This is a genomic window from Verrucomicrobiota bacterium (assembly GCA_019247695.1).
Lineage (GTDB): Bacteria > Verrucomicrobiota > Verrucomicrobiia > Chthoniobacterales > JAFAMB01 > JAFBAP01.
In genome coordinates, this window is record JAFBAP010000036.1 from 1 (window position 1) to 57,671 (window position 57,671).

Here is a 57,671-nt window from a genome sequence, read left to right on the forward strand (position 1 = left end):
GTTAACGCGTCCCGCCGCGGGAGGCCTGCAGCCCGGCACCGAGCCGATCCGTCTCGACCGGGTGTTCCCGGTCCAGAAACACCTTTTGGATGCGATCGTCATAGGCCCATTGCCCATCACTGAAGCCCAGCCGCACTTTGTAATCGAAGATCCAGCGTTCCCGGCCAGGGTGAGGCGCAAAACGGATCAACAGCACCGCCTGAGCAAGGTCTTTCCGGGTGACCTTGCCCGGCGGCAACGCAAGCTTGAGATAATCCGACGGCCCCGGGTGCACGGTAAGCCTCGAACTGGCCACCAGACCCGCCGGCGGGCCAAGGGTGAGGCTTACCTCAGCCGCTACATCGGAGTTTTCGACGTCCCGGGGCGTAGTGAATTGGATCATTGCCTGAGTCAGGGTGGCGTTAGGGTCGAGATTCTGAGCCTGCGCGGTGTAACCGGCCGCCAGCAGGCATACCAATGCGATTAACGGTTTCATAGAGGTGCGTTTGAACGGGAATGTTACCCGGTCCAGACCGGACGCACGCGCGGTTAAAGGCGGTCGCATCCGGGAGCCGGTTTTACGGATCATATTTATGAGTTTTTCAGGTCGCGTTAAGTCCGCCGGCTCCACAACTCGGATTCGGCGCCGCTCGCGGAACACCCGGGACGATGCAGAATGCACGGCTTCAACCGCCGGCGCTCAGGCCGCGCAAAGGTCGGGACCTTATGCCGGAGCGCCGGCGCGTGGAGAAACGGTGACGACCAAAGTTAGATACGGTCAAAACACGCGCGGCCATGACTAACTTCTACCTGGCGACCGTACTATCGGTACCGGGATGGTGATGGAACAATCGGCGATGGCAGAATTACCTTTTTTCCGGCATCAGGAAGACACGCCGACAGAGGACCGCGGCCCGGGGAACGCTCAGCCTGATTAGCAGCCGACCGTTTTGCCGGGGGACCATCCTGCCGTATAGCCGCGCAATCTCGGGCTCGAGGTAGAAATGATTGTCGTATTGCGATACAAAATAAAGTATCCGGGCGGGTTTGGCAAGCGCAGATCCGTCGCTTGCACAATACAAAACTAACTATCGGACCGGCACCTTGCGGACGGCTGGAACACTCCTAACTTTCTACATGCACCGGCGCCTCAGACCGCGAACTTTTACCGCATCCACCAGAGCTTCGACCTGCGAATTTAAGTTGTCTCGTTCCGAACGCCAATAAGTCCATGAGCGATACCGCCAGTGATTTCTTGATCAAGCGGATTACCCAGTGGGGCATCCGCCGTATTTTCGGCTACCCCGGCGACGGCATCAACGGCATCGTCGGGGCCATTCAACGGGCCGGCGACGCCATTCACTACGTTCAGGTCAGGCACGAAGAGATGGCCGCCTTCATGGCCTGCGCTCACGCCAAGTTTACCGGTGAGGTTGGCGTCTGCCTGGCCACCTCGGGCCCGGGCGCCGTGCACCTGCTGAACGGGTTGTACGACGCCAAGCTTGACCACGCGCCGGTGGTCGCGATCGTGGGCCAGCAATCTCGCATGGCCCTGGGCGGCCATTACCAGCAGGAAGTCGACCTCATCTCCTTGTTCAAGGACGTGGCCCACGAATACGTTCACATGGCGTCTTCGCCGGTGCAGATACGCCAGCTGATCGACCGGGCCATCCGCATCGCCGCCGCTGAGCGGACCGTCACCTGCATCATCATTCCCACGGACGTGCAAGAAGCAGACGCGGTGCCCGAGCCGCCGCAGGTGCACGGCTCGGTTCACACCGGCGTGGGGTTCACGTCGCCGCGCATCGTGCCCAACGATTCGGAGCTGCGGCATGCGGCAGAGGTGCTCAACGCGGGCCAGCAGGTGGCCATGCTGGTCGGTGCGGGCGCGCTGCGCGCCACGGATGAGATCATCCAGGTCGCGGAATTGCTGGGCGCGGGCGTTTCCAAAGCCCTGCTGGGTCGCACGGCCATTCCCGATGCCTTGCCGTTCTGCTGCGGTGCCATCGGCCTGCTGGGCACCAAACCGAGCTGGGACATGATGCAGGACTGCGACACGCTGCTGATGGTCGGGTCGAGCTTCCCGTATTCGGAGTTTCTGCCCAAGCCGGGCCGCGCGCGCGGCGTGCAGATCGACATCGACGCGAAAATGCTCAGCCTGCGTTACCCGATGGAGGTCAACCTGGTGGGCGACAGCGCCGAGACGTTGCGGGCTTTAGTTCCCTTGCTGCAACGCAAAACGGACCGCAGCTGGCGCGAAAAGCTCGAAGAGGAGATCAAAGACTGGTGGAAGCTGATGGAGGCGCGGGCCATGCAGGGGGCAAATCCCATCAATCCGCAACGGGTTTTCTGGGAGTTATCGTCCCGGCTGCCGGACAATTGCATCCTCACGGCCGACTCCGGCTCGACGGCCAACTGGTTCGCTCGGGATTTGAAGTTCCGCCGGGGCATGATGGCCTCGCTCTCGGGCACGCTGGCCACCATGGGACCCGGGGTGCCGTATGCGATTGGGGCCAAATTCGCTTACCCGGAGCGGGTGGTGATTGCCTGCGTCGGGGATGGTGCGATGCTGATGAACGGGATCAACGAACTGGTCGACATCGCCGAGTACTGGCCGCAATGGAAGGATCCTCGCCTGATTGTGCTGGTACTGGCCAACCGGGATTTGAACCAGGTGACCTGGGAACAACGGGTAATGTCGGGCGATCCGAAGTTTAACGCCTCGCAGCAGGTTCCTGCCTTCCCGTTTGCAAAGTATGCCGAGGACATCGGTCTGATCGGTGTCAAGGTGGACAAACCCGACGACATCGGTCCGGCCTGGGACAAGGCCTTTGGGGCGTCGCGCCCGGTGGTGCTGGAGATGATCACGGACCCGGAGGTGCCGCCCTTGCCTCCGCACATCACGTTCAAGCAGGCCAAAAACTTCGCGATTTCCGTCCCGAAAGATTCCAATGCCGGGGACATCATCCGGGACACGGTCAAGGACGTGATGGCGGGCGTTCTGCCTCACAAGGAGTGAGGCGAAAGGAGTGAGGCGAGAAAAGGGTTTTGCGTTTCCCGGGGCCGGACGACGCGGCAAGCTTTTCGCGTCGCTCGCACCTCAAACGTAAAAACTTTGTATGAGCAAGGTGACCATTTCTGAAGTCACGCTGCGCTGGTTTGAGATCCCGACCGATCGGCCCGAGTCGGACGGGACGCTGGAGTGGACGCACACGGGGGTGGTTACGGTCCAGGTTAAGGCCGGGGAGACCACCGGCTTTGGCCTGACGTATGCCGGATTTTCCACGGCCCGGCTTATCCAGGAAAAGTTCGTCTCGCTTTTGCAGGGTCAGGACCCGATGGCCATCCCGGAATTGCACGCAAAACTCGGGCAATCAATCCGCAACATCGGGCGCGACGGCGTGGCCGCGACGGCCATTTCCGCTGTCGACCTGGCCCTTTGGGATCTGAAAGGAAAATTGCTGGGAATTTCACTCGCCGCTCTGCTGGGTGCCGCCCGTGATCAGGTGCCGATCTACGGCAGCGGCGGATTTACCTCCTATTCGACGGGGGAATTGCAGGAGCAACTCGGGGGTTGGGCGGCGGCCGGCATCCAATGGGTGAAGATGAAGGTTGGTCGCGAGCCGGATCGGGACCCGGAACGCGTCCGTGCCGCGCGGAGCGCGATCGGCGCCGGGACCGGCCTGTTCGTGGACGCCAATGGCGCCTACGACGTACGGCAGGCGGTGACGCTCGGGGAGAAATTCAATGACGACGCCAGGATAGTCTGGTTTGAGGAACCGGTCTCGTCGGACGACCTGGCCGGCATGCGGTTTGTGCGGGACCACCTTCCCGCCCCGGTTCAGGTCGCCGCCGGTGAGTACGGGTACGACCTGGATTATTTCCGTCGTTTTCTGGAGGTGGATGCCGTCGACGTGCTGCAGGCCGATATCACCCGCTGCGGGGGCGTGAGCGGATTTATGGCGATCGCGGGCCTGGCTGAAGCATTCCACAAACCGTTGTCGTCGCATTGTGCGCCCGCGTTGCACGTTGCGGTCGGTTGCGCCGCTCCGACGTTTCGCCACGTGGAGTATTTTCATGACCACGTCCGCATTGAACGGATGCTGTTCGCGAATGCGCCCGAACCCGTGGGCGGAAGTTTGGTGCCGGCCTGGGATGAGCCGGGCCTGGGCCTTCACCCGCAGTTGAAGGCGATTGAATTGCATGAAAAGAGTTTTTGAGCAACGGGCCCCCTTTCTGGAGCCGGACTGGCTGAACGGAGCGGCGCGTTGAGGTAAACGTGGTGGTTTTACATTTTGAAGGAGATAGATGGCAGGGACGCTTTCTCGACTTTTTCGTTCTACCCGCCGGGGGGCCGGGATCGCCGGAGCCGCCGGCCTTGCGAGAGCAACCAACTTGATCCCGCCGCTCCATGCGAGCGGTAAGAATGGCGTTTCGGGTACCTTCGAACGGACCGTTAAGAGCGCGTTGCGCGAGACAACCGCGGTCGACCGGCTTGTGCGTGAAGGGCGTTTCCAGCGAGCGTTATCGCTGGTTGCGGGGCTCTCCAGCATTCTGGCCGGGGTCGAGGTGGCTTGGGAACATTACAAAGGGAGTTACAGCCACCGTGTCATGTATACCCCCGTGCTGCTGAGCGGCGCGCTGGCGGGCGCGGGCGTGGCTACGGCGATCCGGCCGAGGGCTGCGAGGGCCGGCCTGCGAGCCGTGTCGCTGCTGACCATCATCGACGGCTTGATCGGGTTCGGTTTTCATATCCGCGGCGTGCAGCGCAAACCCGCCGGGTGGCGTTTACCGGTTACCAATATTATTATGGGCCCCCCGGTAACCGCGCCGCTGCTTTTCGCGGTCAGCGCTTACCTGGGTCTGATCGCGTCGTTCTTGCGCCCGGAGGAGTCGCCGGGTTCACCCCTGGCCGGGGTCAGGATTCCACCGTTGTCCCGTGCTTTCGGCGTCGTGCCTGAAGTACGCGCCGGCCGGTTCCAAAAGCATCTGGCTGTGGCGACCATCCTGAGCACCTTTTTCAGTGCGTTTGAAGCCCTTTACTCACACTACAAAAACCGGTTCCGGTACAAGGTCCAATGGACGCCGATCCTGCTTGCGCCCCTGTTGATGGGTTCTGCAGCCGCCGCCATCCCGTTCCGGTGGGCGGCGCGAACCGTGCTTCCATTCACCTCACTGCTGGCGATCCTGAACGGCACGATAGGATTTTTTTACCATCTCAAGGGCGTGGTTGAGCGGGCGGGCGGCGTAAAATTAAAACTCTATAATCTGATGTACGGACCACCGGTGTTTGCACCCCTGCTTTACTCAGCCTCCGGGTTCATCGGTTTACTGGCCAGCTTGATGCGGAGAGAACACGAGTGAAATACGGAGCAGATCCTACCACTGACCGGCTGCCGTTGGACGCCGAGACGCGCAAACCGTTGCAACCGCGAGTGCAACCGGGCTACTACCCGGACTACGACGTGATTTCCCAGCAGCGTTTCTGGGATGCGGCAACCCGGGAACTCGTTTTGAAGCGTTTGAATCCGGCGCCGCCGTTGCGGTTCTTCACCCCCGAGGAAGCGAAGTTGATGCAAGTGGTGTGCGATCACCTCCTGCCGCAGGACGATCGCGAACCGGGCCACCGCATCGAGATCGTGCCTAGCATCGACGAGCGCCTGTTCGCCAAGAAGGGGCCGGGTTACCGCTACGAAGACATGCCTCCCGATGACGAAGCGTACCGGTTGTTTTTGCAGGCGCTTGACTTAATGGCGCCGGCAAACTACGGCCGGCCCTTTTTAGAGCTTACCTGGCGGGAGCAGGAAGAGATTTTGCAGGCTCTCAACAAGAGCAGGCCGCCGGACGGTGCGGGTGAAATCTGGAAACGTTTGTCGCTGCCCAAAGTCTGGACGCTGCTGGTGGGCGATTGCATCACCGCTTACTACCAGCACCCCTGGAGCTGGAGTGAGATCGGTTTCGGCGGACCGGCCTACCCGCGGGCTTACATGCGGCTGGAGCGAGGCCAGCCTGAGCCTTGGGAGGTCGACGAGCAGCGCTACTCCTGGGAAGCGCCGCCGGACACCCTTTCCGACCTGGATGAGAGCAGTCACCATGACCATTACCCGCACCTGACGCATGGGGGGATTCACGATTGAGTAAACCATCAGGCAACCTGATCGGCTCCCCGCTGGGCGGGGCCTTTCAGCCTGCGGACCAGGGACGCCATCACCTCGGTCCAATGCAGAAGATCAGTCCCGCGATCCGGCGTTTCGCGCCCGGCGAGGAAGTCGATTACCTCATCGTCGGCGTCGGCTCGGCAGGGGGTGTGTTGCTGCAGCGGTTGGCCCGGGCCGGCTTCCGGGTCATCGGCCTGGAAGCCGGGCCATTCTGGGACACGGAAAAGGACTGGTACAGCGACGAAATTGGCGCGCAGAGGCTTTACTGGCAGGATTTGCGGATCACGGGCGGAACCGACCCGCTTGCCCTTGGGGCCAACAACAGCGGCAAAGGCGTCGGCGGCGGTTCGGTGCACTGGGCGGCCTTCACCCCGCGGCTGCACCCCTCTGATTTCCGGGTCCACAGCCTGGACGGGGTCGCGGTCGATTGGCCGATGCGCTATGAGGATCTGAAACCCTATTACGAACTGCTGGAACTGGAGATGCCGGTTTCCGGGCCGGCTTGGTTTCCCTGGGGCGACCCGCACGGTTACGCTTATGGACCGCACCCGCTGGGCGAAGTCGGCAACGTACTGGTGCGAGGTTGCACCAGGCTGGGCATCCGGGTGTGCGCCGGCGGGCCGGTGGCCATCAACGCCGGATCGCACGATGACCGGCCCCACTGCATTTACCGCGGGTTCTGCATCCAAGGGTGTAAGGTCGGCGCGAAAGCCAGCACCCTGATCACCCATGTTCCCGATGCATTGCGAAGTGGGGCCGAAATCCGCGACTACTCGATGGCCAGCCGGATTGCCCTCGGCCCGAACAACCGCGTCGACGGGGTCTTCTATTTTGACCGGGACGGCCGGGAGCAATTCCAAAAGGCCCGGGCCGTGATTGTGTGCGGCTACGCCATCGAGACACCGCGGCTGCTGCTGAATTCCGCCTGCCCCGAGTACCCGATGGGTTTGGCCAACTCGAGCGATACGGTCGGGCGTTACCTGATGGCCCAGGCCGGCAACGTCATCCTGGGGCGCTTCCCCGGCCTGGTACGGATGTACAAGGCGCCCCCCGCGCACGCGTTGACCGAAGAGTTTTATGAGACCGATCCCAAACGGGATTTTGCGCGGGGATTTGCGATCCAAACGGTGGGTCCCCTCCCGATCGCATTCGGCAAACAGATAATGGCCGCCATGGGGGCGTGGGGCTGGGGGTTGCGCCGCGTGATGATGGACTACAACCACTGGTGCGCACTGGCGCTGCTGGGCGAAATCCTGCCCTGGCACAGCAACCGCGTTACCCTGGCCAAGGAACGCGACCAGTTCGGTATCCCGGTCGCGTATGCGCACTTCAACCTCTATGACAACGACAAAAAGATGATCAAGTTCGGCCGGGAAAAGGTCATGGAAGTGATGAGCGCCGCCGGGGCCGAGCAGGTGGTGCAGGAGCAGCGTTACGCGCACCTGGTCGGGGCGGCGCGGATGGGGTCGGATCCGGCCACTTCGGTCGTCGACAAGTTCGGCCGGACTCACGACATCGCCAACTTATTCATCTGCGACGGGAGCGTCATGCCGACTCAGGGGTCAGCCAACCCGGGGCTGACGATTCAGGCGCTCGCCGCGCGGACCGCCGATTACCTGATCACCCAGGGCGAAAACGTTTTCCGGTCCGATCATCGGGACCTGACTGAACCGACGCCGCGGGTCGAACTCTCTCCACCGGGCACCTTTCGTAAAGGCATTCCGCGACCGGGGACGGGGTGGATCTTTCGACGCAGGGCGCTACAGGCCAAGGCGTAGCCGGTGGCGAATGAATCCCGCAGATCATCTACCGATTTCCTTCCCGCCCATTCACCGCCATGGCGTGATTGGTGACCGGCGCACGGGGGCGTTGGTGGCCGCGGACGGCACGATCAACTGGTTTTGCGTGCCGAACTTTGATGGTCCTCCGCTCTTCGGGATGGTGCTTGACCAGGAGGACGGCGGGTTTTGCCGATTCGGTCCGGCCAGGGCGGTCCTGGGCCGGCAGCGTTATCTGCCGGAAACCGCCGCCCTGGTGACGGCTTGGCGCGGGATCACGCGGGAAGACCGTACCCTGGAGTTGACGGACCTGATGGCTTGGCCGACGGGTGAGCGTCCCCACTCCGCACACGACCAGCGCGTCATCCTGCGACGGTTGCAGGCGCGGGAAGCGACGGCGGTACGTTTCGAAGTGCAACCGCGGTGGGAATTTCAGGGCCGGGCCCAAGACGTTCGGCTGGTTCCCGGGGGCGCCACGTTCAGCTTCCCCGCCGGCCAACTGGCCGTTTGGGCATCGTTTCCGATCCGGGTCGAAAGGGCTGCTGCGGTTGCCGACCTCGCCATGGGCACGGGCGATGAACTCTGGGCCGTGATCGGGTGGAATTCGCAGCCCGGCGACTGGTCGAAAGAGCGCGCCACGGAAGTGTTTGAAGCCGCGGTCCGCTACTGGCGTGACTGGAGCGCGGGCCTGAAGGTTGATGCGGCCGAGGCTCGTGCCGCCGCGCTACGCCGCTCGGCCATCACGGTCCACCTGCTCACCTGCGCGGAGCACGACTCGGCCGCAGCCGCCCTCACCACTTCCCTGCCCGAACGCATCGGCGGCGATCGCAATTACGACTACCGCTTTGCCTGGGTGCGCGATGCCTCCCTCTCCCTGGCCCTGCTGGCCCACCTGGGAAAAGTCGGCGAAGTGCAGTGTTACCTCGATTGGCTCTGTGATCTGGATTCGGGTACCGACGCGCCGTTGCAGGTTTGTTACCGGCTCGATGGGAACACCCGGCTCGTCGAACTGGAACTATCGGCCGTGCAAGGCTACGCGGACAGCCGGCCGGTGCGCTACGGCAATCGCGCCGTCAAGCAGCGCCAGCTTGGTTCGCTCGCCTTCTTTGCCGACTGCGCCAGCATCTACCTCGAGAATGACGGACCGTGGAAGGACAAACACTGGAAACTGCTGCGGCGCGCGGCCGACTACACCTGCACCCATTGGGATCTGCCCGAGAACGGCATTTGGGAACTTGGCGTGGAAGCCCACTACGTCGCAGGTAAGGTGATGAGCTGGGTGGTGCTCAAACGGGCCGAAGAAATCGCCCGGCGCACCGGTCGCGGCGAGCAGGGAGAACTGGCCCGCTGGCGTGCGGTTGCCGACACGATCCATGCCGAGGTTATGGACAAGGGGTGGAACGAAGACCGCAACTCCTTCGTCCAGCGTTATGGCTCCGACGCATTGGATGCGGCCGCGCTGCTCATTCCCCTGATGGAGTTTCTGCCGGCCGGCCATCCGCGCGTGACCGGCACCCTGGCAGCCATTGAACGGGAACTGGTCATCGACGGGTTGGTGTACCGCTTTGAGCCGAATGCGACGCTCGGCGGCGCCCAGTTGCCGGTAGGCAAGTTCGAGGGCGCCTTCCTGCCGGCGACGTTCTGGTTCGCCCACGCCTTGGCCAAAGCCGGCCGCGCAGACGAGGCGGAGGCGATCCTGATCCGGTGCGAAGCCATCGCGGGCGAGTTGGGTCTGTTTGCCGAAGCAGCTGACGCGCGCCGGCAGACGTTCCTGGGCAACACGCCGCTTTTATTCGCGCACGTCGAATACGTCCGCGCAGCCCGTGAGGTGGCCGAGGCCAAGGCGCGCGGCGGGATCAAAGATTCTGGCAAGGAGAAGACGCATGCACACTGACAAGACTCACAAGGCTCCAAGGGTAATTGTGGTCACGGGCGCGTCGGCCGGCCTGGGCCGCGCAATCGCGCAAGCCTTCGCCCGCAGCGAAGGCGCCCGGATCGGCCTGATCGCGCGTGGAAGAGACCGCCTGGAAGCTGCGAAACGCGACGTGGAAAAGCTGGGCGGCCGGGCACTGGTGCTGCCCGCAGATGTTGCCGATGCGGAGGCGATTGGAGCGGCGGCTGAGCAGGTGGAAGCCGAACTGGGCCCCATCGACGTGTGGGTCAATGATGCCATGACGGGCGTCTTTTCGCCGGTCAAAGAGATGACCGCCGCCGAGTTCAAACGCGTGACCGAGGTTACCTATCTCGGTTTCGTGAACGGCACGCTTGCCGCACTGAAACGGATGCTGCCGCGGGACCAGGGCTGCATCATTCAGGTCGGGAGCGCCCTGGCCTACCGCGGCATACCGTTGCAGGCAGCCTATTGCGCGAGCAAACATGCCATCCAGGGCTTCATGGATTCATTGCGCTGCGAATTGATCCACGACAAAAGCCGGGTCCGCGTCACGATGGTGCAAATGCCGGCGATGAACACCCCCCAGTTTGAGTGGGTCAAAAGCCGCCTGCCGAAGCGGGCCCAGCCGGTGCCGCCGATTTTCCAGCCCGAGGTGGCGGCCGAAGCGGTCGTGTACGCTTCGCACCATAACCGGCGAGAAATCTACGTCGGCATGCCGACGGTCAAGGCCATTATCGCCAACAAATTCTTTCCCGGCCTGCTGGACCATTACCTGGCCCGCACCGGCTACGAGGGCCAGCAAACCGATGAGCCGGAGGATCCGAACCGGCCGTACAACCTTTGCGAACCGGTACCCGGCGACTATGGCGCCCACGGGCGTTTTAGTGCACGGGCGCGCAATTTCAGCCCGCAACTCTGGACGGACCTCCACCGTGACGGGTTGGCGACGCTGGCGTTGATCGGGCTGGCGGCGTTAGGCGCGGCTGCGTTCATGAAGAAAAATGCCGATTAACCGATCAGCGCCAGCCATCGCCGCATGGATGGCTCATCCGCACCCGGGCACCTCGGGACCGAAGGAGGGCAAAGAGTATGCGACTTACGGATTTCAAAGTGCTGAGTTTCGACTGTTATGGCACCTTGATAGACTGGGAGACCGGAATCACCGAGGCGCTGCAGCCCCTTGTTGCCCGATCCGGACAGGCGTTGAGCCGCGATGAAGTGCTCGAGGCGTTTGCCCGTCACGAGGCCGCACAGCAGGCGGCGACGCCCGCCATGATCTATTCAAAGCTCCTGGGCGCGGTGCACTCTCGCCTTGCCCTTGACTGGGGCATAGAGCCAGACGCCGAAGAAAGCGAGGCGTTCGGACGCTCGGTTCCCCGTTGGCCCGAGTTCGCCGATTCGCCGGCCGCACTTCACTACCTGAAGCAACATTATAAGCTGGTCATCCTTTCCAACGTGGATCGTGAAAGCTTCATAGGCAGCAACGCGCGACTGCAGGTAGAGTTCGACTATGTCTTTACGGCTCAGGACATCGGCTCCTATAAGCCGGACCCGCACAATTTTGAATACCTGATCGAGAACCTTAGGCTTGCCGGGTACGAAAAGCACGAGATCCTGCACACCGCCGAGAGCCTCTTCCATGATCATCTCCCGGCGAACAAAGCAGGGCTTGCCTCCGCCTGGATTTATCGGCGCCACGCCCAGGCAGGCTTTGGCGCGACGCATCCACCGGAGAAAATTCCCAACTACGACTTCCGGTTTCAGAGCCTGGGAGAGATGGCCAAAGCGCACCGGGAAGCGCTGCGTTCGGGCCGTGAGCGGCCGGCGGGATGAACTAGTTTTTCGACCCGCGAGGACTGATGGACCGATCACTTCCCGGAAGCCGCCCCGGCGTAACGTTGCGAGCAAAACCGATTGGATCAGTTGTCAAAGGTGTCGGCATTAATTGGCCTGGAGGGGCGGCAGAACGCGTTGCCGGCGGGTTCTGCCGCCCCTTCAGCAAATCCAACCCGGCGGGGCGGGCGTTTGTCAGGATGGGCGTACGGCCGTGACGCCTTAGGAGGGCTCGATCGTGATTTGACGGTTACCCAGGGTAAAACCCTGGGCTAAGTTCCTTTGGCCCTTCAGGCCATCAACCCGTCTGCCGGCCCGGTAGGCCTAAGGCCGATTCACCCGGCTACGGAGCATCCTCCGGTGGCGACACCCCCCTCCAGCCGGCATTCTACCGGGATAACTATCTGAATGGAATTAACGGCAGCAACGTTGAAAAATGACCCACTCGTGGCGCCCGTACATGGCTCCGTCATCACTTACGGACAAGATCATATCAGTTTCGGTAACGGCATAGCGAAGACGACCATATCAATCGTCACCCTGGGATGCTGACTTTTGTATTGATCCCGATGACTCGCAAAAAACTCGACGCCATTACTTTTGCTGGAAAACTCATTGATCTGCCTCCAGCCGATTTCCGGGATGTGAATCCAATCACCTTGCCGTAAGTGTAAAGCGCGGCGGATATTTTTACCTATTCCGACGCCATAGTTGGGATCGAGCCGGTTGCCTTTGGGACCGTATCTGGAGGTGTGACCTTCCCATGGGTACTGTTCGAATACTTTGTAATTTTTACCGGAGGAAACAACTTTTACAGGTAATCCTTTTACTACTAAATCGGCGACAACGTCCGCCCTCAGCGTGCAGGCTAATGCAAAGCTAATAAAGAGTAGAATTAAAGGCGTCTTCATTGGTGAACGATGCTACATGCTACATAATATCCCGTGATGCCGCGCAATTCCAGCGTGGCGGCGCAGACTTTTGCCACCTATCACTTCGCCAAGCGCGGATCGAACTCGAACGGCTGCGGGTCGCCGATGGTTAATCGCCGGAAGTCCGGGTGCAACGGGTTAAAAAGGTGATCATTTTCCACCGGCACGACGGCGCTCGGTACCTCGAGCGTTACCGAGGTTTGCGCGGCAGCGAGTCAAATCTGACCGTGCCAGGGCGGCACCCGGCCTCAGCGGCTGTCGATAGCCCGTCCCCTATCCTTGCGAAACGTCTCGAGTTCCCCCATCAACCGCCGTACCATTCCGAGCCGCCCAGAGCATCCCGCGCAGGATCAAAGTTCGCATCGGCGTAACCCCAAATTCCGCCGCGACGTGACCGAGTGAGCAGTAGAACACCTTGCCCGCTCCGTAACGGCGCTTCCAGACGACGGGCATGACCGCCCCTTTTATCCAGGGACAATACTCACCCCCAAACGTCGTGGTCGCCAGCACCTCGTTGCTGGGGTCGACGTGCATGTAATACTGCTCGGAGTGGTAGTCGAAATCCTCGATCCCGCGCGTAATCGGGTCATCGTGGCGGATGATGTTCACCCTGTAATCGATGATGTTGCCCGGATGGGCCACCCATTGGCCCCCGACCACAAACTGGTAGGCAGGCTCGGTGCGGAAACTGTCGCCCATACCGCCATGAAAGCCGGCCAACCCGGTCCCACGCTCAATGGTGGCGATCAGGTTCTGGCAGGCGTCGCGCGCAATGGTTGACTGAGTGATCATCGGCACGATCAGGTCGAAGCGCCCCAGAGCGGACTCGCCAAAGGCGGCCGTTGAATCGGCCACCCGGACGTCGAACCCTTCTGTGGTGAGCAGACCTGCAACCACGTCAGCGCATTGCTTGGGCTCATGGCCCTCCCAACCGCCCCACACGATTAAAGCTTGTTTCAATTTGGGTCTCCTAAAAGCGAGATTGGATGCAAAGGTCGGGGCCGTCCCCCCGGGGATTCGATTTTGACCGGCTCACCCGTCGAGCCGCCCTTCACAAATGCTGGAATTAACGCCCGGATCAACCGATTGCAAATGAACTCTGCGGGACCGCACCGGCCCCAAACGCATCCGCCCTTTGGACGCCGTATCGCGGGGCCAGGCCGCAAAGCAAGCCCGGCGGCGCGCCGTCGATTCCGGCGCTTTTTACTTGCGCGGCCTAAACACGCACCGAAAATTGCTTCGAACAACGCAGGGACCCTATGTCCGCGACCTCACCCGACTTTCGTAGCCGCGATTTTCTGTTGGGCCACGCTCGGCAGATCATGTCTTTCTACCATCCCCGTGCAATCGACCCGCAAGGAGGCTTCTACCACTTCTTCAAAGATGACGGTACTATCTACGACGCGGTCACCCGGCACCTGGTAAGCAGCACGCGCTTCGTGTTCACGTATTGCGAAGCCTATCTGCATTTTCAGGAGCCGGAATACCGCGCCGGGGTGAAACACGGCATGGACTTCCTGCGAAACGTTCATCGAAATCCCGCCACCGGGGGTTATGCCTGGATACTGAAATTCCGTGATGGCATCGCCGAGGTTCAGGACGACACTAACCATTGTTACGGGCTCGCTTTTGTCCTGCTGGCCTACTCCTGCGCGCTTAAGGCAGGCTTCAGTGAAGCAAAAGACTATCTGAAAGAAACGTTCGACGTGATGGAGCGGCGCTTTTGGTCGGACGAGCACGGCCTCTATGCCGATGAGGCGACCGGCGATTGGCAGACCCTGTTCCCGTACCGGGGTCAGAATGCCAACATGCATAGCTGTGAGGCGTTGATCGCTGCATATGAAGCGACCGGCGAGGGCGAATACCTGCAACGCGCCGTCCTGATCGCGCGCAACATCACGGTACGTCAGGCCCGGCTCGCGGATGGACTCATCTGGGAACACTATCGTCCTGATTGGTCGGTCGATTGGGAGTACAATCGCGGTGACCGCACCAACATTTTCCGTCCCTGGGGTTTCCAGCCTGGACACCTGACCGAATGGGCGAAGCTGCTGACGATACTCGCGCGCTACCAGGATCAACTGGGAGGTGATACCAACTGGATGACGATTCGCGCTGCGGATCTGTTTTCGATCGCGCTGGCGAGAGCGTGGGATCATGACTTTGGCGGTATCTATTACGGTTTCGCCCCCGACGGCACCACCTACGATAGCGACAAGTATTTCTGGGTGCAGGCCGAGTCGCTGGCCGCCGCAGCGCTGCTCGCCGCGCACACCAAGGATGCATCTTACTGGGACTGGTACGAAAGGATCTGGGGATACAGCTGGCGCCATTTCGTGGATCACCGGTACGGCGCCTGGTACCGAATCCTCACCCGGGACAATCGTCAATACAGCAACGAGAAAAGCCCGGCCGGCAAGGTGGATTATCACACGATGGGCGCCTGCTACGAGGTACTGAAGGTTCTGTGACGACCAATAAACGGCGACGGGTACGCAAGGGTGGTGACCTGCCGCTCGCCCGGCGCTTTGTGCGTTGCGTTACCGGAAAAGCCGGCGAACCGAAAAAACGGTTATAGACTGTTATCTGATCGTAGAGTCCCATCTGTCCAGGGTACGCTTGATAGCGATGTGGAAAGCCGTCTTGTTTCTCTCGATTTGCGGTCTGGTATCGGCGTGTGCAGCGCCGGCGGTCGAGGCCCTGTTGGTTGTCACCCTTTCCACCCGAGCCGCCAGTCCGGTGGCGTCGAGCGAGGATCAGGTTTCGCCGCCTGATACGGCGTTAATCCCCTTGGGCAGAACGATGTTTCGACTGACCTCGCACTCGCAAGATCTGGAGGCCGGCCTGGACGGCGTCCGGGGCCAGCAAATCATCGTACGTTTCACGGCTGTGGTGTTGCCGCCCGGATTCTGCGCAGTCGCCAATTACGAGGCATTCGGCCTGGCCAAACCGGAACCGGGTCGCCCGTTCGGGGCGGGATCCACGCTTCAGGCGAATCCGGCGGGTTTTTCAGTTGAACCGGGTAAACAGGTGACGCGAATGATTTCAGCAGATACCGGGTCAGGCGCGGTTGTCTACAGGCTGGAGTTCAGCGTTTTGAAAGTGTTCGGCGCCAGGTCCGGGCCGGTCAAGCCCCGTCTCTTCGAGGGCTGGTAGCGGAAGGAGTTCGGAGTTTGGGGTTCGGAGTTCGGAGGCGTCGTAGAACCAGGTCCGATCTCCCCCGAGGGTCAGGCGTACCCGGCGGGAAGACGGAATCATCCGCAGAACACGCAGAAGAACACAGAAAAGAGAAAACATCCACAGATTACACAGATTGACACAGATTAAGGGGATCTGGCGACAACTCAAAGGTTGACACTCGCACCCGCTCCCCATGCTGCAGCTCCGAACTCCGAACCCCGAGCGCCGAACTCTTCCTCTCTCCGCTGCGGCCGCCGTGTGACCGTGTGACCGAACCCCGAACAAAAGTCCTCCCTTTCCGTCTCAAAAACGCTTATAAGGACCGCCGGAGCGCCGCGCTCCCGCAAGGAAAAATCCGGTCGCGCAAAGCATGGAACCCGACGAAGCTTTCTGTATCGAACTGGCCAGCCGTTTGGAGTCGCACCGAGCTGCCCTTGTTCGACAAATCCTGTCCGGCATCCGCGAAAGCCCGGAATTGGCGACGGCCCGGCGGCTGAGGACACCGCAACTGCGCGATCACCTTCCCGCTCTCCTGGACCGTTTGGCAACGTCTCTGAGGGGTGCGCCCCGGGTGAGGGCCCGGCTCCCGTCCGGCTCAGCGGCTGATGAGCACGGCCACGCCCGTTGGACGCAGGATTACCGCCTGCATGAACTGGTGCGCGAGCTGGGGGTTGTGGAATGCATCGTCCTGCGTGAGGGCCTGGACGTTTTGGTGGCTGAAGGTAAGGCGCCAAGTACCCGGGCGATCGTTGCGGCTCGCGAGGGGGTCCGGTGGTTTTTCGAAGATGCCGTGGCCGCCTCGGCGGAGCGCTTCGTTCAGGAAGCGAGCCATGCCAGGGATGAAGCGGAGCAGCGCCTGCACGAGTTGGACACCTCGCGCCTGACCATGCTGCGGACCGTGACGCATGAACTGCGCGGCATTTTGCAGACCCTGACCTTAGCCATTGAATCCGTGATTGGAGAAGGGAACGATTCCGACCGCGCACGCGTGCGAGAGGTTTGCCGCCGGAACCTGGCCGACATGGGAGCCCTTTTACAGGAACTGACGGACTACCAGGTTCTGCTCGCCGGCCAGGTGCGGCTGGAAATCGAGAGTTTTTCCGTAGCCGACTTTGCGGCCACGGTTGCCGATGCGTTCAGCCCGCTGGCCCGCGCGAGCGCTGTCGATTTCCAAGTGGACGCGGACGTTGGGCTGGAGACGGTAAGCTCCGACCCGCGCCGGTTGCGCCAGATCGTGGCTAACCTCATCGTCAACGCACTCAAGTACCGCCGGCCGAACGGCGCCAATGCGTGGGTCCGCGTTACCTTTGAATCGATCATCGAAAACCAATGGCGAATCGCGATCGATGACAACGGCGTCGGGATTGCGCCGGAGAACCTGGAACGCATCTTTGACGAGTTCCAGCAGGTCGCCGCATCCCGCGACGGCGCTTCGGGAATCGGCTTGGGTCTGACGATCACGCGGCATCTGGTCCAGCTCCTCGGGGGCGAAATCCGGGTCGCCTCAACGCTCGGCGAAGGCAGCCGGTTCGAGGTGATCCTGCCACGGCAGTTCCCGGACGCTCCACCCCACGAGTTGCCGCCCCCAGCGTAGCATCAGCCGCACTTGCCCGGCGCTCCCCTCGCAGCAGGTGCGGAGCAATTTTCCACGCGCAGGCAGGCCGTGCGCGGCACGAATTCCGCGCTCACCTGCGGCGGGACAAGTCAGCGCTCAGCCGCTTTGGATTCCATGTCTCCCCGATCGCGCTTTTGTTTCTCCGGCGGCGCATCATCCGTCAACATTTCGTTCAACTTGGCTTGCGCCGATTCAGGCAGAAACCGCCGGGCAAAGACCAATGCTTTGTTGGAGAGGCCCGGAACGATCACCCGGTCTCCGGACATCAACGCCTTGTAGGCCGTTTCCGCCACGTCTTGAGGCGCCATCAATTGGGCCTCTTGAAAGGCGCGGGTTCCCATCATGTCCGCCTTGGTAAAAAAATCGGTGTCGGTCGGCCCGGGGCAAAGCGCCGTCAACGTCACGCCGGTGTCTTTCAGTTCGGTGGCAAGCGATTCGCTGTAGGAAAGCACAAAGGCCTTTGTCGCAGCGTAGATGGCGTAACCAGGGCCGGGCTCAAAGCCGGCGACCGAAGCGGTGTTCAGAATGCGCCCGTGCCCCCGTTCCACCATCGGAGGCAAGAACATCTTTGTCAGCCGGAGAACCGCTTCCACGTTCAGCCGGACCATGGAAAGATCTTCTTCTAAAGGGATCTCCCAGGCTTTGCCCTTCTTGCCGTGCCCGGCGTTGTTGACCAGGATGTCGACGGCCCTATCCCCTACCCCCTGTCGAATCGCTGTTTCCGAATCAGCTTCCCGCAGGTCTGTCGCAATGACCCGAACGTCAACGTTATGCGAACCCCTCAGGTCCGACGCCACTGCCTGCAGTTCAGCTTCCACGGGCGCAACCAGCACCAAGGGGTGCCCGTGCCTGGCGAATTCTTTGGCCAAGTGCAGGCCGATTCCGCTGGAAGCTCCCGTAATCAGGGTGGTTTCTTTGCTCATGTTTGTTTCGTTTCCTTCAAAACCTGTAAGCCAGTAAGGCCAGTACCCGTGACAACGTGGTGTCGCCCTGACCTTTCATTATAATCGATCCTGCAGCCGGTCCCGGCTGCCTTCCCCGGCGTCTTGGCCGTCGGCGCTGAGAAGCGGGCGGCGGCAGGCGGCCCCGACGAAAACGTTTCCGGTGGCGCCGCTTCACCTGAAGACGGGCAAATGTTGCGGGCTTAACAAAATGCCGCATCTTGACAGCCGGATTACCTTGGACGTCATGGATCCCACCCCAGCATACCACGACGGGTCTTGGGCGCAAGTCATTGCCACGCAGGCAGTTGAGACGCCGCTGAAACCCGCGCTCATGGCCTGCCTGAGCGGTGGCGAATCGGCCCGCTGGACGCTGGCGGAATTGGCGGACCGGTTGCGCGGCTTGGCGGTGCCTTTTACCGAGCCGGCACTTTTGGGGTCCCTCCTGGAATTACAGGCCGAGCTGAATGCGGCGTCATGGGCGCCCTGGCGTTTGGTTGAGCGCGGCAAGGAGTGGATCCTGGTGCCGAAGGCGGAAATTTACGGGTTATTGCTGGGAATCCGGGCGGTGCCCGTCTCCCCGGACGCGCCGCCGTTGAGCGATGACGAAAAAGCGGTCCTTGTGGTCGTGCTGGGCTACCGCCGGCACGGGGGCGTCTCCAGAACGCGCGTCTCGGAAATCCTGCGCCTGGACCCGGCCGGAGCGCTGGAGCGCCTTAGCGCCGCAGGCCTGATCGGAACGGAGAAGTCGGGCGAACGCGTCCGCTGGGTGCCACGGGAGGAAACCTTGTTACGCCTGGGCTACCGGACATTCAGTGAGATTGCCGCGCTTCGTCCGCTCGAAGAATGGTTTGAGGCCCAGGAGAAAGCGTCGGCGATACCGGTTGATCCGGCGTTGGAACGGTCGGAACGGGCGCGCCGGCGCTGGTCAGCAAGGGAAGCGGAACGTCGGGCCAGCACTCCACGGCGTCAAAAGCCGTCCGGACCAAGGCAGGCGTAAGCGGCAGCGGACCGAAGCGACTCAGGCCTCCGGGCCAGGGAACCGGCTCTCTATTTTCAGCCAGACAAAGGGCGATGGCATCCATCAGCAGGACGTGCGCCCGCGGGCCAGCCATCACTCCCCCGCCCCGACCGGGAAACAGCCACGGCGAACTCGCCCATTGCGGAGGCCGCGGGACGGCGCGACGCGGGGTCTCACGAGCCAACCGATCGCGCCACGCCGCCCAGAGCCGCAGCGCGTCCGCAAACTCCGCCACGGTAACTTGTTCGTCCCAGAGGTATACGCCCTGCCCTTCCATGCGGAGGCATTCTCGGGGCCAAGTCCGTGGATTCGATTGCTTGGGAGCCGCACACAGGGCGGCCAGCAAGGCGAGGTTCCGCCGGTGCCGCAACGTCGGGATACGCAGGCGGCGTGTGGTTTCGCCCAATCCGCGGACGATCCTCGTCTTCAGCCAGGAGAGATCGATTCGGGTCACGGGATACCCTCGGGCCAGAAAGCTCAGGAAACGCTCGAGCCGTCGCGGGCGCGGTTGATTTTCCGTCCAGGTCGCGTGATGAAGCATGAGGAAAATGGTTCCTGGCGGGGTTTCCGCCGTCACGTCGGGCGCGAGGTACCGGAGGGCCTGTTTGGCCGCGGCGACGTACACGCGCCGGGTAACGGCTGCATAACCGTCCGGCAGGGACGCCTCGAATTCGTGTACGAGCGCCTCCAGGTGAGGCGCCAACCGGGAGCGGGCTGACGTTCCGGCTGGTTTATCGCTCGTCATCATTCCGGCGCGTGCCGTTCACCACGCCGGCCTTTCCGGGGCGGCGCCGGTGGATAACATCTGACGGCTGGGCGCTCGCCTTTGAGATAACCGGGCGGGTTGACAGCTGTCAACGGTCCGCGACGGGCCGGAGGGCTGAGGACGGCACGGGTTCGAGGCGGCTTGCATTGCATCGCAACGTACTGAATCTGGCGCGGGGGGTTCGGACCTGGGGCCGCGCCCTGTGTCGTTGACAGCTGTCAACCGCCGTCGTCGTGCCGCAGGTTCGAGGCGGGTATGAATCCGCCGGTCCGCTAACGTTTTGATTGCGCAGTTGCGACGAAAGCCGTTATAAACCCCAAAAATCGTGACTACACCCCTCAAAAAAGCGGCGCACCCCGGCTACATCGATGCCCTCATCAAAGCCGACGCGCGCACCTTAAGCACCCAACTGCAGGCCCTGCGCCAACGGTTTTTCGCGCCGGCCGCCGAAAAAGCCCTGAGACGGTTTACCAGCGGCGAAGCCGCGCGCCTGATCGGCGTCTCCGATTCCTACCTGCGCCAGATCTCGCTGGCCGGCGAGGGGCCGCAACCCGAGACCGGGGTGGGGGGACGCCGGCTCTACACGCTGGAGCAGATCAACCAGCTCAGAAAGCATCTGGCCGGCTTGAACCCCGGCGCCAAGGAGCGCGTCTACCTGCCGCATCGTACCGCAACCGAACATTTTCAGGTCATCGCGGTCACCAATTTCAAAGGCGGCTCCGGCAAGACCACGACCAGCGTGCACCTGGCTCAATACCTGGCCCTGCACGGGTATCGCGTTCTCGCCGTTGACCTCGACCCGCAAGCCAGCCTTTCGGCCCTCCTCGGTTTTCAGCCGGAATTTGATGTGCAAGCCAATGAAACCTTGTACGGGGCGATCCGGTACGACGATGAACGGCGTCCCCTGCGCGAGATCATTCGTCCGACCTACTTTCGCGGCCTTGACGTTATCCCGGCCAACCTGGAGCTGCATGAATTTGAGCATACGACCCCGAAGGCCCTCGCCGAAGGCGGGGTGGGAGAGTTCTTTTTCGCACGGGTCGGGACGGCTCTGGACACGGCTGAAGACGCGTATGACGTCGCGATCATCGATTGTCCGCCCCAGCTGGGGTTTCTCACGCTGGGAGCCTTGTGCGCCGCCACCTCGGTCCTGATCACCGTTCATCCCCAGATGCTGGACGTTGCCAGCATGAGCCAGTTCCTCCTCATGACCTCGGATTTGCTTACCGTGGTGGGAGAGGCCGGGGGTGATTTGAAGTTCGATTTTCTGCGTTACCTGGTAACTCGCTATGAACCGAATGATGGGCCGCAAACCCAGATTGTGGCGTTCCTGCGTTCGTTGTTCGGCGAACGGGTGTTGACCCCGATGATGCTGAAATCGACCGCCGTTTCCGACGCCGGCCTCACCAAGCAAACGCTCTACGAAGTCGGCCGCGAAAACTTTTCCCGGGGCACCTATGACCGGGCGCTTGAGGCTTTGGACGCCGTCAACGGAGAAATCGAAACCTTGATCAAGCAAGCCTGGGGCCGTTAAACGCAAGATGAATCGTAAAGAAACTCTCCGCGCCCTGCTTAACCCGCAGGCCGGGGCCCGTTCACCCGAACCTTCTCCGGCGGCGGCGGAAACACCGGACGCTTCCGGCGTCCCGGCGCAAGAAGCCGTGGAGCAGCCGCGACGGACCGGTTCCGGCGCTGTGCGGAGCATGGGGCTGACGCTCCAGAAGCTCTCTGCGGAAGCCGAGAACGCGCGGGCACTCCGGGCGCAACTGGCTCAGGGCGCAAGCGTGGTCGAACTCGATCCTGAGCTTATCGAACCTTCTTTCGTTTCAGACCGTTTCTCGCGGGACGAAGATGAACTCTTCATGGCTCTGGTCGAGAGCATCCGGACGCATGGGCAGCAAGTGCCGGTTCTGCTGCGTCCGTGCCCCGGCAAGCCCGGACGTTACCAGGTTGCTTACGGCCACCGGAGAATTCAGGCGGCGAGGCGTTTGGGACAAAAGGTTCGCGCGTTGATCCGCGAGCTGAGTGACGTTGAACTGGTTATCGCCCAGGGAAAGGAAAACAGCGAGCGCAAGGACCTCAGTTTCATCGAGCGCGCGGTTTTTGCGCGTCACCTGGAGGAGAGGGGGTTTGACCGGGCAACCATCATTGCAGCGCTGGCCGTGGATAAGGCGGAGGTCGCACGATTTTTGTCCGTTGCGCATTCGGTTCCGGCGGAACTGGTCCTTGCGATCGGACCGGCGCCCAAGGCGGGCCGGCCCCGCTGGCTGGCCCTTGCCCGTTTGCTCAGCGCCGCGCCGTCCAACGAGAAAATTGTTGACCAGTACCTGGATGACCCCGCGCTAAAGCAGATGGACACCGACGGCCGGTTTATGAAGTTGTTAACCCTGCTATCGTCGCGCAACCGCTTGGGACGCACGACTCCCTCCGTCTGGAGAGATTCAGCCGGACGTCCGATCGTAAGGGTCGAACCCGGAGCGCGGAAGACCACCCTTACGATCGACGAGAAGCTCGCACCGGCCTTCGGAGCTTTCATCACGTCAAAGCTGGACGATCTTTACCGGGCGTTTGGCGAACAACGTGGCTGCGGCGAGTCTGAGTAGCGAGCCATGGGCCCCGGTATGAGTTTGAAGCCGCGTCTGGTTTCACGCCGGTCCAACCGGTCCGAATCGCGGATCAGACCAAGCCGTTCGCGCTCGGCGGGAAAATCTTTTTGACCCGCGATCCGTCCAAAGAGATCCTGCCGCCGTAAGCAAGCCCGTCCCTGAGAAGGTTCAGCTATGAAGCAACAATGGTGGAAGGAAACCGTTGTCTATCAAATCTATCCCCGGAGCTTTCGCGATAGCAACGGCGACGGCGTCGGTGACCTGCGCGGAATCATTCAGAAGCTTGATTATTTAAAGGAACTGGGCGCCAACGTCATCTGGCTCTCACCGGTCTATAGATCACCAAACGATGACAACGGCTATGACATCAGCGATTACCAGGATATCATGCCCGAATTCGGCACCCTGGCCGACTGGGAGGAATTGCTGTCCGAAGCGCACCGGCGCGGCCTCAAGCTGCTGATGGACCTGGTAGTTAATCACACCTCCGACGAACATCCCTGGTTCATCGAGGCCCGCAAGTCCAGGGAAAACCCCTATCGCGATTACTACATCTGGCGGTCCGGCAAGAACGGCCGCGAGCCTAACAACTGGGAGTCTTTTTTTGGCGGATCGGCCTGGCAGTACGACGAGGCGACCGGCGAATTTTACCTGCACATCTTCTCCAGAAAGCAACCGGACCTCAACTGGGAGAACCCAAAGGTGCGTGAGGAGATCTACATGATGATGCACTGGTGGTTGAAGAAGGGCATCGACGGGTTCCGCATGGACGTCATCAACATGATTTCCAAAGTGCCGGGCCTGCCTGACGCGCCGGTCACGGCCGCCGGCCCGTACCAGTTCCCTGGCCAATACATTTGCAATGGCCCGCGGTTGCTGGAGTTCCTCCAGGAAATGAAGCGGAAGGTGCTCTCCAGGTACGACATTTTTACCGTCGGCGAAACGCCGCTGGCCACGACCGAGCACGCCGTTGACATCACGCACGAGGAGACCGGGCATCTTAACATGCTCTTCCAATTCGAGCACATGGATATTGACTCCGGACACGCCTCCGGCAAGTGGAACCTCAGGCGCTCGGACCTTCTGGATCTGAAACGGGTGATGAGCCGATGGCAAAAAGACCTGGAAGACAAGGGGTGGAACAGCCTCTACCTTTCGAATCATGATCAGCCGCGCGCCGTTTCGCGGTTCGGCGATGACGGCCGGTATCGGATAGAATCGGCCAAAATGCTTGCCACCTTCCTGCACCTGCTCCAAGGCACCCCTTACGTCTATCAAGGGGAGGAGATCGGGATGACCAACGTCCGCTTCGAGTCGATCACCGATTACCGGGACATAGAAACCCTCAACATGTACCGTTCGTTTGTGGAGGAAAAAGGGGCCGACCCGAAAACGGTCATGGCGATGATTCACGCCAAGAGCCGCGATAACGCCCGGACCCCCGTGCAATGGGATGGCAGCACCCACGCCGGCTTCACCACAGGGACGCCTTGGATCAAGGTGAATCCTAACTACACGTCGATCAACGTCGAGCAAGCCTTGGCCGATCCCAACTCGGTTTTTCGCTACTATCAAAACCTGATCCGGCTTCGCAGGGAGAACCCCGTGATCGTTTACGGGAAGTACCGCCTGATCCTTGACGCGCATGAAGAGGTTTACGCGTTCACCCGGACTTTGGGAGACAGTCGCCTGTTAGTACTTCTGAACTTCACCGGGGACAAACCCGTCTTCGCACTGCCCAGCCACGTTGCTTTTGCAGGCAAGGAAATCCTGATCAGCAACTATCCGGTTGACCCGGACGAGGATATCCGCCTGCTGACGCTGCGGCCGTTTGAAGCGCGCGTCTACCGGCTGCTCTGAGATAGCGGGCACAGCGGGAAGAGGAGAGAGTTCGGGGTTCGGCGTTCGGAGTTCGGAGACGTCGTAGAACCGGGTCCGATCTCCCCCCGCGGGTCAAGCTCACACTGCGGCAAGACCGAATCATCCGCAGAACACGCAGAGAACGCAGAAAAGAGGAAAGCATCAACAGATTACACAGATTGACACAGATTAAGAGGACCAGGCGGCACCTCCAAGGTTGACACTCGCACCCACCCCCCATGCTGCCGCGCCGAACGCCGAACGCCGAACCCCGAACGCTTTCCTCTTTCCGCCGTGGTCGCCGTGGCTCGCCGTGTTCGCCGTGTGAACTCTGTCGTGGTGCCCGCCAACCCGCTGTGCCCGCTTGATTCCCCGGATCAGGAATGGTTCTGGTAAGGGGTGAGCCATCCTGTACCCGTTGAGACCGAGCAAATGTCCGTCAAAAACCTGGCCGGAAAAGTCGCGATCGTTACCGGTGGAAGCCGAGGGATCGGCTGTGCCATCGCGAAAACGTTAGCGCACCGCGGCGCCGCGGTGATGATCGCGGCCAGGGACGCTGCCGCTCTGGATCGAGTTGCCGGGGAAATCCGGAAGGGTGGGGGATCGGCGGCCGCCTGCGCGCTGGATCTCCGGGAAGATCGGAGTGCGGAGAAACTGGTTGAAACAACCATTCACGCCTTCGGCGGGCTGGACATTCTCGTCAACAACGCCGGGGCAACGAGGCGCGCCGCGTTTCTGGAACTCACGGAGGCCGATTGGACCGATGGTTTCGCCCTCAAGTTCTTTGGCGCGGTTCGCCTGATTCGCCAAGCCTGGGCCCACTTGAAGCAGCGGTCCGGCTCCGTTGTTAACATTGCGGGGATTGGGGGGCGAACGCCCGGAGCAGCCTTCGCCGTGGGGGGGCCGGTGAATGCGGCGCTCCTCTCTTTAACCAAGGCGCTGTCCGACCTGGGTGTGGAGGACCAGGTTCAGGTCAATGCCATCAATCCGGGAGCAATCCGCACGGATCGCCTGAACGTTCGACTCCAGGCCATCGCTCGAGAACATCACCTCAGTATGGAAGATGCCGCCCGGAAGATGGTGAAGGACGCCGGGACGACGCGGCTCGGATGGCCGGAGGACGTCGCCAACCTTGTGGCGTTCCTGGTCAGTTCCGAAGGCCGTTTTGTGCATGGCGCCTTGATCGACATCGACGGCGGGGAAACCAAGACCCTGTAGATTGCCGGTCCTTGCCCCCCGATTCATGCTCGGCCTACTGCGTAGTCGGGCCAGGCCGGCGCGGTGGACGCAGCTCGCTCGATTGACACCTCGGGGGACAACCGGTATCCTCCCGTGATCCACCCAACGGCTCCGCCGCCCGTTGCGTCGGGCCGCTCCGGTGGAACCTCAACCCCCGGAGGAGCCGTAATGATTCCCAGCCAAGAAGCGCTACGTAAGCTATCCGACGATGCGGCCGCCCACGTCCTGAGTCTGGAGGGAACGCAGTCGGGCACGCGCACAGGCTGGTTGATGATCACCACGATTTTCATCGAAGCCTGGGATCTGTACTCGATCTCCTTCCTGCTGATCTTCATCAAGAATGAGTTCAAGCCCGACGCCGCGTTGCTCGGTCTGGCCTCGGCTTCGGTGCAACTTGGCGCGCTGATCGGCACGCTCATCGGCGGCTGGGCGGCCGACCGGCTGGGGCGGCGCAAGGTATTCCTGACCACCATGGCATCGTTCGTCGTGCTGGCGCTCATGCAGGCATTCGCCACGGACATGTGGCAATTGGTAATAATCCGCTTCCTGCTCGGCATTCCGCTGGGGAGCGACATCGCCACCGGCTACACCTACATCATGGAGTCGATGCCCAAGGGCAAGCGGGAGGTCATGGGCAATCGCTGGCAGGGTATGTTCGGCCTCGGGGAGGTTGCCTGCATCATCGTCGTCACGATCATGTACCTGAGCGGCATGGACCATGGCCTGTTGTGGCGGATCGGTCTTGCGCTGGGCGCGGTTCCCGCGTTGATCCTGCTGCTCCTGCGGCTCGACATCCCGGACACGGCCCTTTCACTGGTTCAAGCGGGCAGGTTCAGGCAGGCCAAGAAAGTCGCTGAGCAGATGTTCAACGATCCGCTCGACATGCTGCCCAACGAGGACTACCACATCCAGCGGCCACGCACTCGCGACTTCCTGGCCGACATCTGGAAGGATCCGATCCGGCGGCGAGCCAGCACCTACGCCTGGATCTCCAACGCAATGCAGGGAATCGAGTTCTCCGCGTTCGGGTTCTATCTTCCGGTTATCCTGCTGCTCAGCGGCGTTTCCGGCATCGCCGGCACCAACTTCTTCACCGCCGCGATCTACATCATCGCCACCATCAGCGGATTCATCGGCCCGGCCATCACCCCCAAACTGGGCCACCGCGGGATCTCTCAATGGGGTTTTGGCGGAACCTGTCTCTCGCTGCTTGCAGCGGCGCTGTTCCTGCACTTGGACTGGAAGCTGCTGGTTCCGGTGGCCGCAGCTTCCCTGATGTGGTTTCACTACTGGTCCGCTTCGAACGGGATGACTATCTGTTCGATGGTCGCACCTTCCCGGTATAAGGCGACCGCTTCCGGGTTCGGCTACGTGTTCGTGAAGCTGCCAAACTTCCTGACGATCTTTCTCTTCCCGGTTGCCTTTGAGCACCTGGGTATTCCCCTGGCCACCGCGCTGGTGTCGCTCTCCTCCTTCACCGGTTTCGTGGCGGCGCGGTTCATTTTGCCCGAGGTCTACGGGTATATCGAGCAGGAGAAGGAGCAAGTCGCTTCTGCGGCATAACGGGCTACCTGACCGGCCAAGCAACTTGGCAACGCCTCGTTTTTACAACGGTGCGAGCCCCTCAACGGGTCTTATCGGCGAAAAGGCCGTCGTCCCCATCCCGGATGCCGTGACCGTCGCTCGAAGGATTGCCGAGATCGTCTGTAGGGACCAGTTGCTGGGTAAACGCGGTGAAATAAGCGGCCCACTGCGGTTCATCAAAATCCACCAGCACGGCGCCGTCCTGCCAGACGTCGTTGTGATCGTTATGGTCATCGCGGCCGTTGTTGAGGAAGGCGTCCGAGGTCGACCCCTGGTTCATGTGGACGTCATGAACGCCCAAGCCGTCGACGTACTTGCGACCGAAAATGTACACATCCGCGTGCCCGCTTTGTGCTTTCTGCAAGAGGCGTTTCAACGTGGCGACCGGCTCCGGCGATTCGCTGCCGTCCATGACACCGCTGTTGCGCCATGGGCCGGTGGCGTTGAGAATGTCGGAGCGCAGAAAATCGAGGGCGGGCAGCACGGACGTGCCGGTCAGGTCGTTGAACCCGGCCGGGGCTTGCTTCAGCCCGGTGAGCGCAGGATGGCGGTAGTCAAAGGCAAGTTTATATTTCAGCAAATCATCGGCATCGTTGGTGCCCACGTTGATCGCCGTATCCCAGAGCTCGGTTCCGCCATCGGAGGGCACTGAGCAATGGGCATGGAGATGATACTGGATTTCGTGCTTTTTCCGGCTCGCTTTGAGAACGGGGACGGACGCCACCTTGCACTTGAGAAAACCATAGGTCAGAGCCATAGATGACTTTTCTGCGGTTTAGTTGAGTGGTAAAAACGTTGGCGCCACGATAGCAGGTAAATCGGCCGGAGCCTTGCTACTTTCGGGCCAGGCCTTGCGGCGTGGTCTGGACTCAGACATACGCCCGCTCAGTGTAGATCGGAGCGAACCTGGATAGGAGAATGACCCAAGGCGGTTGGAGCGGGCCACTCCACCTCACGGTTGAGGTCTTGCAAGCTACCCGCTCCTACCAGCGCCATGGCGAGACGCAACTCTTCAATCAGCAGCGATAGGCAGCGTGCCACGCCGTCCGCGCCGGCCACAGCCAGAGCGTACACGTAAGGTCGCCCGATCAGGACGGCGTTTGCACCGCGAGCCAAGCCTTTCAATACGTCGGTACCACGGCGGATGCCGCCGTCGGCGAAGACCGGAATGCGGCCGCCGACCTGTTCAACGATCTCGGGCAGCGCTTCGATCGTTGGAATGATCGTGTCGAGGTTACGGCCCCCATGATTCGAAACCATGATGCCGTCGACCCCGGTCTGAACCGCTAATTCCGCGTCGGCCGGATGCAGCACGCCTTTTAGCAAGAGCCTGCTTTTCACCACGGAACGCAACCATTCCACATCCCGCCACGTCACCGCGCTGTGCGGGCCGGGATCAGAGGCGTGCCGGAAACGCCTGGCGTGCGGGAGTTCCACGCCGGCCGGCACGCGGAATCCCGCCCGCAACTGGCGGGGCCGCAACCCGAGCACGGGTGTGTCGACGGTTACGCAGACCGCTTCGCAACCGGCCGCTTCGACCCGCGCGATCGAGTCACGCGTGAAACCTCGATCGCCTTGCACGTAGAGTTGAAACCAGCACCGGACGTTGGGAATGGCCGTGATCTCTTCGATCGGGACCGTCCCATTCGAGCTCAGGATAAAGGGTACACCATACCGGGCAGCCCCCCGGGCAGAGCCAAGTTCACCCTCCGGGTGCATGAGCTTTTGATAGGCCGCCGGAGCCAGCAGGAAAGGGACAGGGAGAGAGCGCCCGAAAAATTCCCCGCTTAAGTCCACCGGCACCACAGAACGGAGGACGCGCGGTCGCAAAAAGATTCTTTGATAGCTCTCCTCGTTGGCACGCAGGGAATGTTCGTCGCCGGCCCCACCCGCCACGTACTCGTAGACCGCGTGGGGCAGGCGCCGGCGGGCCTCAAGCTCGAATTCCTGCACCGCAAGGAACTGCGAGACATCGTTTCCTGGTTCGGGCATTGCCGTTTGCGCTGCCGGGTGATCGCGATGCGTCGTCACATTTCGCGCGCCCAATCGGGCCGTTGCCGGAGGTGGTACAACATCTCTCCAGCCTTCGGCACCAGCAAAATCCCTTCGTCTTCACGGTTCGCGAACGCCTGAGGATCGATGGTGGCCGGATCGCGATAACCAAGGTTGATTTCCGTGCAGATCTCTTCCGGAATACTCGTCGCAAGCGTCACCCGGATCCGGCAACGCTCAATGCCGTCCTCATAGGTGCCAATCCCCCGGACGTGCGTGGAATGGGCCAGGACGCCCCACGGGACATCTTTGTACCTGTCCCACTGCTTCAAAAAGTAATCCCGGCAATGGTAGCCGATCCTGCGAATGAGGGTGCCGTGGGTGAGCGAGATCTCGTGGATGTGAGGCGCGTAAATGATGAGTTCACCGCCGTCCGCCACCACCGGCTCAAGTTTATACATGCATTTGCCGCCGACCCAGAGTTCATCGTACATCGGCGGGGCGCACGAGAGCACCGTGTGGAACGGGCGCTCCTTGTAAGTGATGTGGAATTTGCGGGACAAGTCGCTGGCCTGCTCCCAGGCGCCTTCCGGCGAGCCCGCAAAAAGGCCAGCCATCTGCCCGTGATCCACCACCATGCAGAAACAGAGCTTGGGTATCGCCACCATCGAGCCCGCATGGTCAACCACTTTACGGACCGGGGTGTGTTTATTGCCGATGATCATCGGGTTGGTGACCACCGCCCCAAGCCAATGGAAGAAGTTGAGCACTTCGGGCCCGCTCACCCCCGGGAACAGGTATTTGTTGCCCCCGGAGAATCCCACGACCTCGTGCGGAAAAACCGGGCCGGCGATGATGATCTGATCGTAATCAAACAGGCGGCGATTGACGTTCACAGGCACGTCCATCGAAAAAAGTCCGTCGCTGAGCTTTTTGATCTCGCCTGCAGGAATGGTGCCGATGTGCTTCAAGGCTTCCGGATTGTCCCATTCATGGTTGAAAAGCCGTACGGCCCCGTATTTCGTACGGCGATCCTCGACGGAAATCTCCAGTCGGCGGCAAATCGCCTCCTCGCTCATCGGTTGGTGCGTGCCGAGCGCGACCATGACGTCGAGCGCCGCCGCCTCAGCACCGATCTGGTTGAAGATGCCTTTGAACAGCATCCCCAGCGGACAAGTCCGCGTCGCGTCCGGGACGATGAGGATCACTTTCTTCCCGCGATATTCCGAGCTTGGGCAGGCCTCGCTGATCACTTCGCGCACCTGCTCGTTGCTGAGGTAAGACCCTGGAGGGCTAAGCCGGGAGATGATGGGGGATGACATAAATTCCTTAACCTTTAATGGTGCACGTCGTTCGTTCGGCCCCTCCGCTCAACCCGGATGGATTCCGGGCGGAAACTTCCCGGCGGTGACCGGTGACCGGGTCCGATCGGTAACCTGCAGGTGAAGGCGGCGCGGCTCGATGACCTGAAGCGGCATCGGGAACAGCGAAACGATACGCCTGACTGCCGGGAAAGCAAGGTCTGACCACTTGACCGTGCCGCTGCCCGGTCTTATCAGATCAAAGGTACACCCCTGAGCTGGAGCGACGCCATGGATAAACCATTTCTCCCGGAGAATTTTCTGCTCTCAACGTCCACGAGCGAAAAGCTTTATTTCGAGATTGCTCAATCGCTTCCCATCTTCGATTACCATTGCCACATTCCTCCGGCCGACGTTGCCGGCAACCGGCGATTCGAGAACCTGACTCAGATCTGGCTCGTGGAGGGCCGTTACGGCGACCATTACAAATGGCGGGCCATGCGCGCCAACGGGGTACCCGAACGCTTCATCACCGGCGACGCGAGCGATTACGAAAAGTTTCTGGCTTTCGCCCGCACGGTTCCGTTTGCGGTCCGCAACCCGCTTTACCATTGGACCCACCTGGAGCTGCGGCGTTACTTCGGCATCACTGAACTTTTGAACGAAGCATCCGCTCCAAGAATCTGGGCGCAGGCCAACGAGCAACTCAAGGACCTGCCCATCCATCGGATCCTCGAAAAATTCCGGGTCTCAGTCATCTGCACGACGGATGACCCGATCGACGATCTCGCCGGCCATCAGGCGATTCGCGCCAGCGGCCTGCCGACCCGGGTTTACCCGGCGTTCCGCCCGGACAAGGCATTCGCAATCGAGCAGGGAGACGCTTTCCAGGCGTGGGTTGGACGCCTGGAAAAAGTGAGCGGTCACGCCGCCTCGGAACTGTCGGGCTTACTCGAGGCGCTGCGTGTCCGGCACGGCTTTTTTGGATCCCTCGGGGCGAAGTTGTCAGATCACGGCTTACCCTTCGTCTACTCGGAGCCATGCGATGAAGCTGAGGCGAGCGCAATCTACTCGCGGGCACGAGCGGGCACCGCACCCGGTGAGGCGGAGGCGATGAAGTTTCGCAGCTTCATGCTCCGCTTTTTTGCTGAATTGGATGCCGACGCGGGGTGGACCAAGCAGTTGCACCTTGGTGCGCTGCGTAATACCAATCGCCGGCGGTTAGCCGAGTTTGGTCCCGACACCGGGTACGATTCGATCGGCGACTGGCCGCAAGGCGAACCGCTGGCCCGGTACCTGGATCAGTTAGAAAGCGCCGGTAAACTGCCGAAAATGATCCTGTATAACCTCAATCCGGCGGACAACTACGTGCTCGCCACGATGGTCGGCAATTTTCAGGATGGCTCGATCCCGGGCAAGCTGCAGTTTGGGAGCGGTTGGTGGTTTCTGGACCAGAAGGAGGGGATGGAATGGCAAATGAATGCGCTCTCGAGCGTCGGCTTGCTCAGCCGGTTTGTCGGGATGTTAACCGATTCGCGAAGTTTCATGTCTTACCCTCGTCATGAGTACTTCCGGCGTCTGCTTTGTAATCTGATCGGGACGGACGTGGAGCGCGGAGAGATCCCGGATGACGAGGCCCTTCTCGCCGGCCTGATCCGCGGTATTTGCTTTGACAACGCCAAGGCGTACTTTGGACTCGAATGCGGCAAGGTGTGAGTGAGCGCAATTTGTATTTTTGACGATGGGTGTGAGTTAACCTATCCCGCACGGGCGGCCCGGAAGCCGTCTTCCGTCCCGAAGTGCCAAGGGAACTGATACCATTTCGATGACCATCGAGGTAAAATTTTGTCTTAGGCCCGACGGGCCGGGGGACGGTTTGATGGCCCGAAGGGCCAAAGGACTTAGCCCAGGGTTTACCCTGGGTAACCGTCAAATAACGATGAGCCCCCCTAAGGCGTCACGCCTTAGGAGGAATTGATCGGGGAGGGGTGCATTCCCCCCGGGGTTGCGTCCCCTCGGGACGCCTGAAGGCGGGCGCCGGGCCAGGCGGGCTTCAAAGATTGGGGAGCCGTTCGGGTTTTAGGCGCCGAGGGTCGCGCCGGGTTTGGCCGGCCGTTTGGGAGCCGGCACCCTCCGGGGCAGCGTTTCAGGCGTCCCGACGGGACGCGCTCCCTCTTAAATGCCCCGTTCAGGGACTGAAGTCCCTGGCTAAGATCAGCCGTCCCTTCGGGACGAAAGCGCCCCCCGTCCGCCGGCCCTTAACTAAATGGCAGTGGGGTAAACCCTGGGCTCAGTTCCTTTGGCCCTTCAGGCCGTAAGACGGTCTCCCGGCCCGTTGGGCCTAGACGGTTTATACGGTCTGATAGGTGTAACGCCGGCAGGGCGCCTGGGAAGGAGGACATAAATGTGCGTCCATGGCCGTCGAAATGGTATCAGATCGTCTGCGAAAGAAATCCGCCGTCCACCCGAAGGTCGATGCCGGTAACGAAGCCGCTGGCTCGTTCGCTGGCAAGGAAGACCGCGGCGCCAACGAGTTCGGAAGGGTTTCCGAAACGCGCCATCGGCGTGTGGCCCAGGATCACCTGGCCACGGGCGGTCGGTGTTCCATCCTCATTGAAGAGCAAGCGACGGTTTTGCTCTCCGGGGAAAAAGCCGGGCGTGATGGAATTGACGCGAACGTTTTCCGGAGCCCATTCTCGCGCCAGGAACAGCGTAAGGTTAAGCAACGCGGCTTTTGCGGCTGAATAGGCCACAACCCGCGAGAGGGGCAGGTGGGCCGACACGCTGGCGACGTTGATGATGCTGCCTTTGCGCTGCTTCTTCATCACGGGCCCGAACACCTGGCACGGGAGCAGCGCGCCGCCCACGAGGTTCATGTCGAAATTCTCACGCCAATCCGCGGGACTGATCTGCTCAAACGGGCGGTCCGGGGTCACGGTAACCCGGGGATCATTTCCGCCGGCGGCGTTGACAAGGATGGTCGGGACGCCCAGGCGGCTCGACACGGCCTCACACGCGCCTTGGAGCGAGGGCTGGTCGAGAGCGTCCGCCGCGAAAAATCCGGCGGTGCCCCCTTGTTTTTGGATTGAGTGAGCGCGCTCTTCGCCCCGTTGGGCGTTGCGGCCCAGGATGGCCACTTTGGCGCCTGCAGCAGCTAAACCTTCCGCCATGGCGCCACCAAGTACGCCGGTGGCGCCGATCACGGCCGCAACCTCTCCGGTCAGATCAAACAAGTTCACGATTGACAAGCTCTCCGAGCTTACTTAATGGTCAAGTGGTAAGGCCTATTTTCTCGAGCTCGGTCGGGCCGCAGTTTTCGGGGGTTGACTCCAGGCACCGCGAAACCGGCTCCGTTCCCCGATCTCCACCATTCTACCCAACCATTGTGAAAATCCAAAAGTACACGTTCGGCACGGGCGACCGGTTCGCGCATCAGGGCAAGGCTCAGCTTCAGGCGATTTTGAAGGCGCGTGCAGCCGGGATCGACGTTTACCCGGTTTGGAACAAATCCAATCGCGAGCATGTGATCATCAAGAGCAAGCCCGACGACGTTCGGGCGGAGGCCGACGCGGCGGTGGCCGCATTGGGTTGGAGTGGACCTTACTACGTTGATGCCGACCATATCGGTTTGAAAACAGTCGATCCATTCATTTCCGCCAGCAACTTTTTTACCCTCGACGTGGCCGATTTCACCGGCAAACCCGCTGACGCCGGTGCCATTGACGCTTTTGCGAAGGCGGTGGGCCGCTACGCCGGCTCGCTCTCGATTCCCGGCATTGACCGGCCCTTTGATCTGACGGAGGAAACCGTGAGAGGAGCCGCCGGCAAATTCCTGCTGGCGGTGCAGGAAGCAGGTCGCATTTACCGGCACATCGAAGGCAGGAAAGGGCGCGAGGACTTTGTTACGGAAGTCTCGGTCGACGAAACCGACACGCCGCAAAATCCCGTCGAATTGTTCCTGATCCTGGCCATGATCGCCGAGGAAGGGATTCCGGTTCAAACGATCGCCCCGAAGTTCACCGGGCGTTTCAACAAGGGGGTTGATTACGTCGGTGACCTCCGGCAATTCGAGAAAGAATTCGACGAGGACCTCAGCGTGATTGCCTTCGCCATCCGCGAATTCGGGCTTTCCGACACCCTCAAGCTCAGCGTTCATTCCGGCAGCGACAAATTTTCGATTTACCCCATCATCAACCGGCTGATCAAGAAGCACGACGCCGGTTTGCACGTTAAAACTGCGGGCACCACCTGGCTTGAGGAGGTGATCGGGCTGGCCGAGTCGGGCGGCGAGGGGTTAGAAATGGTTAAAGAGATTTACGCCCAGGCGCACGACCATTTTGCGGACCTGGCGGCACCGTACAGCACGGTAATCGACATCGATCCGGCCAGGCTGCCGAGCCCGAAGGCCGCTAACGGCTGGAGTTCAGCCCAATACGCCAACGCCCTCCGCCACGTGGAGTCACACCCCGAATACAATCCCCATTTCCGGCAACTTTTGCACGTCGGGTTCAAGGTCGCAGCCGGGATGGGCCAACGGTTCACCGGAGCGCTGGAGGCAAATGAGGGGATCGTTGCCCGGCACGTGACCGAAAATCTTCTTAACCGCCATTTGCTGCCGATTCTCGGATAAAACCGCTGCGGGATTAAAAACCGGTGTCTGAACGTAACGGCACGGCGGGAGGAATATGTCACAAGCTCTCAAGGTTAAACCCGGACGCCCGGCAACTACACGCGGCAGCTACCGGTGGGTGATTTGTGGACTGTTGTTCTTCGCCACCACCGTGAATTACATGGATCGGCAAATCCTATCCCTGCTCAAGCCGATCCTTGATAACCAACTCCACTGGAGCAACGAGCAGTTTGGCGCCGTAAACTCTGCGTTTCAGGGTGCCTACGCCGTAGGCGGACTGCTCTTCGGGTGGTTGGTGGACCGGCTCGGAACCAAGGTCGGCTACTCCCTTTCGATTGCGGGCTGGAGTCTCGCCGCCATGGGCCACGCGCTGGTGTCGAGCGTGACGGGATTCGGCATTGCACGGATGTGTTTGGGAATCAGTGAGGCGGGCAATTTCCCGTCGTCGATCAAGACGGTGGCACTCTGGTTCCCTAAAAAAGAAAGGACCTTCGCGACGAGCTTGTTCAACTCGGGCTCAAACGTCGGGCCGATCATCGCGCCGATCCTCATTCCCTGGATCGCGCTTACCTGGGGTTGGCACATGGCGTTCATCGTGGCTGGCCTGGCCGGGTTTCTCTGGCTCTGTTTCTGGATCCCGCTTTACGAAGAACCGGGACGGCAGAAGCGGCTGAGCGCGGAGGAACTGGCATACATTCAGAGCGACCACGATGAGTCGCACGCCGAGGGCATTGCGAAAATCCGTTGGCTGAGCCTGCTTAAATACCGGCAGGCCTGGTCCATCATCGTGGCAAGATTCCTGACCGATCCGGTCTGGTGGTTCTTTCTCATCTGGCTGCCCGACTATTTCAAGAAAACGCGTCAGCTCGACATCGCACACAGTTGGATTCACCTGGTGACGATCTACGCGATCATTACCGTTCTGAGCAACATAGGCGGGTGGCTGCCGGGCTATCTGATGCGGCGCGGCTGGAGCGTGACGCGGGCACGCAAGACCTCAATGTTTATTTTTGCGCTTTGCGTGGTGCCGATTCTGTTCGCCACCAGCGTCGGAAACTGGGCTGCCGTCTTCCTGATCGGGCTGGCGGGATCCGCCCACCAAGCGTGGTCGGCAAGCCTTTACTCGACGGCCTCGGACATGTTCCCGAAGCACGCCGTCGCCTCCCTGATCGGGCTGGGCAGCGCGGCCGGGTCTACCGCAGGAATGATCTTCCCCATCGTTACCGGCCTCCTGCTGGATAAGTTTACGGCCCAGGGAAACGTGACCGGAGGCTACACCATTCTATTTCTCATCTGCGCCTTTGCCTACCTGGTGGCCTTCGCCCTTAATCACCTGTGCGCACCGCGGTTTGAGGAATTGTCGGCTCCGGAGTTGGAAACGCGGTAAAGCAGCGTCCGCCGACTACGCCGGCCCAAAAAGCGTTCGCACCTTCTCTGCCACCGCTTCGCCCAGCTTGCGATGGGCCTGTTCGGTCAGGTGTATCCCGTCCATGCCGTCGGTGGTGATGACTTGTCCGGCATCAAACACCGGCAGGTTGGTTCCGGCTGCGGCGCGTTCCAGAGCCGCCCCGATCGCAAGGCTTTTTTGATGAGCACCGGCCCACTCTTCCGGGTTGTAAAAGGTTGTTCCGAGGGGTGGGGGAGCGATGGCCAGGACCTGGGGGGAGGGGTAAACGGTCCGTACGCCGCCCTCGCATTCCTTGACCAGTTGTGCCAGGCGCACCAGGGCCGACGCCACGCCGGACGGTTCACGCTGGAAACGTTTTTTAAGGTCGTTGGTTCCCAACATGATGATCACCAGGTCGAGCGGCAGATGGCTCGCGAGGACGGCCGGAAGAACCCTGGCGCCGCTCATGGTCGCGCCCCTCAGGGCGTTGGCCGGCAGATCGATGTCCGGGTCGTCCAGATCCGTGGTGCGCCCGCTCAAAGCTTCCTCGACGATTTCGAAGCGGTCGCCCAGCTTTGCCGAAAGCACCCCGGGCCAGCGCGTCGCTGCGTCATACCGGGTGGTCAGCTCCATGTCAGGGCGAGGGGTCCATCCCCACGAATTGGAATCGCCAAACACCAGAATCCGCCGTTTGTCCATCGTGCCAGATTCCTAAAGAGGAAATTGCATTGCAAGATTTACCGTCAACCCGGCGCGTCCTGCGGCCGTCCCTACCTTGTCCCTACCTTGGAGGGGGGGTTATTGAAGGGCTGAAGGTGCACCGGCCATAGGGGCCTTTCACGCCAAACCGCCGTTTGCGCCGAGGTTCTGACCTGAGATCCAGCCGGCGTCGTCGCCGGCCAGGAAACAAACCACTCGCGCGATGTCCTCAGGCTCTCCGATCCGGCCCAGGGCGGCGAGACTGGCCATGCGTTTGATGTCTTCCTCGCTCTTGCCCGTGGTGAACAGCTCCGTATTGACCGGGCCGGGCGAAACCACGTTCACCGTAATGCCGCGCACACCCACCTCCTTGGCAAAGACGCGGGTCAATTGCTCGACGGCGCCTTTCGTGGCCACATAGGCGCTGTAGGTAGGCAGCATCATTCGGGTGGTTGTGCTCGAAAAGTTGATGATACGGCCGCCATCGGCCAGGCGGGTGGCAGCTTCGCGCAAGGCGTAAAAGACTCCTCTGACGTTGATGCCGAGGAGGCGTTCGAATTCCTCATCGGTGATCTCGGCTAATCTCTTGTAAAGGATGACGCCGGCGTTATTAACCAGGATGTCGAGCCTGCCGAAGCGGTCGATCGCGGCGTCGAAAAGGCGTTTGACGTCGGCAGCTTTGCTGACGTCACCCTGCACGGCCAGTCCTTCGCTGCCGGAAGCGCGAACGGCGGCGACGACCTGCTCGGCGGCTGGGGCGTTACCTGCGTAGTTGACGACGACCTTGGCCCCGGCGTCAGCGAGTTGTTTGGCGATGGCGGCGCCGATGCCGCGGGAAGCACCGGTAACGAGAGCAACTTTGTTCTCCAGGGTTTTCACAGGGGCAGCTTCGCCCTGCCGCCTGCATCTCTTCAATGGGTCTTTTGGCGCCGTCTGAAGCATCGCGCGGAGAGGTCCGGTAACGGGGGTTCCGAATGGCTCATGGCCCGACGGGAACGTTCGGTCAGACCGCCTCAGCGATGGCTTTGCCTACCTCCTCCGTTGAGGCCTCGCCGCCGATGTCGCGGGTACGGGGACCCTGCTCGAGGACCTTTTCAATCGCACGAATCACCGCGGCCGCGGCGTCCGGTTCACCTAAGTGTTCCAGCATCATCGCTCCCGACCAGATCTGGCCGATCGGGTTGGCGATCTGCCGGCCCGCAATGTCAGGCGCTGAACCGTGTACCGGTTCGAACATCGAAGGATAATTGCGCTCCGGGTTCAGGTTGGCCGAGGGCGCGATCCCGATGGTCCCGGCGCACGCCGGACCGAGATCGGACAGGATGTCGCCAAACAGGTTGGACCCGACGACCACGTCGAACCAATCCGGGTGTTGGACGAAATGGGCGGCGAGAATGTCGATATGGTATTGGCTCGTCTTCACTTCCGGATAGCTGGCCGCGATCGCCCGGAAGCGTTCGTCCCAGAACGGCATGGTGATGGTGATGCCGTTGGATTTGGTAGCTGAAGTGACATGCCGGCGCGGCCGAGTCCGAGCGAGCCTGAAGGCGTACTGCAGGATGCGGTCCACACCTCGGCGGGTGAAGACCGATTCCTGCGAGACCACTTCAAAATCCGTTCCTTCGTAGAGGCGGCCGCCGATGGAGGAATACTCCCCCTCGTTGTTTTCACGCACGATGATGAAATCGATGTCGCCCTGCTTGCGGTCTCGCAACGGCGAACGGATGCCCGGCATCAAACGCACAGGTCGTACGTTGGCGTACTGTTCGAACCGGCGCCGGATCGGGATCAGCAATCCCCAAAGTGAGACGTGGTCCGGCACCCCGGGAAAACCGACCGCCCCTAAAAAGATTGCGTCAAGATGGCGGAGTTGCTCCAACCCGTCATCAGGCATCATCCTACCATTTTCCTGGTAATATTGGCAGCTCCAGGGAAAGAATTGCCAATCGAAGGTAAAGCCGCCCTTTTTGGCGGCGGCGTCTAACACATGGATGCCGGCCGGCACGACTTCCTGCCCAATGCCGTCACCGGGAATAGTGGCGATCCGGTAAGTTTTCATCGCTGAATAAGCATCACTATTTTTCGGCGTGCTCGCATCCCAAAGGTTCCTCGGGCGAGAAAAATTGTCCGGTCGAATCGTGCAAAACGGTGCGAACTGTTTCACGACGCCTTAACCGGAGCTACGACGCCATGGAACCTGACGAATCCCGCCTGTCCGCCCGGGAGCGGCTCGCCAAAGACGCCCAGAGAGAAGCGACCCTGCTCCGAAACATCCTGCACTTTTCGTTTTGGACGCTGGCCGCCCTCATCCCGACCACCGTCCTCCTGCTCGTGGACATGCCCCTGGTTGCGCGCATCATCATGGCCGCCCTTTGCATCGTGTGCTGGGCGTTCGCGCTGGGCGGCATGTTCCGGCTGACCGGCTTGCTGGACGCGGGAAGCCGTCCGGTTTCGCTTAACCCGTTCCATGCCGGAAAGCAGGGCACCAAGGACAACACGCGAACATAAAAACCGGGCGGCGCATTGGCGGCATTTTCTGCCGTGGCATTTCGCCGGTGATCGTTTAAAAAGGGACTCAACCAATGAGCACACGATTCAAGATCCCTGGACAAGAAGGGAAGGGCAAACGCCATGGCTAGCATCGTATGGTTTGAAATCCCGGCCGATGACGTCGAACGCGCCAAAGCCTTCTACGGCGCATTGTTCGGCTGGAAAATTGAGAAGCTTCCCGGCCAGATGGAGTACTGGCACATCGACACCGGCGGCAGCGAAGGCAGTCCCGACGGCGGCCTGATGAGGCGCCCGCACCCACAAATGATGGGCATCACGAATTACATCAGCGTCGAGTCGGTGGAGAAATCCGCAGCGAAGGTGGAGGAACTCGGGGGCAAAGTCTTCGTACCCAAGACGGCAGTGCCGCAGATGGGTTACTTTGTGATCTGCCAGGACCCGGAGCACAACACCTTCGCCCTCTGGGAACCGAGCGAGAACGCCCGATAAAAGGCATCCTTCGCGCACCCGTGAACCGGTGGTTTACGGTTCAGCCGCTGAGTTGGAGATCGACGCGTTCCCGGGATCAGGTTTACCTGCTGCAGGTTGTGACAACATTGATAGGTTTGCCGTCCAGGAAGGCGCGAACATTCTCCGCCGTCGTACGGTTGATTCGGTCCACCCCTTCAAAGCTGTTGAACCCGATGTGAGGTGTAAAAACGACGTTTGGTCTGGATATCAGCACCTTATTTCGCATCATCTGCTGAAGTTCCTGGATCCGGTTCGGGTGCTTAAGGCGGTGTTCCTCGGGTGAGAGTCCCGCGTGGAGTTCCTCGAGAATCAACTCGGTAACGTTCAGGTTCGGCGGGCGGTCTGTGGCGAGTTCACCTTCCAGAACGTCCAGACCCGCCCCGCCCACCTGACCGGCTTCAAGGGCGGCGATCAATGCCTCCGTGTCGATGAGACTTCCGCGTGCCGTATTGATGATCAGCACGCCCGGGATGCACCTCGACAACCTGTCCCGGTCGAGCAGGTGGAAGTTATCAGGTCGAAGCGGACAGTGAAGGGTGATGATGTGCGCCTGCGCGAGCAGATCCTCGAGCGTCGTGTATGCAAACCCGAGGAGGTCGGCCAGATGGGTATTCGGGACGGTGTCGCAGGCCAGCACCCGCATACCGAAGCCATTGGCTAACCGGATAACGTGCGAGCCGATCCGCCCGGTACCGATTACGCCGATCGTTTTGCCTTTCAGGTCAAAACCCCGAAGCGCCTCCGCCGACGAGCGGTTCTGCACCGCGAGGCTCGCGTCACGCAAGCGGCGGGATAAGGCGAGAATCAGCGCAAAAGTATGTTCCGCGACCGTATTTGCGCCGTAGGCAGGTACGTTTGCAACCGTTACGCCGCGTTGGCGGCACAATTCGACGTCGATGTGATCCCAGCCGGCCGAACGCGTGCATACGAGGCGCAGCAGCGGATGGCCGTCGAGAAACTCTGAATGCACCCGATCGTATATGAAAGGTGACAGAATTTCCGCCTCGGCCGACACCGCGGTCGTTGAGCTGACAAATTCGAGATCATGGTCACGCAACGCATCCTGAAAGAAGGTTTCATCGCCGCTGCCGGCACTCACAAAGGAAATTTTCATCACCGCGCCTTTGGCCTCAAACATGGGTGAAGATCCCGCGCGGCGCACGGCCAAAACGTTGCCGCCCTGAGCCATACTCACAGTGGGATCGCCGCGCCCGCCTGTGTTATAGGATAGGCCGACATGGGTGAATTCGGTCTGGTTGAGGACTTGGCGATCGTGACGCTGGTCGCCGGAGTGGCGGGATTTCTCTGCCAGCGAATCGGGCTGTCCAGCATCGTCGGGTTCCTGCTCGCCGGGTTAGTGGTCGGTCCGCACACACCACCTGTTGCGCTGATCTCTGATCAGGCTCGGATCGAGACCTTATCCCAGCTGGGTCTGGTTTTTCTGATGTTCTCGATCGGTCTCGAGTTGAGCCTCGGAAAATTGCGCAGGATGGGCCTGGGGCTGGTTCTCGCGGTGGCTCTCGGGGCGACGCTGGTTTTCAACGTGGTTCGCTTCGTCTGTCCCTTTATCGGGGTGGGCCCTGCGCAGGCGCTGTTCGTGGCGGGCATGCTGATGGCTTCCAGCTCTGCGATCATCGGTAAAATCCTGCCGGAAACCGGATTGATCCATCAACGGGCGGGTAATCTTGCGATGAGCATCACGGTTCTGGAGGACCTGGTGGCCGTAGTCATGCTGACCTTCATTTCCTCCATCGTCCAGATCCATCGCGGTCCGCAGGCGGATATCGGCCGGATCCTGGGGGTCCTGCTGGCTTTTGTTGCCGTGATCGTTGTGCTTGGATTACTGCTGCTTCCCCGGGTTCTCCGCCGCCTGGATCGAGCCGGAACCGATCTGCTGACCATTACCGTTGCAGGCCTGGTGCTTGGGATCGCGGTGATCGCGGTCAAGATCGGGTATTCGCTGGCCCTCGGCGCATTTCTGCTGGGCGCAATCATCGCCGAAACGCCGCAGCGCCCGGCCGTCGAGCGGGCGATGCAAGGGATGCGGGACGTTTTTATCGCCGTCTTTTTCGTCTCGATCGGGATGTTGCTGGACCCGGCGCTCCTGGTGAAGGATTGGGGCCTGATCTTGTCCTTGGGGCTGATGGCGATCGTGGTCCGCACGCTCGCAATCAGTGCGGCCCTGATGTTTACCGGAACCCCGGATTGGGATGCGATCCGGGCCGGTCTGATGGTGACGCCGATCGGTGAGTTCGCATTTATCATCGCGCAGGTGGGGGTCTCGGCGCGGTTGCTCTCGGCCGATTACTACCCCATCGCGGTCGGGATCGCATTGTTCACCGCCGTCGTTTCACCCATCTTGATCCAACGTTCCGCCCAAATCAGCAACGTCGTGGTCAATTGTGAGCCGAACTTTCTTCGGGAATTCCTGACGGTTTACCAGGAATTCCTGGCCTCGGCAGGTGAGCATCAGCACCGGAGCCGGGCGTTCGGGTTGGCGCGGCAAAAACTTCCCCCGCTCCTGGTCAGCGTTACCTTTGTGTCCGGCATTCTGGTGTTTGCACCGTTGCTCCTCCGCCAATGGGATGCGTCGTTTCCGGGCAACGCTGCCGCCTGGCGGGATCACCTGTTCTGGGCCCTGGTTGGCGTTGCCACGACCGGCCCGCTCCTTGGGGTTTGGCGGAGACTGGCCGAATTTCTCCTCGCGCTGACGGACCTGGTGTTTGCTGCTGAACACTGGACGCGGTCGCACTTCCTGGACGTTTGTCTGGAACTGCTGGGCGCGGTTTTAGTCTTTGCGTGGGTCTGGCTTCTCCGGCCGGCGGCCAAGGATACTGCGTACCTCTTCGGCGGGATCCTGGCAGCGGCCATTGTTTACATCGTCGTGTTCGGCAAACGGCTGATGACCGTGCATCATCAGATCGACTCGCAACTTGCCGAGGCTATTCTCTCAGCCGAGGAGCGGCGTCAGCAGAGTCACGAACATTGGCTGAAGGAGCACCAGGAATGGGAATTAACCCTCAGCGAAATCCGGGTACCGGATTCAGAGGCCTGGTTTGACAAGACGTTGGGAGACCTGGTCCTGCGCAGCCGATTCGGCTGCTCGGTAATCGGGGTTGAGAGACACGGTTACCCGGTGCCCGGGCCGGGTCCCGACACGGCCATCTTCCCGAATGACGTGCTTTTGGTGCTCGGAACCAAGGCACAGATCCAGCATGTGCGCGCATTCTTCGACAGCGGCCCGACCAATACCGAGAAATCCAACATCCTCGACGAGATTCGGCTTGAATCGGTCGAGGTTCTCGAGCAGAGCCGGCTCGCCGGAAACGCCTTGGCGGAACTCGAGATTCCACGGCACACCGGCGTGCAGATCGTGGGGGTATCCCGGGGAGAACACCGGATTCTTTTTCCCGGGCCTTTTCAGGTGCTACTACCCGGCGACTGGCTTCTGGTGGTAGGGACGAGAGACCAGATCCACCGGTTCCGTGAATGGATCAGAGGACCCGCGTCCGGCGCCGAAGGGCACGAATTAAAAGTCGGCGTCTGACGGCGGCAAGAGCCACCTGTGATGACGCGCTGCAGGTCCGGCGCTGTCGGTTCTGTCTTCTATCTCCATCCCAGAACGTTGAAAAAGAAGGCCAGCAGCCCCGCAAACAACGTGGCCCCCAGAAACAGGCAGACCGGCAAGGTCAACACCCAGGCCAGGACGATGTTGCGCAGCGTCTTCTTTTGCAGGCCGGAATGGTTTGCAGCCATCGTACCGGCGATGCCGGAGGACAACACGTGCGTGGTGCTGACCGGTAACCCCAGATGATCAGCCATCAAAATGGTCACGGCGGTGGTCAGCTCTGCCGAGGCGCCCTGGGCGTAGGCAAGGTGAGTCTTGCCGATCCTCTCTGCAACGGTCACCACGATCCGTTTCCAGCCGATCATCGTCCCCAGCCCGAGGGCTAGCGCCACCACGGCTTTGATGTAGACCGGGATGTATTCGACCGCCTTTTTCAACTCGGCTTGGAGGCCCTTGTAGTCAGGCCCGGCGATTCGCTTTTCTTTCTCCAGCTTCTTCAAACCTTCGTTGATGAGGTAGGCGCTGCGGCGTTGCTCCTGACGATCCGGCGCAGACACCTGTTCCACGGAGGATTTGCCGTCCAGTTTCGCCTTGAAATCCTGCATTTCAGCGACCAGCGCCGGGAAGACGTTTTCGTCAAACGTGCCCCGGGGTCCATCGTAGTGCGTTAAGGCCTGCCGGGCCTGATCCTGCGCGAGGGGCGGTTTGCCGTCCAGCTTGCCTTGCAGGGACTGGATGCCACGGTCCAGTTCGGCCGTGAGCGCCTTGATGTCATCGCTTTTCAGCGACGGGTTCAAGGCGAGCGCCGAGGGCAAGGCGACGATGAGCACCAGCATAAAAAGGCCCATCCCTTTTTGCCCGTCATTGGATCCGTGGGCAAAACTCACCCCCGTACAAGTCAGGATCAAGACCCCGCGCACCCACCACGGCGGCGAGCGCTGGGCGTCGGCCGGTTCGAAAATTTTCGGGCTCTTGACGAAGATGCGCAACCCGAACAGCAGGACGGCCGCCATGACGAAGCCCAGCACGGGAGAGAGCATTAACGACATAAAGACCTGCCGCACCTGTTCCCAAGGGACTCCCTGGCCCTGGCCCGGATGCTGCCAGATGTCCACGACGCTCACGCCCAGGATGGAGCCGATCAGCGAATGCGAACTCGAGCAGGGCAGGCCCATGTACCACGTACTGAAATTCCAGATGACGGCCGCAGAGAGCAGCGCAAAGAGCGCGGCTGCCCCGGTCCCTGAGGCGACGTTCAGCACCAAGCCCGTCGGAAGAAGCGCCACGATGCTGTAGGCAACCGCCCCGGTGGAAAGAAGTACCCCGAGGAAATTGCAAAACCCCGACCAGACAACCGCCGCGGTGGGCGGAAGACTATGCGTGTAGATCACCGTGGCCACGGCGTTGGCCGTGTCGTGAAAGCCGTTGATAAACTCAAAAAACAGCGCCAGCGCAACCGCGAGCACCGCGAAAATTATGATCCCGCCGTTCAGGTAATCGCCTGCGATATTCATGTCCTTGCCGAAAGAGACTTCGCGATTGCGTCGTCAGCAGCATCGTTACTTTTTCGTCACATACCGTTCCGCGCCCCGGTTACACGTCATGTACACCGTCCGGGGCAGGGCGATGCTCAATTGGCTTTGAGCGGGAACTTTGCCCTGTAGAATTACGGCCGATATGCCGCGAGTGTTCACGCACACCTTTTCAGTCCCCGAAGACGCCATTGATGAACTGGGGCACGTCAGCAACCTGAAATACCTCGCGTGGATGCAGGACATCGCCATTCGGCATTCGTCCGCCCAAGGCTGGCCCGTCGAACGTTACCTTGAGAAGGGCGCCGTTTGGGTGGTACGTTCTCATTTTATCACTTATCTGCGCCCTGCCTTTGCCGGCGAGACGATCACGTTGCAAACCTGGGTAGCGGAATTCAAGCAGCGAAGCTCATCACGCCGGTACCGGGTTCGGCGTGATCACGACGGTCGAGTATTGGTCGAGGCTGAAACCGTCTGGGTCTATGTGGAGCGCCAAAACGGCCGCCCGTGCAGGATCCCCGACGAGCTGCGTGCCGCCTTCGAGGCCGTCCCGACGGGATCTGACGCCTCACTGCGCAGTCCAGCCACCGTCGATGATAATGTCCGTCCCGGTTAGAAAGCCCGCTGCTTCGGAACACAGGTACAAGGCAAGCTGACCAACTTCCTCCACACGGCCCCAACGGCCGGCCGGGATTTTCGAGAGGAATTGCTGGTTGAGCTCCGCGTTCTGGATCAACGCAGCGTTTAACTCCGTGGCAAACGGGCCCGGGCTGATGCCGTTTACGGTGATGCCTTCCGAAGCGAGTTCCAGCGCCAGCGCACGCGTCAATCCGAGCAACGCAGTCTTGCTGGCGGAGTAGGCCGAGCGTCCCGGAAGTGAAACGTGGCTCATGGTCGACGTCAGATTGATGATTCGGCCGTAACCCCGGCCGATCATGTGGGGCACAAATGACCGGCACATGAGAAAAACGCTCGTAAGATTGGTGTCGACAACGCGACGCCACTCTTCGAGGGTGAACTCGACCAGGGACTTCCGGAGATTGATCCCAGCATTGTTGATCAGGATATCAACCCCTTTGAAAGTTCCTGTCACGTCGCGTTCAAGCCGGCGGACCTGTTCCTCGTCGGCGACATCCGCCTGGAAAACCTGTGCTTTGCCGCCTCCGCTCTCCACCACTTGTTTCACTCCATTCAACTGCTCAAGGTCTCGTGAGACCAGCGCAATGTTCGCACCCGCCGCACTCAGGGCCAAGGCGATGGCCTTGCCCAGGCCTTTACTGGCCCCGGTTACAACCGCTACTTTACCGTTCAAATCGTTTTCGTTCATTTCGGTTTCCGAAAGCTGCCGCCGGCAACCTGCCCTGAGTCCATCGTTGTAAAAGGGATCTTTTCAACCTTCTGCCCGCCGGTATATACAAACATGCGAAGATATGATTGTACACCTGCGCGGGCGGCGTAATGTCGCTGACCGCTTGTTCCCCCTGTAAATGGCTGCTTCAACCTCCCTGTCCCAAGCGCCGCCTCGAACCCAGGCGCGCCGGAAGGCCCGGCGCTCCCTGGCGATCCTGGCCATCTTTGTTCTGCTTGTGATTTTTTTGATGCTCAAGCCGCCGTTTGTCATCCGGCCCCTCCCCGGTCGCGCGGTGCCCGGAGCATCCGGGTCGCAACCCGCGCAGACTGCCGCGGCCAGGTTCGTCGACCCGATCTGGACGACCAAGGTGCTGCCGGCCATTCAGGAAAAGGCGCAGGACGTTGCCAAGGTCCTCCCGGAAATCCGAGCCGACCCCAATGGTGCCGGGCAGAAGTACGGGCGGCGCGAAGCCACCAACCCATACAACTACATGGTCAAAGGGACCGGCAACGTCGTCGAACTGCACACCGAGTCGCAGGCCGGTACCGCCATCGTCGAAGTTCCCGGGTTGGGGGAGAAGGTTGCATTGCAAATCGGCCCGGTGGTTCGTGGAACGGCCTTGCGCGACGCGACCGGGATCGTCTCCTTCAATCAATTTACCAATCAACTGGATTACGCCGACGTGGCCAAAGAGATGAATCATCGGGCACTCCAGACGGCCCTCGGCAACGTGGATCCTGCCTCGCTGGCCGGTAAAACGGTGACGTTTTTCGGCGCCTTCACTTTCGATTCCCATTCGAAGTCGCCGGTTCTGGTCACGCCGGTTAAGATTGATCTCCAGGCCGCTCACTGACGAACCATGCCGCCCACGGAAGCCGACCAGCCAAGCCCGTCCAATGGGCACAAAGTCATTCTGGCAGCAGAGAAGGTCACCAAGCGATTCCCTGGAACGGTCGCTCTGGACCAGGTCGACTTCAGCGTCTACGCCGGTGCGGTTAACGTCCTGATCGGCGAGAACGGGGCCGGCAAATCGACCCTGATGAAAATTCTGGCGGGCGTCGAGCGGCCCACAGCCGGGCGGCTGCTTCTCGATGGGGTCCCGGTGGAATTCCGGTCGACCCGCGAAGCCGCGCACGCGGGTATCGGCATCATTTTCCAGGAACTGAACCTCTACCCAAACCTCAACATCTCCGAAAACATCTTTGTCGCGCGCGAACTCACCCGCGGCGGGATCGTCCAGCATCGTGCCCAGGAGCAGATTACGCGCGAACTGCTGCAGCGCCTTGAACAGCCTTTGGAACCGACCATCCTGGTGAGGGATCTGCGCATGGGCCAGCAGCAAATCGTTGAGATCGCCAAAGCGCTGTCGCAAAACGTGCGCATCCTCATCATGGACGAGCCTACCTCGGCCCTGACGGCCGCCGAAACCGAGGCGCTCTTTCGGATCATCGCCGACCTTAAAGCGCACGGGGTGGCCATCATCTACATTTCTCACAAGCTGGAGGAACTGCTCACCATCGGCGATTACGTCACGGTGCTGCGCGACGGCAAACTCGCCGCCACGGCCCCGGCCCGCACGGTCAACGTTGCCTGGATCATCGAGAAGATGGTCGGCCGCAACGTGAATGCGCCACGGCACCGCACCCGGACGGCGACCGCGGACGACGAGCGGCCGGTGCTGGAAGTCAAGGATTTATGCCTGCCGCGCATTGGTGGCGGGTTCACCCTGGAAAACGTTTCGTTTAGCCTCCGGCGCGGCGAGATCCTGGCCCTCTTCGGCCTGATGGGTGCGGGCCGAACCGAACTGTTCGAGTGCCTGATGGGGCTGCACCCGGAAGCCGGCGGCGAAATCCGGCTTGGTGACCGCCGGCTTCGGCAGGAGACCATCCGGGAACGGATTGACCTTGGGCTGATGCTGGTGCCGGAGGATCGGCAGCGCCTGGGGCTGGTACAGAAACTGTCGGTTGCCCATAACATCACCATCGCCAGCCTCCGGCGGTTTGTGACCTCGTTCTGGCTTTCTGAACGGCGGGAACTGGAGGAAATCAAGGCCATGATGCGCACCCTCGCCATCAAGGCGCGCACCCCCCAGCACCCGATCACCTCGCTCAGCGGCGGCAATCAGCAAAAGGTCGTCGTAGCGAAGAGTTTGCTGACTCACCCGCAAGTCTTGCTCCTGGATGAACCGACCCGCGGCATCGACGTCGGCGCTAAAGCGGAAATCTTCGAGATCATGAACCGGTTGGCGGAACAAGGTTTCGCGGTGCTTTTCGTTTCTTCCGAGCTACCCGAAATGTTCACCGTCCCGGATCGCATCCTGGTTCTGTCCAAAGGGAAGATCACGGGTGAATTCGTTCACGATAAGGTAACCGAAGAGGCTCTGGTCCTCGCTGCCGGCGCACAGCAACAAACTGAGCACCCCATCCCCGCGCATCAACCGAAGTAAGCCGACAAGCCCCCCATGCACACGTCCGCCGCCGCTCCCGCACCTGCCGCTGCCCCTGCCAAGCCGTCCGGTCTATTCCTGGGCGTCCTGCTTTTCCAGTTAAGAGCCTTGATCGCCTTGTTTGTATTGATCGGGATTTTTTCGGTGCTCTCGCCTGCGTTTTTCACCCGGCAGAACCTGATCATCCTGGTCGGCCAGACGGCGATCAACGCGATCATGGCCGTGGGCATGACCTTCGTGATCCTGACCGGCGGCATTGACCTGTCGGTCGGTTCCACGGTGGGCTTGGCGGCCATGGCCTCGGGATTGCTGATCAACCGCGGCCTGCCGATTCCGCCGTTAGGGGTTGCCGTCTATTTCAACATTCCGGCGATCATTGCGCTTTGCCTCGCGCTGGGGTTGTTGGTCGGCGCCTTTAACGGCCTGCTCATCACCCGCTTCAACGTGGCGCCGTTCATCGCGACGCTCGGCACACTTTACGTCGCCCGAGGCACGGCGCAACTAAGCAACAACGGCGCGACCTTCCCCAACCTGATCGGCAACCCTGAACTCGGCAATACCGGCTTTCCCATCCTCGGCGCCGGTAGCGTCCTGGGCATCCCGATCGTTATCTGGATCATGGTTCTGTTCGCAGCCGTGGCCGGCTTCATAGCGGCTAAAACGCCGTTCGGCCGCCAGGTCTACGCCGTCGGCGGCAACGAACGGGCCGCGGAACTTTCGGGCATTTACGTGAACCGGATAAAAATGGCGGTTTATATGATCTGCGGCCTGTGCGCGGCGATGACCGGCCTGATCACGGCCTCGCAACTGGTCGCCGCACACCCGGCCGTGGGCGAAAGCTACGAACTGAATGCCATCGCTGCCGTCGTCCTTGGGGGCACCTCTCTGGCCGGGGGCCGCGGCACCATCTGGGGCACGATCGTGGGTGCTTTAGTCATCGGCGTGCTCACCAATGGCCTCGTCCTGCTGGGCGTCCAGGAATTCTGGAAAAAAGTGATTACCGGGCTGGTGATCATCCTCGCCGTAGTGCTCGATCAGCTCCAGGAACGGCTTCAGCAACGCCTCGCCCTGAAACGCGCGTAACCCCCCCAAATGACTCCTTCTCCTTTTCCTTTTCCCCACCTGCAACCTAACAACCACCCCCGGAATCAACCAACTATGCCCAAATCCACCCCCCTGAAACAGAAGTCCCTGGTCGTCACCTTCCTAACAACGCTCGCGCTCCTGTTCATGGCCGGAGCCATGATCCAATCAGCGCCGGCGCAGCAAAAGAAACTCGTTGCCATCATTGTTCCCTCGCCGGAAAACCCGTTCTTCAAAGCCTTGGCGGACGCCGCCGACGCAAAGGCCAAATCCCTCGGTTACGACACGCTCATCCTGGTCCATAACGACGACCCGGTAAAGCAGGACCAACTGTTTGACACGGCCATCGCGCGCAAAGCGGCCGCCATCATCCTGGACAATGCCGGGGCTGATGCGACCATTGCCGCGGTGACCAAAGCAAAAAACGCGGGTATCCCTTCGTTTCTGGTTGACCGGGAAATCAACGCGACGGGGGTTGCCGTCGCCCAGTTAGTGTCCAACAACTACCAGGGGGCAACCCTCGGCGGGGAAGAATTTGCCAAGCTCATGGGTGAAGACGGCGATTATGTCGAATTAATCGGGAAAGAGACGGATACCAACGCCGGTATCCGGTCCAAGGGATATAACGATACCCTGAGCCAGTATCCCAAGCTGAAGAAAGTCGCCGCGCAGAGCGCTAATTGGAACCAGGCAGAGGCTTTCCAGAAAACGCAGACGATCATTCAGCAGTACCCGAACATCAAAGGCCTCATTTCGGGCAATGACACGATGGCGCTCGGAGCCTATGCGGCCCTGAAAGCGGCCGGCAAAGGACAGGTTATCGTCGTCGGCTTTGACGGCAGCCCCGACGTCGCACAATCGATCAAGGCGCATGAAATCCGTGCGACGGTCCTTCAGCCCGTGGTTCGCCTTTCCGAGATGGCGGTCGAACAGGCCGACAACTATATCAAAACCGGAAAAGCGGACCAACCCGAGAAACAGACCATCGACTGCGTTCTCGTTAACGGCGATAACGTCAATAACTATTCGGCGTTCAGCTTGAAGGAATAGTCAGTCGGCAAGACGGATGTGCCGAAGCCGCTTGCGGGCGGCTTCGGCGTCATGACGAAGAGAGTGTTAGGTGCGTTTAAGCCTAACCAGCCGATCTTAGCCCCACAGGGGCGGCAGAAGGCGTTGCCGGCGGGTTCTGCCGCCCCTTCAGCAAATCCAACCCGGCGGGGCGGGCGTTCGTTAGGGAGGGCGTACCGGCGTGACGCCTTAGGAGGGCTCGATCGTGATTGTACGGTTACCCAGGGTAAACCCTGGGCTATGTTCTCCCGGCCCGTTGGGCCTAAGACCGATTCAACCCGTTACGGAGCATCCTCCGGCGCCGGCACCCCCTGAGCCGGCGTTCTACCGGGATAACTGTCTGAATGGTATAAATGGCCGTGGGGTGTAGGCGCGTTTAGACCCAACCTGCCGGAGGCCAAGGGGCGCAAAGTTGATTGCTGCAGCGTACTTCCAAAATACCTGTCAGTCGCTTTTTATCTGGTAGGCATTCCCTTGTTGCCACGCGTTGGCTCCAGGCAGGACCGCGTCGGCCACGATGTCTTCCCGAGTCTTCCGGCGCTGTTCGACGGAGTAACCGACTTCCTTCTCAACTTGTTTGACGAGGGGCTCCCTGGCCTGCCCATCCTGAACGAAGCCCATCATCAGCTGGGGCACTCCCAAGGGTAGGTCCGCATAACGGTCATACTGCCAGGTGTGCCACGTCTTGCCGTAGGTATTAACCAGCTTCTTCATAAGCTCACGTTCAACCGGCTCTGGAATGCCCGGGGCGGACAATTCACCCGATTTGACCTCGTACTGGTGACTATGCCAATAGCGCTTTTCTTCTTCGGGCAACGAGCCGAACAGCCGCGCGCTGATGATGTACTCGATCCCGATGAGGCGGGCGTCGGGCTGGTTGGAATCGTAAATGACGCATTGCAGGAACTCTTCGCTGCGGTGCGAACAGAAGTGATGGGCGATCACTTGCCGGCCCGGGTCACCGTTATAAAAGTGCAAGCCGCAGACGTAACCATCGATCTGGTCGACCGGGTGCTTGCCCTGCAGGAGGTGCGAGCCCATTCCCAGCACTTTGGTTTCGGCCGAGGGCGGCTCCTGTGGCGGCGGCGTTTGGCCAAACAGCCTGCGCAAGGGCAGCACGGAAACGCCGCCCAGAATCAAGGCCAGGCGCGAGATGACCTTCCGGCGCTGCATGCAGCCGCAAGCATGATTTGCATTTGCATTTGCAGAAGAGAATGGATCCGTCATGTCCCGTATTCGCACGTGCTGAGCCGCCAGGGCTAAAACCGTTCGGTCCCGGCCGTGTCCTCACCCGGCGGTGAATTCAATCGTTGCGCTGTCAAACCGCTTTTCAAACCCGAGCGTGATCCCTTCGCGCATCAACTCTGCACCCGTAAACGCCTGGCCATTTGCCGGCAGGCGGGAGGTAACGCCGGGTTTCAGGTTCACTTCCTTCACCACGTAGGAAAAATCCGGCTTGAGCCCGGTGACCCTGAAGGGTTTGCCGGCGCTCGCGACATCGTCTTCCAACTGCCAGGCAAACGCCACGGCTTTGGCCTTGTCCTGCGTAACGTAATCCAGGGACGCGCGGCTGCCTTCATACGGTGATTCCAGCCGGTAAAGATCCCCGAACTGCACGACGTCCCGCAGTTCGGATTTATACAAAGCCACCGCCTGCCGGGTGATAACCGACTCTTCTGCCGTGAGCGTCCCGGTATCCACGTCCATCCCGAGGCGGCCACTCATCGCCACATCGAAGGCAAACTTGAACGGCCGGCTGTTCATGCGCGTAACGTGGGCGCTGATCGCCGCGGCGGGATAAAAATGCGAGTACCCCCACTGTATCTTCACCCGACAGAGCGCATCGGTGTTGTCACTGGGCCAGAACTGCTGAAAGAATCTCAGCGACCCGTAATCGACCCGCCCACCACCCCCGGAGCAAGCCATCATGGTTACGCCCGGATGTTTCTCGACCACACGCCGCATGATTTGATAGAGGGCCCGCACGTACGCAATCCTAACATGCGATTGTTGGTAAGGCGGCAGGTAAGCCGATCCGGGATTGTCAATCGACCGGTTACAATCCCACTTCAGGTAGGAGATCCCCGGGGTGCTGAGCACGCCGTCGATCGCGTTGAACGCGTATTGCTGTACTTCAGGGCGCGTCAGGTCCAGCACCATTTGATTACGGAACAGGCTCGCAGGCCGGTGCGGCTGCGTGATCACCCATTCGGGATGCCGCGTGTAAAGCTGACTCGCCGGGTTGACCATCTCCGGCTCCATCCAGATCCCGAATTGCAGCCCTCGACTGAGCGCGCTTTGCACCAGAGGCCCTAACCCGCGCGGAAACCGGGCGGGGTTCGGCTGCCAGTCTCCAAGACCGGCCTTATCGTTAATCCGGGCGTATTTTCCGTTTCCGAACCATCCATCATCCAGCAGAAAGATTTCCATGCCGGCAGCTTTGGCGCCCTGAAAAAGCGATTCGATCCGTGTCTGGTCGAAGTTAAACTCGGTGGCCTCCCAATTGTTGAGCAACGTCAGTTGCGGTTTATTACCATCCCGCACACCGTGGAGACGAGCCCAGCGGTGAAAACGCCGGCTCGCTTCGCCTTTGCCTTGCGTGCTGAAGGTAAACAGAAATTTTGGCGTCTCGAAGATCTCGCCCGGCGTCAGGTGCCACTCGGAGGCGTACGAATTGATTCCCGACAGGATCCGAAGACGATTGGTGCGATCAACCTCGAACGTGTTGGCGAAACTGCCGGACCAGGCAAGCGTGCCGAGAAGGACCCGGCCCTCGGCTTCGGTGGCCCTGCGGCCCAGAGACAGGGCGAAGTCCGGCGCGGCCGACTGGCCGTTGCGTATGCCAAGCTTGGATTCCACGCTCTTGATGCCGGGCTGCAACCGGGCCTCGGTCAACTGCATTTCATCCTGATAGGCGGCAGGAAAAAAGGTCAGCCAGTAAGCGTCGGCGTGAAAGGTCAACCCTGCAGAGGCAAAATCGCGGAGGGTAACGGGCGCGTTCTCCTGGTGACGGATCTGCGTCCACTGTTCAAAGAGGTCCTCCCCCTGGTTGCTTCTGACGAAGACATTGACGTAGAAAGGATGGTGAACGTCTTTTAACTCGATTCTGGTTTCAGTGACGGCAGCGCCCACCTGCCTGATCGTGTGCCTGACGTAAATCAGGTCGCAAGCCGGATCCCCGTCGGCGTGCGTCGCGCGAACGGCCACCTTACCCGGTTCATCCTGGCCGGCGTACCAACTTGCATTGCCCGAAGCCGCGTTGGTCGGGTAGACGACGTCACCGGGGATGCTGCCTCCATCCTTCGGAGCGCTTGCCGCCGGGCCGAGATAAAGCAAGTTGAGATGCTTGTCTCCCGTGACCTGGAACACCAGCGTTGTCGAATCGGTTTGGATGGGGATCAGCAGTTGAGCAGGGGACGCGTTCATTCCGGAGGCGGCAAGCGTGAGCGCGCTCGCAGCGATCAAAAACCATGCAGGCCGGCGGGACTTCATCGCTCGTCTCCAACTTGTGTTTCGGGGGCGGATCAGCCTTCCGGCGGCAGATCCAGCAACGCTTTAACACCCGCCTCATGCGTCCGGTCCTGCGCTCGGGCCCAGGCGCGCAAGCGGGCCACCGCTGTCTGGATGCCCCGGTCGTGGTAGGCAAAAACCATCGGCGACGTCACAAGCGTCCGGTTCGGCAAAAACGTCCTCGGGATCGAACGGGGGTTGGTATTTCCCAAAATTCGAAGCCGGCTGATCACCGGGGCCGGTCTGTAGGGAAAGATGCTGTCCGGTTCCTCATACTCGAAAGAAGTAACAAAGTTCCCAGTGGTGAGGAGGGCGCCCGCCAAGGCCGCGCCTTCACCCGGGTGCCCTCCGGTGCCTAACGAAACCACAAAAACCGGCTCCGTGATTCGTGGTGCGGCGCCTCCGCCCGCTGATTCCAGGAATTCCAGTAATGGCGTCAGCTTCGTATCCCATGCGATCAGGCGATCACCCCGGTCCCGGCCGTAATGCCTCAACGAATATGCTGCCGCATTCATCACCAACCCTGCAGACGCCACCTCGTAGAGGGTTACGGCGGCGGGTTCCTGATGGTGCACCTGCGCCCATTCCTCGAAGACGTCATCCGGAGCGTAGCTTCTGATGAATAATTCAACAAAGAAAGGGTAATAGCTGTCCCTGAGTTTGATCGTGGTCAGGGTCACGCCCGAACCCAGGTCCTGCGTCCCGTGCTGCACGTATACCAGGTCAGTGGAGGTGTTCCCATCGAAGTGCGTCGCCCGAAGGGCCGGCTGCGAATGGAACAGGCTCCCCGCGCCCGGGTATACCACGTTATCGTTGTCGTTCGCGGGATCGTACGTCGCAGGGGCGGCGGATGCGGGCCCTACGTAGTACTGCGTCAGGTGATTGTTTGCGCCAGTGGAAAAGACCAGTGCGGTCGATCGGGTCTTCACCGGGATCAGCAGACCGGCAGAGACGATACCCAGCGACGAAAGAAGGGCCATGGACGCGGCGAATGGCAATAAAGAACGTGTTTTCATGGGCGGATCTCCGGCGAGGGGCGAGTGTTCAGCGGTACCGTTCATTCCGATTGATACCATAAACGATTGGGATCCGGCCGCTCACTTCCACGAGGGCATACCTGACAACGCCGATGTTGGGAAGGTGAAAATGGCCCCGTGATCGCCCGGATCCGCCCTGGCGGGGTCGCTGTCGGCATCCTGTTAGATCCTAACATAGCCCGGATCGCCCAGCCTGCCGCCGCCAGGATTCCCGGAGTAAAACCCGCGATTTTCAATGCCGGTTAGCTGCCGGGAAGTTATCTCGCTTTCGGTCACATTCGCCGGCGCGCTCAGCCGCGGGTGCGAGCGCTTTAGGTTTGCATCACCGCGGCAACGGATGTGTACTACCCGCGACTAATCCCATGAGATTCAGCCTCTTGCCTCTCGTGTGCATCCTGGCGGCTTCGGTCGCATGGGGCGAAAACAATTTTTTCAACCCTGGCATCCGGTCGGCGCACCAGGGTGAAATCATATACCTGCTCATGCCTGACCGGTTCAACCATGCAGATCCGACCCGGAACCAGGCACAGCCGGATTCAGGGGAGCCGGCTCAAAGCGGATTCGACCCGGCAAATCCGCGTTGTTACCATGGGGGTGATCTTCGCGGGATCGATGCAAAACTCAATTACCTCAATCATCTGGGAGTGTCTTCGATCTGGATGACCCCCATCTTCCGGAATCGAGCGGTGCAGGAGGCTGAGGGCCGCGTTCCGCTCAAGACAGGCTACCATGGCTATTGGATACTGGATTTTACGGATGTTGATCCTCACTTTGGATCAAAGCAGCTCCTTCGACAGCTTATCTCAGATTCAGCGGCGCACGGGATAGGTATCATCCTCGACATCGTCGTTAACCATACCGCAGACGTGATCCAGCCGAAAAACGGAGTTCACGCCTACCAATATAAATTTTCGAAACCGTACCTGGATGCGAATGGACAGCCGTTCGACGATCGCAGTTACATCAACAAACCCGATTTTCCGAAGCTCGATCCTTCCATCAGTTTCCCGGTCCCTCCGGCTTTCAACGATGAGGCTGACCGTACGATCAAGAAGCCCGATTGGTTGAATGATCCGACCGTCTACCATAATCGAGGTGACGCATCAGGTAGCGGGGAGAGCGACCAATACGGCGATATTGCCGGTCTGGATGATTTGTTTACCGAGCAACCGCGCGTCGTCCAGGGAATGATCGATATTTACAGTGACTGGGTAAGGCATTTCGCGATTGCAGGATTCCGTTTGGACACGGTCAAACACGTCAATGACGAGTTCTGGCAGCGGTTTGTTCCCGCCATGCAGGACGTCGCGGCAGAAGCCGGTCGCAAAAACTTTTTTATTTTCGGTGAAGTCTATAATCCCGACCCGGCTGTCCTTTCCGAGTTCGTGCATCGGGCCGGCATTCCCGCGGTGCTGGATTTCGGATTTCAACGGGCCGCGGCCGGCTTTGCGAGTGGAATAGACGCCCCCCGCAAGCTGGCCGAGTTTTTCGCCAAAGACGGTTATTACACAACGCCGTCTGCAAACGCGTACGGGTTGGTCACCTTTCTCAGCAACCACGACATCGGGCGAATCGGTCACTTTCTGGTGAACGATCTCTCGACGGCGCCGGACGAAGAACTGCTGGCGCGCGACGTCCTGGCGCATGCCTTGTTATTTTT

General features: G+C 60.8%; 47 protein-coding genes (1 of these 47 running past the window's edge). 30 read left to right on the forward strand and 17 right to left on the reverse strand.

Features of this window, described 5'->3' with window-relative positions:
• Nucleotide 1: 1 nt before the first annotated feature.
• A complete protein-coding gene (locus tag JO015_04055) occupies nt 2-475 on the reverse strand; it encodes a hypothetical protein (GenBank protein ID MBV9998269.1) in 474 nt (157 codons plus the stop codon).
• 735 nt (nt 476-1,210) lie between these two features.
• On the opposite strand from JO015_04055, the gene JO015_04060 reads away from it, so the two are divergent.
• The 8 genes from JO015_04060 to JO015_04095 all read left to right on the forward strand — a co-directional run bounded on the left by JO015_04060 (nt 1,211) and on the right by JO015_04095 (nt 11,642).
• Nucleotides 1,211-2,998, forward strand: coding sequence for a thiamine pyrophosphate-requiring protein (locus JO015_04060; protein ID MBV9998270.1), 1,788 nt, complete (start codon nt 1,211-1,213; stop codon nt 2,996-2,998).
• A gap of 100 nt (nt 2,999-3,098) precedes the next feature.
• Nucleotides 3,099-4,199, forward strand: coding sequence for a mandelate racemase (locus JO015_04065; protein MBV9998271.1), 1,101 nt, complete (start codon nt 3,099-3,101; stop codon nt 4,197-4,199).
• A gap of 247 nt (nt 4,200-4,446) precedes the next feature.
• Nucleotides 4,447-5,343 carry a hypothetical protein gene (locus tag JO015_04070; protein ID MBV9998272.1) on the forward strand — a complete coding sequence of 299 codons (897 nt, stop codon included), beginning with the start codon at nt 4,447-4,449 and terminating at the stop codon, nt 5,341-5,343.
• A gap of 29 nt (nt 5,344-5,372) precedes the next feature.
• Nucleotides 5,373-6,116, forward strand: a complete 744-nt coding sequence (locus JO015_04075) for a gluconate 2-dehydrogenase subunit 3 family protein (GenBank protein MBV9998273.1) — start codon at nt 5,373-5,375, stop codon at nt 6,114-6,116.
• An 83-nt stretch (nt 6,117-6,199) separates the two neighbouring features.
• Complete coding sequence (locus tag JO015_04080) at nt 6,200-7,915, forward strand: GMC family oxidoreductase (GenBank protein MBV9998274.1); 1,716 nt, start codon at nt 6,200-6,202, stop codon at nt 7,913-7,915.
• A 10-nt stretch (nt 7,916-7,925) separates the two neighbouring features.
• Nucleotides 7,926-9,809 (forward strand): glycoside hydrolase family 15 protein, encoded by a 1,884-nt coding sequence (locus JO015_04085; GenBank protein ID MBV9998275.1) that lies wholly within the window; start codon nt 7,926-7,928, stop codon nt 9,807-9,809.
• Nucleotides 9,799-10,821 (forward strand): SDR family oxidoreductase, encoded by a 1,023-nt coding sequence (locus JO015_04090; protein ID MBV9998276.1) that lies wholly within the window; start codon nt 9,799-9,801, stop codon nt 10,819-10,821. Before JO015_04085 ends, JO015_04090 begins: the two co-directional genes overlap by 11 nt.
• Nucleotides 10,822-10,898: 77 nt before the next feature.
• On the forward strand, nt 10,899-11,642 hold the full coding sequence (locus JO015_04095; protein ID MBV9998277.1) for a haloacid dehalogenase type II: 744 nt from the start codon (nt 10,899-10,901) through the stop codon (nt 11,640-11,642).
• A gap of 488 nt (nt 11,643-12,130) precedes the next feature.
• Here JO015_04095 and JO015_04100 read toward each other — a convergent pair whose 3' ends face one another.
• Nucleotides 12,131-12,553: a hypothetical protein gene (locus tag JO015_04100; protein ID MBV9998278.1), complete on the reverse strand. Its 423-nt coding sequence runs from the start codon at nt 12,551-12,553 to the stop codon at nt 12,131-12,133.
• A gap of 294 nt (nt 12,554-12,847) precedes the next feature.
• Nucleotides 12,848-13,534, reverse strand: coding sequence for a ThuA domain-containing protein (locus tag JO015_04105; GenBank protein MBV9998279.1), 687 nt, complete (start codon nt 13,532-13,534; stop codon nt 12,848-12,850).
• Between the two features lie 299 nt (nt 13,535-13,833).
• Between JO015_04105 and JO015_04110 the strand changes: the two genes are divergently transcribed.
• From JO015_04110 to JO015_04120, 3 genes are all read left to right on the forward strand, one after another.
• Nucleotides 13,834-15,045: an AGE family epimerase/isomerase gene (locus JO015_04110; GenBank protein ID MBV9998280.1), complete on the forward strand. Its 1,212-nt coding sequence runs from the start codon at nt 13,834-13,836 to the stop codon at nt 15,043-15,045.
• Nucleotides 15,046-15,202: 157 nt separating this feature from the next.
• Nucleotides 15,203-15,730, forward strand: a complete 528-nt coding sequence (locus JO015_04115; protein ID MBV9998281.1) for a hypothetical protein — start codon at nt 15,203-15,205, stop codon at nt 15,728-15,730.
• 394 nt (nt 15,731-16,124) lie between these two features.
• Nucleotides 16,125-17,348 (forward strand): HAMP domain-containing histidine kinase, encoded by a 1,224-nt coding sequence (locus tag JO015_04120; protein ID MBV9998282.1) that lies wholly within the window; start codon nt 16,125-16,127, stop codon nt 17,346-17,348.
• 110 nt (nt 17,349-17,458) lie between these two features.
• Here the strand turns inward: JO015_04120 and JO015_04125 are convergent, their stop codons facing one another.
• Entirely contained in the window at nt 17,459-18,292 is an 834-nt protein-coding gene (locus JO015_04125; protein ID MBV9998283.1) for an SDR family oxidoreductase, read from the reverse strand.
• A 229-nt stretch (nt 18,293-18,521) separates the two neighbouring features.
• Here JO015_04125 and JO015_04130 point away from each other — a divergent pair, with 229 nt between their 5' ends.
• From JO015_04130 to JO015_04160, 7 genes are all read left to right on the forward strand, one after another.
• A complete protein-coding gene (locus JO015_04130; protein MBV9998284.1) occupies nt 18,522-19,310 on the forward strand; it encodes a hypothetical protein in 789 nt (262 codons plus the stop codon).
• A 553-nt stretch (nt 19,311-19,863) separates the two neighbouring features.
• Nucleotides 19,864-20,049, forward strand: a complete 186-nt coding sequence (locus JO015_04135; GenBank protein ID MBV9998285.1) for a hypothetical protein — start codon at nt 19,864-19,866, stop codon at nt 20,047-20,049.
• A 424-nt stretch (nt 20,050-20,473) separates the two neighbouring features.
• On the forward strand, nt 20,474-21,631 hold the full coding sequence (repA, locus tag JO015_04140) for a plasmid partitioning protein RepA (protein MBV9998286.1): 1,158 nt from the start codon (nt 20,474-20,476) through the stop codon (nt 21,629-21,631).
• A gap of 7 nt (nt 21,632-21,638) precedes the next feature.
• Nucleotides 21,639-22,700 (forward strand): plasmid partitioning protein RepB, encoded by a 1,062-nt coding sequence (gene repB / locus JO015_04145; GenBank protein ID MBV9998287.1) that lies wholly within the window; start codon nt 21,639-21,641, stop codon nt 22,698-22,700.
• Between the two features lie 177 nt (nt 22,701-22,877).
• Nucleotides 22,878-24,563, forward strand: a complete 1,686-nt coding sequence (locus tag JO015_04150; protein ID MBV9998288.1) for an alpha-glucosidase — start codon at nt 22,878-22,880, stop codon at nt 24,561-24,563.
• A 432-nt stretch (nt 24,564-24,995) separates the two neighbouring features.
• Complete coding sequence (locus tag JO015_04155; protein ID MBV9998289.1) at nt 24,996-25,781, forward strand: SDR family oxidoreductase; 786 nt, start codon at nt 24,996-24,998, stop codon at nt 25,779-25,781.
• A gap of 189 nt (nt 25,782-25,970) precedes the next feature.
• Complete coding sequence (locus JO015_04160) at nt 25,971-27,365, forward strand: MFS transporter (protein MBV9998290.1); 1,395 nt, start codon at nt 25,971-25,973, stop codon at nt 27,363-27,365.
• Between the two features lie 61 nt (nt 27,366-27,426).
• Here JO015_04160 and JO015_04165 read toward each other — a convergent pair whose 3' ends face one another.
• The 3 genes from JO015_04165 to JO015_04175 form a co-directional block, all read right to left on the reverse strand.
• Nucleotides 27,427-28,143 (reverse strand): DUF2278 family protein, encoded by a 717-nt coding sequence (locus JO015_04165; protein ID MBV9998291.1) that lies wholly within the window; start codon nt 28,141-28,143, stop codon nt 27,427-27,429.
• A 128-nt stretch (nt 28,144-28,271) separates the two neighbouring features.
• On the reverse strand, nt 28,272-29,378 hold the full coding sequence (locus JO015_04170) for an alpha-hydroxy-acid oxidizing protein (GenBank protein MBV9998292.1): 1,107 nt from the start codon (nt 29,376-29,378) through the stop codon (nt 28,272-28,274).
• Between the two features lie 35 nt (nt 29,379-29,413).
• Nucleotides 29,414-30,700 (reverse strand): DUF2088 domain-containing protein, encoded by a 1,287-nt coding sequence (locus JO015_04175; GenBank protein ID MBV9998293.1) that lies wholly within the window; start codon nt 30,698-30,700, stop codon nt 29,414-29,416.
• Nucleotides 30,701-30,970: 270 nt separating this feature from the next.
• Here JO015_04175 and uxaC point away from each other — a divergent pair, with 270 nt between their 5' ends.
• Nucleotides 30,971-32,395 carry a glucuronate isomerase gene (uxaC, locus tag JO015_04180; GenBank protein MBV9998294.1) on the forward strand — a complete coding sequence of 475 codons (1,425 nt, stop codon included), beginning with the start codon at nt 30,971-30,973 and terminating at the stop codon, nt 32,393-32,395.
• Nucleotides 32,396-33,111: 716 nt separating this feature from the next.
• On the opposite strand, the gene JO015_04185 is transcribed toward uxaC, so the two are convergent.
• The gene (locus JO015_04185; protein MBV9998295.1) at nt 33,112-33,921 is read right to left on the reverse strand and encodes an SDR family oxidoreductase; all 810 of its coding nucleotides are present in this window, start codon (nt 33,919-33,921) and stop codon (nt 33,112-33,114) included.
• 140 nt (nt 33,922-34,061) lie between these two features.
• On the opposite strand from JO015_04185, the gene JO015_04190 reads away from it, so the two are divergent.
• Nucleotides 34,062-35,309, forward strand: coding sequence for a hypothetical protein (locus JO015_04190; GenBank protein MBV9998296.1), 1,248 nt, complete (start codon nt 34,062-34,064; stop codon nt 35,307-35,309).
• Nucleotides 35,310-35,364: 55 nt separating this feature from the next.
• Nucleotides 35,365-36,696 (forward strand): MFS transporter, encoded by a 1,332-nt coding sequence (locus JO015_04195; protein ID MBV9998297.1) that lies wholly within the window; start codon nt 35,365-35,367, stop codon nt 36,694-36,696.
• A 15-nt stretch (nt 36,697-36,711) separates the two neighbouring features.
• Here the strand turns inward: JO015_04195 and JO015_04200 are convergent, their stop codons facing one another.
• The 3 genes from JO015_04200 to JO015_04210 all read right to left on the reverse strand — a co-directional run bounded on the left by JO015_04200 (nt 36,712) and on the right by JO015_04210 (nt 39,454).
• Nucleotides 36,712-37,395 carry a hydrolase gene (locus JO015_04200; GenBank protein MBV9998298.1) on the reverse strand — a complete coding sequence of 228 codons (684 nt, stop codon included), beginning with the start codon at nt 37,393-37,395 and terminating at the stop codon, nt 36,712-36,714.
• A gap of 138 nt (nt 37,396-37,533) precedes the next feature.
• Entirely contained in the window at nt 37,534-38,274 is a 741-nt protein-coding gene (locus JO015_04205; protein ID MBV9998299.1) for an SDR family oxidoreductase, read from the reverse strand.
• Nucleotides 38,275-38,398: 124 nt separating this feature from the next.
• Complete coding sequence (locus tag JO015_04210) at nt 38,399-39,454, reverse strand: tartrate dehydrogenase (GenBank protein ID MBV9998300.1); 1,056 nt, start codon at nt 39,452-39,454, stop codon at nt 38,399-38,401.
• A 131-nt stretch (nt 39,455-39,585) separates the two neighbouring features.
• On the opposite strand from JO015_04210, the gene JO015_04215 reads away from it, so the two are divergent.
• Nucleotides 39,586-39,903: a hypothetical protein gene (locus tag JO015_04215; protein ID MBV9998301.1), complete on the forward strand. Its 318-nt coding sequence runs from the start codon at nt 39,586-39,588 to the stop codon at nt 39,901-39,903.
• 123 nt (nt 39,904-40,026) lie between these two features.
• Nucleotides 40,027-40,395 carry a VOC family protein gene (locus tag JO015_04220; protein ID MBV9998302.1) on the forward strand — a complete coding sequence of 123 codons (369 nt, stop codon included), beginning with the start codon at nt 40,027-40,029 and terminating at the stop codon, nt 40,393-40,395.
• Between the two features lie 82 nt (nt 40,396-40,477).
• On the opposite strand, the gene JO015_04225 is transcribed toward JO015_04220, so the two are convergent.
• Entirely contained in the window at nt 40,478-41,530 is a 1,053-nt protein-coding gene (locus tag JO015_04225; GenBank protein MBV9998303.1) for a hydroxyacid dehydrogenase, read from the reverse strand.
• A 123-nt stretch (nt 41,531-41,653) separates the two neighbouring features.
• Here JO015_04225 and JO015_04230 point away from each other — a divergent pair, with 123 nt between their 5' ends.
• Nucleotides 41,654-43,963 (forward strand): cation:proton antiporter, encoded by a 2,310-nt coding sequence (locus JO015_04230; protein MBV9998304.1) that lies wholly within the window; start codon nt 41,654-41,656, stop codon nt 43,961-43,963.
• 59 nt (nt 43,964-44,022) lie between these two features.
• Here JO015_04230 and JO015_04235 read toward each other — a convergent pair whose 3' ends face one another.
• Nucleotides 44,023-45,498, reverse strand: a complete 1,476-nt coding sequence (locus JO015_04235; protein MBV9998305.1) for an inorganic phosphate transporter — start codon at nt 45,496-45,498, stop codon at nt 44,023-44,025.
• Between the two features lie 163 nt (nt 45,499-45,661).
• Between JO015_04235 and JO015_04240 the strand changes: the two genes are divergently transcribed.
• Nucleotides 45,662-46,132: an acyl-CoA thioesterase gene (locus JO015_04240; GenBank protein ID MBV9998306.1), complete on the forward strand. Its 471-nt coding sequence runs from the start codon at nt 45,662-45,664 to the stop codon at nt 46,130-46,132.
• Here the strand turns inward: JO015_04240 and JO015_04245 are convergent.
• Nucleotides 46,085-46,843 (reverse strand): SDR family oxidoreductase, encoded by a 759-nt coding sequence (locus JO015_04245; GenBank protein MBV9998307.1) that lies wholly within the window; start codon nt 46,841-46,843, stop codon nt 46,085-46,087. The two genes, JO015_04240 and JO015_04245, sit on opposite strands and share 48 nt — an antisense overlap.
• A gap of 160 nt (nt 46,844-47,003) precedes the next feature.
• Between JO015_04245 and JO015_04250 the strand changes: the two genes are divergently transcribed.
• The 4 genes from JO015_04250 to JO015_04265 all read left to right on the forward strand — a co-directional run bounded on the left by JO015_04250 (nt 47,004) and on the right by JO015_04265 (nt 51,446).
• Nucleotides 47,004-47,720, forward strand: coding sequence for a DUF2291 domain-containing protein (locus tag JO015_04250; protein MBV9998308.1), 717 nt, complete (start codon nt 47,004-47,006; stop codon nt 47,718-47,720).
• Between the two features lie 6 nt (nt 47,721-47,726).
• Nucleotides 47,727-49,313, forward strand: a complete 1,587-nt coding sequence (locus JO015_04255) for a sugar ABC transporter ATP-binding protein (GenBank protein MBV9998309.1) — start codon at nt 47,727-47,729, stop codon at nt 49,311-49,313.
• Between the two features lie 15 nt (nt 49,314-49,328).
• Nucleotides 49,329-50,396 carry an ABC transporter permease gene (locus JO015_04260; protein MBV9998310.1) on the forward strand — a complete coding sequence of 356 codons (1,068 nt, stop codon included), beginning with the start codon at nt 49,329-49,331 and terminating at the stop codon, nt 50,394-50,396.
• A gap of 147 nt (nt 50,397-50,543) precedes the next feature.
• On the forward strand, nt 50,544-51,446 hold the full coding sequence (locus tag JO015_04265; GenBank protein MBV9998311.1) for a D-ribose ABC transporter substrate-binding protein: 903 nt from the start codon (nt 50,544-50,546) through the stop codon (nt 51,444-51,446).
• Between the two features lie 462 nt (nt 51,447-51,908).
• Here JO015_04265 and JO015_04270 read toward each other — a convergent pair whose 3' ends face one another.
• The 3 genes from JO015_04270 to JO015_04280 form a co-directional block, all read right to left on the reverse strand.
• Nucleotides 51,909-52,637 (reverse strand): OBAP family protein, encoded by a 729-nt coding sequence (locus JO015_04270; protein MBV9998312.1) that lies wholly within the window; start codon nt 52,635-52,637, stop codon nt 51,909-51,911.
• A gap of 114 nt (nt 52,638-52,751) precedes the next feature.
• Entirely contained in the window at nt 52,752-54,956 is a 2,205-nt protein-coding gene (locus JO015_04275) for an alpha-galactosidase (protein MBV9998313.1), read from the reverse strand.
• A gap of 32 nt (nt 54,957-54,988) precedes the next feature.
• Complete coding sequence (locus JO015_04280) at nt 54,989-55,990, reverse strand: hypothetical protein (GenBank protein ID MBV9998314.1); 1,002 nt, start codon at nt 55,988-55,990, stop codon at nt 54,989-54,991.
• 383 nt (nt 55,991-56,373) lie between these two features.
• Between JO015_04280 and JO015_04285 the strand changes: the two genes are divergently transcribed.
• Nucleotides 56,374-57,671, forward strand: partial view of an alpha-amylase gene (locus JO015_04285; protein MBV9998315.1) — the 5' portion only. Its footprint extends 826 nt past the window's final position; 1,298 of the gene's 2,124 nt are visible here — the first part of the coding sequence; its start codon is at nt 56,374-56,376; its stop codon lies beyond the right edge, outside the window.

Excerpts from the sequence above, each read along its gene's own strand:
- JO015_04160 (MBV9998290.1), top strand. The coding sequence starts at position 25,971 with ATGATTCCCAGCCAAGAAGCGCTACGTAAGCTATCCGACGATGCGGCC.
- JO015_04265 (MBV9998311.1), top strand. The coding sequence starts at position 50,544 with ATGGCCGGAGCCATGATCCAATCAGCGCCGGCGCAGCAAAAGAAACTC.
- JO015_04225 (MBV9998303.1), bottom strand. The coding sequence starts at position 41,530 with ATGAAAATTTCCTTTGTGAGTGCCGGCAGCGGCGATGAAACCTTCTTT.
- JO015_04095 (MBV9998277.1), top strand. The coding sequence starts at position 10,899 with ATGCGACTTACGGATTTCAAAGTGCTGAGTTTCGACTGTTATGGCACC.
- JO015_04060 (MBV9998270.1), top strand. The coding sequence starts at position 1,211 with ATGAGCGATACCGCCAGTGATTTCTTGATCAAGCGGATTACCCAGTGG.
- JO015_04240 (MBV9998306.1), top strand. The coding sequence starts at position 45,662 with ATGCCGCGAGTGTTCACGCACACCTTTTCAGTCCCCGAAGACGCCATT.
- JO015_04130 (MBV9998284.1), top strand. The coding sequence starts at position 18,522 with ATGCCGCATCTTGACAGCCGGATTACCTTGGACGTCATGGATCCCACC.
- JO015_04245 (MBV9998307.1), bottom strand. The coding sequence starts at position 46,843 with ATGAACGAAAACGATTTGAACGGTAAAGTAGCGGTTGTAACCGGGGCC.
- JO015_04120 (MBV9998282.1), top strand. The coding sequence starts at position 16,125 with ATGGAACCCGACGAAGCTTTCTGTATCGAACTGGCCAGCCGTTTGGAG.
- JO015_04125 (MBV9998283.1), bottom strand. The coding sequence starts at position 18,292 with ATGAGCAAAGAAACCACCCTGATTACGGGAGCTTCCAGCGGAATCGGC.
- JO015_04200 (MBV9998298.1), bottom strand. The coding sequence starts at position 37,395 with ATGGACAAACGGCGGATTCTGGTGTTTGGCGATTCCAATTCGTGGGGA.
- JO015_04230 (MBV9998304.1), top strand. The coding sequence starts at position 41,654 with ATGGGTGAATTCGGTCTGGTTGAGGACTTGGCGATCGTGACGCTGGTC.
- JO015_04260 (MBV9998310.1), top strand. The coding sequence starts at position 49,329 with ATGCACACGTCCGCCGCCGCTCCCGCACCTGCCGCTGCCCCTGCCAAG.
- JO015_04280 (MBV9998314.1), bottom strand. The coding sequence starts at position 55,990 with ATGAAAACACGTTCTTTATTGCCATTCGCCGCGTCCATGGCCCTTCTT.
- JO015_04155 (MBV9998289.1), top strand. The coding sequence starts at position 24,996 with ATGTCCGTCAAAAACCTGGCCGGAAAAGTCGCGATCGTTACCGGTGGA.
- JO015_04100 (MBV9998278.1), bottom strand. The coding sequence starts at position 12,553 with ATGAAGACGCCTTTAATTCTACTCTTTATTAGCTTTGCATTAGCCTGC.
- JO015_04170 (MBV9998292.1), bottom strand. The coding sequence starts at position 29,378 with ATGCCCGAACCAGGAAACGATGTCTCGCAGTTCCTTGCGGTGCAGGAA.
- JO015_04235 (MBV9998305.1), bottom strand. The coding sequence starts at position 45,498 with ATGAATATCGCAGGCGATTACCTGAACGGCGGGATCATAATTTTCGCG.
- JO015_04085 (MBV9998275.1), top strand. The coding sequence starts at position 7,926 with ATGAATCCCGCAGATCATCTACCGATTTCCTTCCCGCCCATTCACCGC.
- JO015_04080 (MBV9998274.1), top strand. The coding sequence starts at position 6,200 with ATGCAGAAGATCAGTCCCGCGATCCGGCGTTTCGCGCCCGGCGAGGAA.
- JO015_04055 (MBV9998269.1), bottom strand. The coding sequence starts at position 475 with ATGAAACCGTTAATCGCATTGGTATGCCTGCTGGCGGCCGGTTACACC.
- JO015_04255 (MBV9998309.1), top strand. The coding sequence starts at position 47,727 with ATGCCGCCCACGGAAGCCGACCAGCCAAGCCCGTCCAATGGGCACAAA.
- JO015_04150 (MBV9998288.1), top strand. The coding sequence starts at position 22,878 with ATGAAGCAACAATGGTGGAAGGAAACCGTTGTCTATCAAATCTATCCC.
- JO015_04220 (MBV9998302.1), top strand. The coding sequence starts at position 40,027 with ATGGCTAGCATCGTATGGTTTGAAATCCCGGCCGATGACGTCGAACGC.
- JO015_04110 (MBV9998280.1), top strand. The coding sequence starts at position 13,834 with ATGTCCGCGACCTCACCCGACTTTCGTAGCCGCGATTTTCTGTTGGGC.
- JO015_04090 (MBV9998276.1), top strand. The coding sequence starts at position 9,799 with ATGCACACTGACAAGACTCACAAGGCTCCAAGGGTAATTGTGGTCACG.
- JO015_04115 (MBV9998281.1), top strand. The coding sequence starts at position 15,203 with ATGTGGAAAGCCGTCTTGTTTCTCTCGATTTGCGGTCTGGTATCGGCG.
- JO015_04275 (MBV9998313.1), bottom strand. The coding sequence starts at position 54,956 with ATGAAGTCCCGCCGGCCTGCATGGTTTTTGATCGCTGCGAGCGCGCTC.
- JO015_04165 (MBV9998291.1), bottom strand. The coding sequence starts at position 28,143 with ATGGCTCTGACCTATGGTTTTCTCAAGTGCAAGGTGGCGTCCGTCCCC.
- JO015_04250 (MBV9998308.1), top strand. The coding sequence starts at position 47,004 with ATGGCTGCTTCAACCTCCCTGTCCCAAGCGCCGCCTCGAACCCAGGCG.
- JO015_04175 (MBV9998293.1), bottom strand. The coding sequence starts at position 30,700 with ATGTCATCCCCCATCATCTCCCGGCTTAGCCCTCCAGGGTCTTACCTC.
- JO015_04270 (MBV9998312.1), bottom strand. The coding sequence starts at position 52,637 with ATGCAGCGCCGGAAGGTCATCTCGCGCCTGGCCTTGATTCTGGGCGGC.
- JO015_04210 (MBV9998300.1), bottom strand. The coding sequence starts at position 39,454 with ATGAAAACTTACCGGATCGCCACTATTCCCGGTGACGGCATTGGGCAG.
- JO015_04135 (MBV9998285.1), top strand. The coding sequence starts at position 19,864 with ATGAAGCATGAGGAAAATGGTTCCTGGCGGGGTTTCCGCCGTCACGTC.
- JO015_04065 (MBV9998271.1), top strand. The coding sequence starts at position 3,099 with ATGAGCAAGGTGACCATTTCTGAAGTCACGCTGCGCTGGTTTGAGATC.
- JO015_04215 (MBV9998301.1), top strand. The coding sequence starts at position 39,586 with ATGGAACCTGACGAATCCCGCCTGTCCGCCCGGGAGCGGCTCGCCAAA.
- uxaC (MBV9998294.1), top strand. The coding sequence starts at position 30,971 with ATGGATAAACCATTTCTCCCGGAGAATTTTCTGCTCTCAACGTCCACG.
- JO015_04195 (MBV9998297.1), top strand. The coding sequence starts at position 35,365 with ATGTCACAAGCTCTCAAGGTTAAACCCGGACGCCCGGCAACTACACGC.
- repB (MBV9998287.1), top strand. The coding sequence starts at position 21,639 with ATGAATCGTAAAGAAACTCTCCGCGCCCTGCTTAACCCGCAGGCCGGG.